General features: G+C 35.1%; 50 protein-coding genes and 1 tRNA gene (2 of these 51 only partly in view). 37 read left to right on the top strand and 14 right to left on the bottom strand.

Features of this window, described 5'->3' with window-relative positions; genetic code table 11:
- A protein-coding gene (locus tag V5J73_RS13855; protein ID WP_338646560.1) for a sodium:solute symporter family transporter crosses the window boundary here: on the top strand, positions 1-1,648 show its 3' portion. The gene continues 23 nt to the left of window position 1, outside the view; the window shows 1,648 of its 1,671 coding nt (coding positions 24-1,671); the start codon falls outside the window, past its left edge; the stop codon is at positions 1,646-1,648.
- A 272-nt stretch (positions 1,649-1,920) separates the two neighbouring features.
- On the opposite strand, the gene V5J73_RS13850 is transcribed toward V5J73_RS13855, so the two are convergent.
- Positions 1,921-2,268, bottom strand: a complete 348-nt coding sequence (locus V5J73_RS13850) for a toxin-antitoxin system YwqK family antitoxin (protein WP_338646559.1) — start codon at positions 2,266-2,268, stop codon at positions 1,921-1,923.
- A gap of 226 nt (positions 2,269-2,494) precedes the next feature.
- Between V5J73_RS13850 and aspS the strand changes: the two genes are divergently transcribed.
- The 17 genes from aspS to V5J73_RS13765 all read left to right on the top strand — a co-directional run bounded on the left by aspS (position 2,495) and on the right by V5J73_RS13765 (position 18,868).
- Positions 2,495-4,240 (top strand): aspartate--tRNA ligase, encoded by a 1,746-nt coding sequence (aspS, locus tag V5J73_RS13845; RefSeq protein ID WP_338646558.1) that lies wholly within the window; start codon positions 2,495-2,497, stop codon positions 4,238-4,240.
- A 132-nt stretch (positions 4,241-4,372) separates the two neighbouring features.
- Positions 4,373-4,567 carry a cold-shock protein gene (locus V5J73_RS13840; RefSeq protein ID WP_007137066.1) on the top strand — a complete coding sequence of 65 codons (195 nt, stop codon included), beginning with the start codon at positions 4,373-4,375 and terminating at the stop codon, positions 4,565-4,567.
- Positions 4,568-4,867: 300 nt separating this feature from the next.
- Positions 4,868-5,233 (top strand): NADH-quinone oxidoreductase subunit A, encoded by a 366-nt coding sequence (locus tag V5J73_RS13835; protein WP_091172430.1) that lies wholly within the window; start codon positions 4,868-4,870, stop codon positions 5,231-5,233.
- A 72-nt stretch (positions 5,234-5,305) separates the two neighbouring features.
- Positions 5,306-5,854, top strand: a complete 549-nt coding sequence (locus V5J73_RS13830; protein WP_066335808.1) for an NADH-quinone oxidoreductase subunit B — start codon at positions 5,306-5,308, stop codon at positions 5,852-5,854.
- A gap of 3 nt (positions 5,855-5,857) precedes the next feature.
- A complete protein-coding gene (locus tag V5J73_RS13825; protein WP_338646557.1) occupies positions 5,858-6,379 on the top strand; it encodes an NADH-quinone oxidoreductase subunit C in 522 nt (173 codons plus the stop codon).
- Positions 6,380-6,417: 38 nt separating this feature from the next.
- On the top strand, positions 6,418-7,656 hold the full coding sequence (locus V5J73_RS13820) for an NADH-quinone oxidoreductase subunit D (protein ID WP_338646556.1): 1,239 nt from the start codon (positions 6,418-6,420) through the stop codon (positions 7,654-7,656).
- Positions 7,657-7,736: 80 nt separating this feature from the next.
- Complete coding sequence (locus V5J73_RS13815; protein ID WP_338646555.1) at positions 7,737-8,267, top strand: complex I 24 kDa subunit family protein; 531 nt, start codon at positions 7,737-7,739, stop codon at positions 8,265-8,267.
- A 1-nt stretch (position 8,268) separates the two neighbouring features.
- Positions 8,269-9,636 carry an NADH-quinone oxidoreductase subunit NuoF gene (gene nuoF, locus V5J73_RS13810; RefSeq protein ID WP_338646554.1) on the top strand — a complete coding sequence of 456 codons (1,368 nt, stop codon included), beginning with the start codon at positions 8,269-8,271 and terminating at the stop codon, positions 9,634-9,636.
- Positions 9,637-9,654: 18 nt separating this feature from the next.
- Positions 9,655-10,704, top strand: coding sequence for a 2Fe-2S iron-sulfur cluster-binding protein (locus V5J73_RS13805; RefSeq protein ID WP_338646553.1), 1,050 nt, complete (start codon positions 9,655-9,657; stop codon positions 10,702-10,704).
- On the top strand, positions 10,697-11,749 hold the full coding sequence (gene nuoH, locus V5J73_RS13800) for an NADH-quinone oxidoreductase subunit NuoH (RefSeq protein ID WP_338646552.1): 1,053 nt from the start codon (positions 10,697-10,699) through the stop codon (positions 11,747-11,749). The genes V5J73_RS13805 and nuoH overlap by 8 nt, the downstream gene beginning before the upstream one ends.
- Positions 11,750-11,864: 115 nt before the next feature.
- Complete coding sequence (locus tag V5J73_RS13795) at positions 11,865-12,410, top strand: NuoI/complex I 23 kDa subunit family protein (protein WP_338646551.1); 546 nt, start codon at positions 11,865-11,867, stop codon at positions 12,408-12,410.
- Positions 12,410-12,922: an NADH-quinone oxidoreductase subunit J family protein gene (locus tag V5J73_RS13790; RefSeq protein WP_338646550.1), complete on the top strand. Its 513-nt coding sequence runs from the start codon at positions 12,410-12,412 to the stop codon at positions 12,920-12,922. The genes V5J73_RS13795 and V5J73_RS13790 overlap by 1 nt, the downstream gene beginning before the upstream one ends.
- 1 nt (position 12,923) lies before the next feature.
- Positions 12,924-13,244: an NADH-quinone oxidoreductase subunit NuoK gene (gene nuoK / locus V5J73_RS13785; RefSeq protein WP_166139024.1), complete on the top strand. Its 321-nt coding sequence runs from the start codon at positions 12,924-12,926 to the stop codon at positions 13,242-13,244.
- Between the two features lie 6 nt (positions 13,245-13,250).
- Positions 13,251-15,134, top strand: coding sequence for an NADH-quinone oxidoreductase subunit L (nuoL, locus tag V5J73_RS13780; protein WP_338646549.1), 1,884 nt, complete (start codon positions 13,251-13,253; stop codon positions 15,132-15,134).
- A 9-nt stretch (positions 15,135-15,143) separates the two neighbouring features.
- The gene (locus V5J73_RS13775) at positions 15,144-16,586 is read left to right on the top strand and encodes a complex I subunit 4 family protein (protein WP_338646548.1); all 1,443 of its coding nucleotides are present in this window, start codon (positions 15,144-15,146) and stop codon (positions 16,584-16,586) included.
- A 12-nt stretch (positions 16,587-16,598) separates the two neighbouring features.
- Positions 16,599-17,969, top strand: coding sequence for an NADH-quinone oxidoreductase subunit N (locus V5J73_RS13770; protein ID WP_338646547.1), 1,371 nt, complete (start codon positions 16,599-16,601; stop codon positions 17,967-17,969).
- A gap of 182 nt (positions 17,970-18,151) precedes the next feature.
- Positions 18,152-18,868: a DsbA family oxidoreductase gene (locus V5J73_RS13765; protein WP_338646546.1), complete on the top strand. Its 717-nt coding sequence runs from the start codon at positions 18,152-18,154 to the stop codon at positions 18,866-18,868.
- 92 nt (positions 18,869-18,960) lie between these two features.
- Here V5J73_RS13765 and V5J73_RS13760 read toward each other — a convergent pair whose 3' ends face one another.
- A complete protein-coding gene (locus V5J73_RS13760; protein ID WP_338646545.1) occupies positions 18,961-19,557 on the bottom strand; it encodes a T9SS type A sorting domain-containing protein in 597 nt (198 codons plus the stop codon).
- A gap of 188 nt (positions 19,558-19,745) precedes the next feature.
- Here V5J73_RS13760 and V5J73_RS13755 point away from each other — a divergent pair, with 188 nt between their 5' ends.
- Positions 19,746-20,618: an AraC family transcriptional regulator gene (locus V5J73_RS13755; RefSeq protein WP_338646544.1), complete on the top strand. Its 873-nt coding sequence runs from the start codon at positions 19,746-19,748 to the stop codon at positions 20,616-20,618.
- Positions 20,619-20,729: 111 nt separating this feature from the next.
- Here the strand turns inward: V5J73_RS13755 and V5J73_RS13750 are convergent, their stop codons facing one another.
- Positions 20,730-21,392, bottom strand: a complete 663-nt coding sequence (locus tag V5J73_RS13750) for a hypothetical protein (RefSeq protein WP_338646543.1) — start codon at positions 21,390-21,392, stop codon at positions 20,730-20,732.
- A 402-nt stretch (positions 21,393-21,794) separates the two neighbouring features.
- Here V5J73_RS13750 and V5J73_RS13745 point away from each other — a divergent pair, with 402 nt between their 5' ends.
- The gene (locus V5J73_RS13745) at positions 21,795-23,069 is read left to right on the top strand and encodes a Y-family DNA polymerase (protein ID WP_338646542.1); all 1,275 of its coding nucleotides are present in this window, start codon (positions 21,795-21,797) and stop codon (positions 23,067-23,069) included.
- Complete coding sequence (locus V5J73_RS13740) at positions 23,060-23,500, top strand: LexA family protein (RefSeq protein ID WP_338646541.1); 441 nt, start codon at positions 23,060-23,062, stop codon at positions 23,498-23,500. The genes V5J73_RS13745 and V5J73_RS13740 overlap by 10 nt, the downstream gene beginning before the upstream one ends.
- A 109-nt stretch (positions 23,501-23,609) precedes the next feature.
- Here the strand turns inward: V5J73_RS13740 and V5J73_RS13735 are convergent, their stop codons facing one another.
- From V5J73_RS13735 to V5J73_RS13715, 5 genes are all read right to left on the bottom strand, one after another.
- A complete protein-coding gene (locus V5J73_RS13735) occupies positions 23,610-26,783 on the bottom strand; it encodes an efflux RND transporter permease subunit (RefSeq protein ID WP_338646540.1) in 3,174 nt (1,057 codons plus the stop codon).
- Between the two features lie 48 nt (positions 26,784-26,831).
- Entirely contained in the window at positions 26,832-27,893 is a 1,062-nt protein-coding gene (locus V5J73_RS13730) for an efflux RND transporter periplasmic adaptor subunit (protein WP_338646539.1), read from the bottom strand.
- A gap of 5 nt (positions 27,894-27,898) precedes the next feature.
- Positions 27,899-29,239: a TolC family protein gene (locus tag V5J73_RS13725; RefSeq protein ID WP_338646538.1), complete on the bottom strand. Its 1,341-nt coding sequence runs from the start codon at positions 29,237-29,239 to the stop codon at positions 27,899-27,901.
- A 3-nt stretch (positions 29,240-29,242) separates the two neighbouring features.
- Positions 29,243-29,839 carry a TetR/AcrR family transcriptional regulator gene (locus tag V5J73_RS13720; protein ID WP_338646537.1) on the bottom strand — a complete coding sequence of 199 codons (597 nt, stop codon included), beginning with the start codon at positions 29,837-29,839 and terminating at the stop codon, positions 29,243-29,245.
- A gap of 125 nt (positions 29,840-29,964) precedes the next feature.
- Complete coding sequence (locus tag V5J73_RS13715; RefSeq protein ID WP_338646536.1) at positions 29,965-30,486, bottom strand: YceI family protein; 522 nt, start codon at positions 30,484-30,486, stop codon at positions 29,965-29,967.
- Positions 30,487-30,681: 195 nt separating this feature from the next.
- On the opposite strand from V5J73_RS13715, the gene V5J73_RS13710 reads away from it, so the two are divergent.
- Entirely contained in the window at positions 30,682-31,656 is a 975-nt protein-coding gene (locus V5J73_RS13710) for a polyprenyl synthetase family protein (protein ID WP_338646535.1), read from the top strand.
- Positions 31,657-31,777: 121 nt separating this feature from the next.
- Positions 31,778-32,164 carry a hypothetical protein gene (locus V5J73_RS13705; RefSeq protein WP_338646534.1) on the top strand — a complete coding sequence of 129 codons (387 nt, stop codon included), beginning with the start codon at positions 31,778-31,780 and terminating at the stop codon, positions 32,162-32,164.
- A gap of 22 nt (positions 32,165-32,186) precedes the next feature.
- On the opposite strand, the gene V5J73_RS13700 is transcribed toward V5J73_RS13705, so the two are convergent.
- On the bottom strand, positions 32,187-32,729 hold the full coding sequence (locus V5J73_RS13700) for a hypothetical protein (RefSeq protein WP_338646533.1): 543 nt from the start codon (positions 32,727-32,729) through the stop codon (positions 32,187-32,189).
- A gap of 119 nt (positions 32,730-32,848) precedes the next feature.
- On the opposite strand from V5J73_RS13700, the gene V5J73_RS13695 reads away from it, so the two are divergent.
- From V5J73_RS13695 to V5J73_RS13685, 3 genes are all read left to right on the top strand, one after another.
- A complete protein-coding gene (locus tag V5J73_RS13695; protein ID WP_338646532.1) occupies positions 32,849-35,620 on the top strand; it encodes a 2-oxoglutarate dehydrogenase E1 component in 2,772 nt (923 codons plus the stop codon).
- Between the two features lie 96 nt (positions 35,621-35,716).
- Positions 35,717-36,943: a 2-oxoglutarate dehydrogenase complex dihydrolipoyllysine-residue succinyltransferase gene (odhB, locus tag V5J73_RS13690; RefSeq protein ID WP_338646531.1), complete on the top strand. Its 1,227-nt coding sequence runs from the start codon at positions 35,717-35,719 to the stop codon at positions 36,941-36,943.
- Positions 36,944-37,337: 394 nt separating this feature from the next.
- Entirely contained in the window at positions 37,338-40,226 is a 2,889-nt protein-coding gene (locus V5J73_RS13685) for a T9SS type A sorting domain-containing protein (protein WP_338646530.1), read from the top strand.
- A 58-nt stretch (positions 40,227-40,284) separates the two neighbouring features.
- Here the strand turns inward: V5J73_RS13685 and V5J73_RS13680 are convergent, their stop codons facing one another.
- Positions 40,285-40,725: a retropepsin-like aspartic protease gene (locus V5J73_RS13680; RefSeq protein ID WP_338646529.1), complete on the bottom strand. Its 441-nt coding sequence runs from the start codon at positions 40,723-40,725 to the stop codon at positions 40,285-40,287.
- A 155-nt stretch (positions 40,726-40,880) separates the two neighbouring features.
- On the opposite strand from V5J73_RS13680, the gene V5J73_RS13675 reads away from it, so the two are divergent.
- From V5J73_RS13675 to V5J73_RS13660, 4 genes are all read left to right on the top strand, one after another.
- A complete protein-coding gene (locus V5J73_RS13675) occupies positions 40,881-41,660 on the top strand; it encodes a TatD family hydrolase (RefSeq protein ID WP_338646528.1) in 780 nt (259 codons plus the stop codon).
- Between the two features lie 65 nt (positions 41,661-41,725).
- Positions 41,726-42,862 (top strand): 1-acyl-sn-glycerol-3-phosphate acyltransferase, encoded by a 1,137-nt coding sequence (locus V5J73_RS13670; RefSeq protein WP_338646527.1) that lies wholly within the window; start codon positions 41,726-41,728, stop codon positions 42,860-42,862.
- A complete protein-coding gene (locus V5J73_RS13665) occupies positions 42,852-43,880 on the top strand; it encodes an asparaginase (protein WP_338646526.1) in 1,029 nt (342 codons plus the stop codon). Before V5J73_RS13670 ends, V5J73_RS13665 begins: the two co-directional genes overlap by 11 nt.
- Positions 43,881-43,936: 56 nt before the next feature.
- Positions 43,937-44,023 (top strand) — tRNA-Ser (locus tag V5J73_RS13660).
- A gap of 116 nt (positions 44,024-44,139) precedes the next feature.
- Here the strand turns inward: V5J73_RS13660 and V5J73_RS13655 are convergent.
- Genes V5J73_RS13655 through gnd form a run of 3 tightly spaced genes read right to left on the bottom strand, consistent with a single transcriptional unit; the run spans position 44,140 to position 47,850 of the window.
- Complete coding sequence (locus V5J73_RS13655) at positions 44,140-45,558, bottom strand: gluconokinase (RefSeq protein WP_338646525.1); 1,419 nt, start codon at positions 45,556-45,558, stop codon at positions 44,140-44,142.
- An 18-nt stretch (positions 45,559-45,576) separates the two neighbouring features.
- A complete protein-coding gene (locus V5J73_RS13650) occupies positions 45,577-46,896 on the bottom strand; it encodes a gluconate:H+ symporter (protein WP_338646524.1) in 1,320 nt (439 codons plus the stop codon).
- 54 nt (positions 46,897-46,950) lie between these two features.
- The gene (gene gnd, locus V5J73_RS13645) at positions 46,951-47,850 is read right to left on the bottom strand and encodes a phosphogluconate dehydrogenase (NAD(+)-dependent, decarboxylating) (RefSeq protein WP_338646523.1); all 900 of its coding nucleotides are present in this window, start codon (positions 47,848-47,850) and stop codon (positions 46,951-46,953) included.
- A gap of 334 nt (positions 47,851-48,184) precedes the next feature.
- Here gnd and V5J73_RS13640 point away from each other — a divergent pair, with 334 nt between their 5' ends.
- The gene (locus V5J73_RS13640) at positions 48,185-48,886 is read left to right on the top strand and encodes a porin family protein (RefSeq protein ID WP_338646521.1); all 702 of its coding nucleotides are present in this window, start codon (positions 48,185-48,187) and stop codon (positions 48,884-48,886) included.
- On the opposite strand, the gene V5J73_RS13635 is transcribed toward V5J73_RS13640, so the two are convergent.
- Entirely contained in the window at positions 48,881-49,486 is a 606-nt protein-coding gene (locus V5J73_RS13635) for a hypothetical protein (RefSeq protein ID WP_338646520.1), read from the bottom strand. The two genes, V5J73_RS13640 and V5J73_RS13635, sit on opposite strands and share 6 nt — an antisense overlap.
- Before the next feature lie 224 nt (positions 49,487-49,710).
- On the opposite strand from V5J73_RS13635, the gene V5J73_RS13630 reads away from it, so the two are divergent.
- The 6 genes from V5J73_RS13630 to V5J73_RS13605 all read left to right on the top strand — a co-directional run.
- Positions 49,711-52,158, top strand: a complete 2,448-nt coding sequence (locus V5J73_RS13630) for a bifunctional UDP-N-acetylmuramoyl-tripeptide:D-alanyl-D-alanine ligase/alanine racemase (RefSeq protein ID WP_338646519.1) — start codon at positions 49,711-49,713, stop codon at positions 52,156-52,158.
- 89 nt (positions 52,159-52,247) lie between these two features.
- Positions 52,248-52,667, top strand: a complete 420-nt coding sequence (gene mscL / locus V5J73_RS13625; protein WP_282728173.1) for a large conductance mechanosensitive channel protein MscL — start codon at positions 52,248-52,250, stop codon at positions 52,665-52,667.
- A 213-nt stretch (positions 52,668-52,880) separates the two neighbouring features.
- Positions 52,881-53,870 carry an aspartate-semialdehyde dehydrogenase gene (locus V5J73_RS13620; protein ID WP_338646518.1) on the top strand — a complete coding sequence of 330 codons (990 nt, stop codon included), beginning with the start codon at positions 52,881-52,883 and terminating at the stop codon, positions 53,868-53,870.
- A 100-nt stretch (positions 53,871-53,970) separates the two neighbouring features.
- The gene (locus tag V5J73_RS13615; RefSeq protein ID WP_338646517.1) at positions 53,971-54,318 is read left to right on the top strand and encodes a hypothetical protein; all 348 of its coding nucleotides are present in this window, start codon (positions 53,971-53,973) and stop codon (positions 54,316-54,318) included.
- A 130-nt stretch (positions 54,319-54,448) separates the two neighbouring features.
- Positions 54,449-56,656: a TonB-dependent receptor gene (locus V5J73_RS13610; protein WP_338646516.1), complete on the top strand. Its 2,208-nt coding sequence runs from the start codon at positions 54,449-54,451 to the stop codon at positions 56,654-56,656.
- 150 nt (positions 56,657-56,806) lie between these two features.
- Positions 56,807-57,671, top strand: partial view of a prolyl oligopeptidase family serine peptidase gene (locus V5J73_RS13605; RefSeq protein ID WP_445236427.1) — the 5' portion only. The gene runs 1,229 nt beyond the window's last position; the window shows 865 of its 2,094 coding nt (coding positions 1-865); the start codon lies at positions 56,807-56,809; the stop codon falls past the right edge of the window.

The following is a 57,671-nucleotide window of genomic DNA, read 5'->3' as shown; positions in this document are numbered from 1 at the left end:
TTACATTGTATTTTTCTTTTACTTCATCTTAATTGTGAGTTATGGAGTTTGGATTTATCGCAAAAAGAAAAAGGAAGAAACCAGTAGTAAAGATTATTTTTTAGCCGAAGGATCACTCACATGGTGGGCCATTGGAGCTTCGTTAATTGCGAGTAACATCAGTGCCGAACAATTTATAGGAATGAGCGGTAGTGGTTTCAAGATGGGATTGGCCATTGCTACCTACGAGTGGATGGCCGCTTTTACGCTAATTATAGTCGCTATCTTTTTTATACCTGTGTACTTAAAAAATAAAATTTTTACCATGCCACAATACCTGAATCAAAGGTACAATAGTAATGTTGCGATGATTATGGCGGTATTTTGGCTGTTATTGTACGTTTTGGTAAACCTAACTTCGATCTTGTATTTAGGCGCTTTGGCAATCAGTAGTATTTCAGGTTTGAATTTGACTTTATGTATGATTTTTTTAGCGTTCTTCGCGGTAATGATTACGCTTGGCGGTATGAAAGTAATAGGTTACACTGATGTTATTCAGGTATTCTTTTTGATTTTAGGAGGATTAGTGACTACTTATTTGGCACTTAATTTAGTAGCCGAAGAGTTTGGCACAACAGGTGTTATTAATGGTTTCAATCTAATGACTACGGAGGCAAATGATCATTTTCATATGATTTTTGAAAAAACAAATCCTAATTATATGGATTTGCCTGGTTTGTCTGTACTAATTGGAGGAATGTTAATTATCAATTTGAATTATTGGGGATGTAACCAATACATCACACAAAGAGCGTTAGGCGCGGATATTAAAACTGCGCGAAACGGAATTTTATTTGCCGCATTCTTAAAATTATTAATGCCAATAATTGTGGTTTTACCAGGAATTGCAGCTTTTGTGCTGTATCAAAAAGGCTATTTTGGTTCCGAAATGCTTCAAGACGGATCTTTAAATCCAGATCGTGCGTATCCCGTTTTATTGAATTTACTTCCAGTAGGTTTAAAAGGATTGTCTTTTGCGGCACTTACAGCGGCTATTGTGGCTTCATTAGCAGGTAAGGCCAATAGTATTGCGACCATTTTTACACTAGACATTTACAAAACAAAACTAAATGTGGATGCCGATGAGAAAAAATTAGTGAACGTTGGTCAAAAGGCCATCATCGTAGCTATGCTTGTAGCTGTGGTTGTAGCGCCGTTTTTAGGAATTGATAAAAAAGGAGGATTTCAGTATATTCAAGAGTATACAGGTTTTGTAAGTCCAGGAGTTTTTGCTATGTTTATTCTTGGTTTCTTTTGGAAAAAAACAACTTCAAACGCGGCTTTGTTTGCTACTATTGGTGGTTTCTTACTATCGCTTGCTTTCAAATTTATGCCAGCTGTTGTTGATTTGTCATTTTTATATTCAACTGGGTTTGCAGTACAAAACGCAGACGGTTTGTATGAAATTCCGTTTATTGACCGCATGGGATTTGTTTTCTTGATTTGTGTGATTGGTATGGTGAGCATTAGTTTGTTTGAAACCTCAAGAGGCGTTAAAACCAATGGACTTGAAATTGATCGTACTATGTTTAAAATGAGTCCTGCGTTTACAGTAGGAATGTTGATCGTTTTGTCATTGATCGCTGCATTTTATACGATCTTTTGGTAAAAAGGTTCATGGATTAAACAAAAAAAGCAAAGGATTAAGATTTAATCTTTTGCTTTTTTTGTTTAAAAATGAATATAGAAACGAGAATTGAGTTCGGGTTTTTAAAAAGCAATTCAGGAATACGACTATTTATAAAAATAGGTTTGAATATGAATTTTTAATTCAAAATTCATTGTTACAATAGAAGAAAGCCAGCTTTACGCTTTCAAAATTAGAAATAAAAAAAGCTTCCGAAATTTGCGGAAGCTTTTTTTATGTTTTTAACGATTTTTTTAGTCTCTATTGACTAATGCATCTTGTTTCCAGGTTTTTACTGAAGCAATTCTACTATTGGAATAATCTACTTCACTTAAGTTGTTACCATTCCAGAAAAACCATTTTCCAGTTTTTTCCCCATTTTTATAATTAGCAACTGATAATTTGTTGCCATTTGTATCGTATGAAGTCCAAGTACCTTCCAGTTTTCCGTTTTTGAAGAAACCTTCTTGTTGTACATTTCCGTTTTCAAAGTAGTATGTTGTTTTTACTAATTCACCCACAGCTTCTAATTGTGGATTATTTTCTTGAGCAAATGCTATTCCTGAGAAGATTAATGCGGTTAAGATTATATATTTTTTCATATCGTTGGGATTTTAAATTCATATTAGCTTAACAAATATATAAAACATTTTACAATAAAAAAACTTTAAGTTAACAATTTGGTAACATTGAAGTAAAACTTAACATTGGAAATAAAGTTTAAGAGAAAACCAAGCGCTAAAATTTCTTATTTCTCAATTCATTATTGATAATTAGTCCTAAATTTGCACCCGTGTCCAAAGGGCAAAATAATCTAAAATTAGAATCATGTATAGAAGTCATAACTGCGGCGAGTTGAATGCCTCACATATTAATACAGAAGTTACACTTGCGGGATGGGTTCAAAAATCACGCGATAAAGGATTTATGAATTGGGTTGATTTACGCGACCGTTATGGAATTACACAATTAATTTTTGATGAAGGTCGTTCAGAAAAGTCTGTTTTTGAATTAGCTAAAACTCTTGGCCGTGAATTTGTAATTCAGGTAAAAGGAACTGTTATTGAGCGCGAAGCCAAAAATAAAAACATGACTACGGGTGAGATCGAAATTTTAGTTACAGAATTGAATATTCTTAACGCATCACTTACGCCTCCTTTTACTATTGAGGACGAGACAGATGGTGGCGAAGATATTAGAATGAAATACCGTTACCTAGATATAAGAAGAAATCCAGTAAAAAATAGTTTACTGTTTCGTCATAAAGTAGCGATGGAAGTGCGCAAGTACCTTTCGGATTTGGATTTTTGTGAAGTTGAAACACCGTATTTAATTAAGTCTACTCCAGAAGGTGCTAGAGATTTTGTGGTGCCTTCTCGAATGAACGAAGGGCAGTTTTACGCTTTGCCACAATCGCCTCAAACCTTCAAGCAATTATTGATGGTGGGTGGAATGGATAAATATTTCCAAATCGTGAAATGTTTCCGTGACGAAGATTTACGCGCAGACAGACAGCCGGAATTTACACAAATCGATTGTGAAATGGCTTTTGTAGAGCAAGAAGATATCTTGAATGTTTTTGAAGGATTGACAAGGCATTTACTGAAAGAAATAAAAGGTATTGAAGTAGAGAAATTCCCAAGAATTACCTACGAATATGCTATGAAAACATACGGAAATGATAAGCCAGACATCCGTTTCGGAATGGAGTTTGGTGAATTAAATGAAGTGGCGCAACACAGAGAATTCCCTGTTTTTAATGCTGCTGAATTAGTGGTTGGAATAGCTGTTCCTAATGCAGGGAATTATACTCGTAAAGAAATTGATGGGTTGATTGATTGGGTAAAACGTCCTCAAGTAGGTGCGTCAGGAATGGTATATGTGAAATGTAATGATGATGGAACGTATAAGTCATCAGTAGATAAATTCTATGATCAAGATGATTTAGGACAATGGGCAAAAATTACGGGTGCCAAAGCAGGAGATATGATTTTTGTGCTTTCTGGACCTGCAGATAAAACTCGTGGACAATTAAGCGCATTGCGTATGGAATTAGCTACGCGATTAGGATTGAGAAACCCAGCCGAATTTGCACCACTTTGGGTGGTTGATTTCCCTTTATTAGAATTTGACGAAGAGAGCGGTCGTTATCATGCGATGCATCATCCGTTTACCTCGCCAAAACCGGAAGACATGCATTTGTTGGAAACAAATCCAGGGAAAGTTCGTGCTAATGCCTATGATATGGTTTTAAATGGAAATGAAATTGGAGGAGGTTCAATTCGTATCCACGACAAAGCGACACAACAATTGATGTTTAAATATTTGGGCTTTACCGAAGAAGAAGCGAAGGCTCAATTCGGATTCTTGATGGATGCGTTCCAGTTTGGTGCACCACCGCACGGAGGTTTGGCTTTTGGATTGGATCGATTAGTAGCAATTCTTGGTGGTCAGGAGACGATTCGTGATTTTATTGCTTTTCCAAAAAACAATTCTGGAAGAGATGTCATGATTGATGCTCCCTCAGCTATTGATGATTCTCAATTAAAAGAGCTGCATATAAAATTGGTGTAGTTGTAGTTTATCGTTTAAATTTGTTAGAAAACGTTGAATATCAATATTTTTACAAAATAAAAAGAGAAGAATGTCTTTCGTATTATATTAAATATTACATTTGCTCCATTATAAATTATTATTACTATTACAATGCGTACAGGTACAGTTAAATTTTTCAATGAGTCTAAAGGTTACGGATTCATTACAGACGAAGAAACAGGAAAAGACATTTTTGTTCATGCATCAGGAATCAACGCGGAAGAATTACGCGAAGGTGACAGAGTTAGCTACGAAGAAGAAGAAGGAAGAAAAGGAAAAGTTGCTGCGAAAGTAGCAGTGATCTAAGCATAAAAAAATTAATTTTTTTTGCCTACGAATGTTTAAAAAACGTTCCGATTTATTTCGGAACGTTTTTTTTTTAGTCAATATTTTTCTCATTTTCGTAATTTATGAAGCTGCTTTTTAGAATTGTTAAATGGATTAAACGTTAAACACATCTTAATATAAAAATCTTTCCTTATTTATAATTAATAAAAATTGTAAATTTACAACGTTGTAGTTGCGATGTATTTTTGAGTTTTTATTGTTATTTAATAATTTGGAAGTTATCTTTGTGGCTTAGTTTTATTCAAAAAAATCGATATTATGCAATCCGATCAATTAAATTATATACCAATTTTAATGCAGTTTATCCTCGCTGTAGGATTTGTTGTAGGAACTATATTAGTTTCTGGAAAATTAGGGCCTAAAAGATCTTCTGAAATAAAAGATAAAAACTTCGAATGTGGGATTGAATCTGTGGGGAATGCGAGAATTCCATTTTCGGTTAAATATTTCCTTGTGGCGATTTTGTTTGTTTTGTTTGATGTTGAGGTGATTTTCTTGTATCCATGGGCTATCAATTTCAAGGAATTGGGTATGGAAGGAATGGTTAAGATGGTGATTTTTATGATGTTGCTTTTGGTGGGATTTTTCTACATCATCAAAAAGAAAGCATTAGAGTGGGAATAAAAAATTATTTTAAATGCTGAATTTAAATGATGTCATTGTAATTCAGAATTCATAATTCATAATTTAACAAAGATGAGTGATTCAAATATAAATATGGTTGCCCCTCCGGAAGGCGTTGTTGGTGAAGGTTTCTTTGCTACAAAGCTGAATGATGTTGTGGGATTGGCTCGTGCAAATTCTTTGTGGCCTTTGCCTTTTGCAACATCTTGTTGTGGGATTGAATTTATGGCAACAATGGCTTCGCATTACGATTTGGCACGATTTGGTTCTGAAAGAGTGAGTTTTTCTCCTCGTCAAGCGGATATGCTAATGGTAATGGGGACGATTTCGAAAAAAATGGCACCTATTTTACGTCAGGTTTACGAACAAATGTCAGAGCCACGTTGGGTGATTGCAGTTGGAGCTTGTGCTTCATCTGGTGGAATCTTTGATACGTATTCTGTTTTGCAAGGGATTGATAAAGTAATTCCAGTTGATGTTTATGTTCCGGGCTGTCCGCCCAGACCAGAACAAATTGTAGATGGAGTTATGAAATTGCAAGAGTTGGTTAAAACGGAATCAGTAAGAAGAAGAAGTTCTCCAGAATACCAAGAATTATTAGCTTCTTATAATATCAAATAAATAATGGCGCTAGAAACGATACAAATCCAAGAGAAATTAGTTGAAACATTTGATTCGGCTGTTTTTGAATTCAACCAGGAAAGAGATATATTTTCATTTGAAGTCGCTGCTGATAAAATTACGGCAGTGATTCTTTTTTTGAAAAATGATCCAACATTGCGTTTCCATTTTTTAACAGATTTGTGTGGGATTCATTATCCTGACAATGATGTAGACCATCAATTTGCAGTGGTGTATCATTTGCACAATTGGTATGAAAACAAAAGGATTAGAATTAAGGCATTTATCAACGGTGAAAATCCAGAAATAAAAACGATTTCAAATATTTTCTTGAGCTCCAATTGGATGGAAAGAGAAGCGTATGATTTTTATGGAATAAACTTCATTGGGCATCCACAATTGAAACGTATTTTGAATATGGATGAAATGATTTCTTTTCCAATGCGAAAAGAATTTCCAATGGAAGATAGCGGAAGAACAGACAAAGATGACCGTTTCTTTGGAAGAACAACCGACAATTATTAAAAAAAACACTCACTATTATAATTTTTCACATTAACTAAATGTCAGAACTATTATTACCACCAGAGCATCGCTATGCTAAAAGAATTGCAGCCCAACTAAATGAAGATGGAAGCGAGCTTTCTATCCTGAATTTAGGACCAACTCACCCAGCTACGCACGGTATTTTTCAAAATATCTTGTTGATGGATGGAGAAAGAATTCTAGAAGCGGAACCAACTATTGGTTACATTCACAGAGCTTTCGAAAAAATTGCTGAAAATCGTCCTTTTTACCAAATCACACCTCTTACAGATAGAATGAACTATTGTTCATCTCCTATAAACAATATGGGTTGGTGGATGACATTAGAAAAATTGTTGGATATTGAAGTTCCTAAAAGAGCGCAATATTTAAGAGTTATTGTAATGGAATTGGCAAGAATCACGGATCATATTATCTGTAATTCAATTCTTGGTGTGGATACCGGAGCGTATACTGGATTTTTATATGTGTTTCAATTTAGAGAGAAAGTTTACGAAATCTACGAAGAAATTTGTGGAGCTCGTTTGACTACAAATATGGGACGAATTGGTGGTTTCGAAAGAGATTGGTCACCTAAAGCGTTTGAATTATTAAATACATTTTTAGCAGATTTTCCTGCCGCTTGGAAAGAATTTGAAAACTTATTCGAAAGAAATAGAATTTTTATTGACAGAACTGTAAATGTTGGCGCTATAACAGCTGAACAAGCTATGGCTTACGGATTTACAGGTCCAAATTTACGTGCTGCAGGTGTTGATTATGATGTTCGTGTGGCGCAACCGTATTCTTCTTACGAAGATTTTGATTTTATTATTCCTGTTGGAAAATCAGGTGATACTTACGATCGTTTTTGCGTTCGTAATGCTGAAGTTTGGGAGAGTTTGAGTATCATTCGTCAAGCATTAGCAAAAATGCCGGAAGGAAATGACTTTCATGCTGATGTTCCAGATTATTACCTTCCTCCAAAAGAAGATGTTTACACCAGTATGGAATCATTGATTTACCATTTCAAAATTGTGATGGGAGAAGTTCCTGTTCCAGTTGCCGAAATATATCATCCTGTTGAAGGTGGAAACGGAGAATTAGGTTTCTATTTGGTAACTGACGGAAGTCGTACTCCTTATAGATTACACTTCCGCAGACCTTGTTTTATTTACTATCAAGCGTATCCAGAAATGATTAAAGGTTCATTACTATCGGATGCAATTGTTATTTTGTCAAGTTTAAATGTTATTGCCGGAGAGTTAGACGCATAAAAATTAAGATTGCAGAATACAGATTTCAGACTGAAGATTGAAAAATCCAAAATCTAAAATCTAAAATCTAAAATTAAAGAATGGAAAGAACGTATCACAAACAAGAAATAAATATGACTGAAGCATTGATGTCTCGCATCAATGAATTAATAAGTCATTATCCTGAAGACAAAAGAAAATCGGCCTTATTGCCTGTTTTGCATGAAGTTCAAGATGCTCACGACAATTGGTTGAGTATTGAATTAATGAATAAAGTAGCCGAAATCCTTTTGATTAAGCCAATTGAAGTTTACGAAGTAGTATCGTTTTATACGATGTACAACCAAAGACCAATTGGGAAATACATGTTCGAGTTTTGTCAAACTTCTCCTTGTTGTTTGAATGGAGTGGAGGATTTAATGGATTATACCTGTGAAAAATTAGGTGTAAAAGTGGGTGAACCTACTTCAGACGGTCTTTTTGAAGTGAGAGGAGTTGAATGCTTAGGTGCTTGTGGTTACGCTCCAATGATGCAATTAGGCGATTTTTACAAAGAACATTTGACGGCAGCAAAAATCGACCAGTTAATTGAAGATTGCAAAAACGATACAATAATATTACACGATAAATAATATGTCACAAAAAATATTATTAGATAAAATAAATATTCCAGGAATTAAAACCTACGAAGTATACCGTCAAAACGGTGGTTATGCTTCAGTAGAAAAAGCCTTAAAAACATTAACCCCAGACGAAGTGGTTGAAGAAGTGAAAACTTCAGGGTTGCGTGGTCGTGGTGGAGCAGGTTTCCCAGCCGGAATGAAGTGGAGTTTTATTGATAAAAAATCAGGAAAACCAAGACATTTAGTTTGTAATGCGGATGAATCAGAACCGGGAACTTTCAAAGATCGTTATTTGATGGAATTTATTCCTCATTTATTGATTGAGGGAATGATTACTTCCAGCTATGCTTTGGGTGCAAACCTTTCTTACATCTACATTCGTGGAGAATACATGTGGGTTTATAAAATATTGGAAAAAGCCATTAACGAAGCAAAAGCTGCTGGATTTTTGGGCAAAAATATATTAGGTTCAGGATACGATTTAGAACTTTATGTTCATTGTGGTGCCGGAGCTTACATCTGTGGTGAAGAAACTGCTTTAATCGAATCATTGGAAGGTAAAAGAGGAAATCCTCGTATCAAACCACCATTTCCTGCAATTTCAGGGCTTTGGGCAAATCCAACGGTTGTAAATAATGTAGAAACAATTGCCGCTGTGCCTTGGATTATCAATAATACTGGTGCGGAATATGCTAAAATTGGTATCGGACGTTCTACAGGAACCAAATTAATTTCAGCTTCTGGCCATATAAAAAATCAAGGTGTTTATGAAATTGAATTGGGTTTAAGTGTTTACGAATTCATGAATTCTGATGAGTATTTAGGCGGAATGAGTTCTGATAGACCTTTGAAAGCATTTGTACCTGGAGGAAGTTCTGTTCCTGTTTTACCTGCACATTTAATTTATAAAACGGCAAACGGTGAAGATCGTTTGATGTCATATGAATCTTTAAGTGACGGTGGATTTGCAACTGGTTCTATGTTAGGATCAGGAGGATTTATTGTTTACAATGATACGTCTTGCATCGTTCGTAATACTTGGAATTTCTCTCGTTTTTATCACCACGAAAGCTGTGGACAATGTTCTCCTTGTCGTGAAGGTACAGGATGGATGGAAAAAGTATTGCACCGAATCGAAAACGGTCACGGTCGTGAAGAAGATATCGATTTGCTATTGAGCATTCAAAGTAAAATTGAGGGAAATACTATTTGTCCTTTAGGTGACGCAGCAGCTTGGCCAGTGGCAGCGGCAATTCGTCACTTTAGAGAGGAGTTTGAATACCATATTCGTTTCCCAGAAAAAATAAAACATAGAGATCATTTTGTTGCTGAACCTTTTGAAAAAGTAAAGCATTTAGTTTCTAAAGTAATCGTATAAAGTCAAGAATTTCAGAAAATGAAAGTAACCATAGACGGTCAAAGCATAGAAGTAGAACCAGGAACAACAATCCTGCAGGCAGCACGTATGATAGGTGGAGAAGTAGTTCCGCCAGCGATGTGCTATTATTCTAAACTAAAAGGGAGCGGTGGGAAATGCCGTTGTTGTTTAGTGGAAGTTTCCAAAGGAAGTGAAGCCGACCCAAGACCAATGCCTAAATTAATGGCATCTTGTGTAACCGGTTGTATGGACGGAATGGAAGTAAACAGTAAATCTTCGCCAAGAGTAACCGAAGCCAGAAAATCTGTAACGGAATTTTTATTGATTAATCACCCGTTAGATTGTCCGGTTTGTGATCAGGCAGGAGAATGTGATTTGCAAAATTTAAGCTTTGAGCACGGGAAATCAGAAACTCGTTTTATCGAAGAAAAGAGAACATTTGAGCCAGAAAATATTGGTCCAAATATTCAATTGCACATGAACCGTTGTATCCTTTGTTACCGTTGCGTAATGGTGGCAGATCAGTTGACTGACGATCGTGTTCACGGAGTAATGGATAGAGGAGATCATTCTAATATATCAACTTGTATCTCAAAAGCGGTTGATAATGAGTTCTCAGGAAATATGATTGATGTATGTCCAGTAGGAGCTTTAACGGATAAAACATTTAGATTTAAATCCAGAGTTTGGTTTAGCAAGCCTTATAATGCACACAGAAATTGTCCTACTTGTTCTGGAAAAACTACCGTTTGGATGTTTGGTGACGAAATCCAACGTGTTACCGGAAGAAAAGATGAGTACCATGAAGTAGATGAATTTATTTGTAATGGATGTCGTTTTGACCACAAAGACATTGCTGATTGGACTATTGAAGGACCGAGAGCATTCGAAAAAGATTCGGTTATCAACCAAAATAAATACAACAGAAAATTACAAAAAGTGGAAATCGCCACTGAAGAAAATATCCTTTTAGGTAGAGAAGAAGACCGTAAGAAAATCAGCATGGTCGAAATTCCATTGACTGAAGAAGACATTATTAATCAAAAAAACTTGGGTAATAATGGATAATGTATTTATCATAGAAAAAAGTGTCATTATTGTTGCGGTTTTTGCTTTGACAATGTTGATGGCAATGTATTCCACTTGGGCAGAACGAAAAGTTGCCGCTTGGCTTCAAGATCGTGTTGGACCAAACAGAGCAGGTCCTTTGGGATTGTTTCAACCGCTTGCCGATGGTTTAAAATTATTCTCGAAAGAAGAATTTGAACCCAATACACCAAACAGATTTTTGTTTTTTGTAGGTCCGGCAATCGCAATGAGTACTGCATTAATGACGAGTGCTGTGATACCTTGGGGAGACAGGCTGCATTTATTTGGAAGAGATATTTTATTGCAGGCAACTGATTTAAACATTGGATTGTTATACTTTTTTGGAGTTGTATCAGTAGGTGTTTACGGAATCATGATTGGTGGTTGGGCATCTAATAATAAGTTCTCTTTGATGGGTGCGGTTCGTGCTGCTTCTCAAATGGTATCTTATGAAGTTGCCATGGGACTTTCGATGATTGCTTTGTTAATGATGACAGGAACCTTGAGTTTAAGAGAGATTTCGGCACAACAAGCAGGAATGAATTGGAATGTGTTTTACCAACCGTTATCTTTTATTATATTTTTAATTTGTGCTTTTGCAGAAACGAATAGAACTCCTTTTGACTTAGCGGAATGCGAAAGTGAATTAATTGGAGGATATCACACGGAATATTCATCAATGAAAATGGGATTCTATTTATTTGCTGAATATGCGAATATGTTTATTTCTTCTACGATTTTGGCGGTTTTATTCTTTGGTGGATATAATTATCCTGGAATGAGTTGGGTTGTTGAAAATTGGGGTGTAAATATTGCCAATGTTTTAGGATTTGGTGCTTTGTTTATCAAATTGTGTGGATTCATATTTTTCTACATGTGGGTTCGTTGGACTATTCCAAGATTCAGATACGATCAATTGATGCATTTGGGTTGGAGAATATTAATTCCATTATCAATCATTAATATTATAATTACCGGAATTGTAATTTTGAGAGCAGAAATTGCTACTTATTTAGGATTTTAATTAGTACCGAAAAAGCCCTAGCCCTGATAGCAGTGGAAATCCTTTATTTGTTTTTCTTTAAAAACAATAAAGATTGAAACGAATAGCAGGATTAAGCTTCAAATAAAAATAAAAAATGTCAATAGAAAGTATATCCTTATCGGGAAGAAAAAAGCAAGTCTCTAACAAGGAGATGACTTTTTGGGAAAGAATGTATCTTATTGCGATTGTCAAAGGTTTGATAATTACGATTCAGCATTTATTCACCAGAAAAGTAACGATTCAATATCCGGAGCAAGTGCGTGAAATGAGTCCGGTTTATCGCGGTCAACACCAGTTGAAACGGGATGAACAAGGTCGTGAGAACTGCACAGCCTGTGGTTTATGTGCGTTATCTTGTCCTGCAGAAGCCATCACTATGAAAGCGGAAGAGCGCAGAGCGGATGAAAAACATTTGTACAGAGAAGAGAAATATGCATCGATATATGAAATCAATATGTTGCGTTGTATTTTCTGTGGATTATGTGAAGAAGCTTGTCCGAAAGATGCCATTTACCTGACAACTTCTAAAGTATTGGTTCCTTCCAGTTATGAAAGAGAAGATTTTATCTTTGGTAAAGATAGATTAGTGATGCCTTTAGATATCGCAATGAAAAATGCTCAACTTAAAAACGCTAACTAATGTCTACGATACTTATTATATTTTGTGTATTATCAGCTATAACTTTGTCAACAGCATTTTTGACAATTTTTAGTAAAAATCCTATACACAGTGCTATTTATTTAGTGATTTGTTTCTTTTCTATTGCCGGTCATTACTTGTTATTGAATGCTCAATTTTTAGCGATAGTACACGTTATTGTGTATTCTGGAGCGATCATGATTTTGTTTTTATTCACGATCATGTTGATGAATTTGAATGAGCAAAAAGAAGTGCACAGACCACGAATTACCCGATTAGGCGCTATTGTTTCCTTTTGTTTAATATGCATTGTTCTTATTTTGATTTTTATAAATTCAAAACCAATCGTGGGTGAGTATGTTACAACTGGTGAGGATTATCAGTCGATAAAAGTATTGGGTAAAATACTGCTGAATGAATATATGGTTCCGTTTGAGTTTGCTTCTATATTACTTTTGGTTGCTATGATTGGAACGGTATTATTGTCTAAAAAAGAAAAATTGCAAAAATAAGATGAACAATATTTTAAACCACATTGGTATTGAAAATTATATATTCCTGAGTGTAATACTTTTTTGTATTGGAATTTTTGGAGTGTTGTACAGACGAAATGCCATTATCGTATTTATGTCAATTGAAATTATGTTGAATGCCGTAAACTTATTGTTTGTTGCTTTTTCAACGTACCATCAAGATGCGCAAGGACAAGTTTTTGTGTTTTTCTCGATGGCAGTTGCTGCGGCAGAAGTTGCGGTAGGATTGGCAATTCTAGTTTCTATTTTTAGAAACTTAGGTTCAATTACTATCGATAATTTAAAAAACTTAAAAGGATAAATGGAAATGAATACCAATATAGCTTTAGTTTTAGTTCTTGCTCCTTTTTTAGGATTTTTATTCAATGTTTTCTTTGGCAAAAGCCTTGGAAAATCACTTTCTGGAATAATCGGAACACTTTCAGTTTTGGTTTCTTTTATTGCAACTGCTTATTTCTTTAGTGGAATTTCAGCGCAACCGGAAGGAATTCGGATTTCACTTTTTGATTGGATCCAAATCAGTAATTTCAAAGTTGATTTTGGATTTCAATTGGACCAATTGTCTATTTTATGGTTGCTTTTCGTAACCGGAATTGGGTCTTTGATTCATTTGTATTCTATCAGTTACATGCACGATGATGAAAATATGCACAAGTTTTTCGCGTATTTGAATCTGTTTATATTCTTCATGATTACATTAGTAATAGGAAGTAACTTATTAGTATTGTTCATCGGTTGGGAAGGTGTAGGTCTTTGTTCGTATTTGTTAATTGGATTTTGGCATAAAAACCAAGAGTACAATGACGCTGCAAAGAAAGCATTCATAATGAACCGTATTGGTGATTTAGGGTTGTTAGTTGGAATTTTCATTCTTGGAAATTTATTTTCAACTTTAGATTATGCTACTTTAAAAACGGCTATTGCCGGTGCAACTGACCTTAATATGTATTGGCTTTCTGTTGCTGCTTTCGCTTTATTCATTGGAGCTTGTGGTAAATCAGCACAAATTCCATTGTATACATGGTTACCGGATGCGATGGCAGGTCCAACACCAGTTTCTGCATTGATTCACGCAGCTACAATGGTAACTGCAGGGATATTTATGATTACCAGATTGAATTTCTTATTTGATTTAACTCCAGATGTACAATCTATAATTGCAATTGTTGGAGCTGTTACTGCTTTAGTTGCTGCAACCATAGGATTAGTCCAAAATGATATTAAGAAAGTCTTGGCTTACTCTACCGTTTCTCAATTAGGGTTAATGTTTTTGGCTTTAGGTTTAGGCGCTTATGAAGTGGCTGTTTTCCATGTAATCACGCACGCTTTTTTCAAAGCTTGTTTGTTCTTGGGTTCAGGTTCTGTAATTCATGCTTTGCATGGAGAACAAGACATGCGAAATATGGGCGGCTTGAAAAAAGCAATGCCAATTACGTTTGTAACCATGTTGATTGCTTCATTAGCAATTTCTGGAGTTCCATTATTCTCAGGTTTTTTCTCGAAAGACGAAATCTTATTAGTGGCTTTCCATCATAATATTCCGTTATGGGTTGTGGCTTCGGTTGCTTCTATAATGACTGCTTTCTATATGTTCCGTTTGATGTTCTTAACGTTTTTCCAAGAATTCAGAGGAACTGCAGAACAAAAGCATCATTTGCACGAAAGTCCATCTTTGATTACCATTCCTTTGATTATTCTAGCAATTTTGGCTACTATTGGTGGTTTGATTAGTTTGCCTGGAAACAGTTGGTTGAATCATTATCTAATTCCAATTTTACCAAAATTAGCAACTGCTGAACACCATTTAGGAACTACAGAATATATCTTGATGGCTATTGCTGTTGTGGGTGGATTAGTAGGTATTGGTATTGCTTACGCCAAATACATCAAACAAAATACAGTTCCAACAGAAGATGCTGCCATTACAGGATTTTCTAAAGTGCTTTACAATAAATATTATGTTGATGAATTTTATGATGCTATTTTTGTTAAACCAATTAATTTCTTGTCTCGTTTTTTCAGAGACACTCTAGAAACTGGTTTGTCAGCTTTAGTTTTTGGCTTCGGAAAAGTTACCAACGAAATAAGTTACCAAGGAAAGAAAATACAAAATGGAAGCATTGGTCTTTATCTTTTTGTTTTCGTATTAGGGCTTTGTGCCATTGTTTCTTATTTATTTTTAGCTCAATAATCTTATACTATGAATGTATCTCTAATATTAATTATACTTTTGGTTGGTGCGTTTGCAACTTATCTTGCGGGCGATAAACTGGCTTCAAAAGTGGCTTTGTTCTTTGGGTTAGCTGCTGCAGGCGCTTCTATTGTATTATTAAATCACTATAATTCAGGTGAAAACATCAGTTTCATCAACCAGTGGATTACGCAACCTAATATTTCTTTTGCTCTAAAAGCAGACGGATTATCAATGGCAATGCTTTTATTGACCACAGTTTTGACTCCAATAATTATTTTTTCTTCTTTTGGAAATGAATATAAAAATTCAAAATCATTTTATGCGTTAATCTTGTTTATGTCGTTTGCAATGGCAGGAACATTCTTGGCGTCAGATGGTCTTTTGTATTATATTTTCTGGGAATTATCATTGATTCCTATTTACTTTATCGCCTTAATTTGGGGTAACGGAGATACTGAAGATCGCAAAAAAGCAGTAGTTAAATTCTTTATCTACACACTGGCCGGTTCTTTATTTATGTTGGTTGCTTTTGTTTACATGTATCAAAAAGCAGGAAGTCTTTTATTAGAAGATTTATACAAATTGAATCTAACAGCAAATGAACAATTATGGATATTCCTAGCTTTCTTTTTAGCGTATGCGATTAAGATTCCTTTAATTCCTTTTCATACGTGGCAAGCAAGTGTTTACCAAAAAGCGCCAACCGTTGGTACGATGCTTTTATCTGGTATCATGCTAAAAATGGGATTGTACAGTGTTATTCGTTGGCAATTGCCATTGGCGCCATTGGCTGCCAAAGAGTACATGTACATTTTTATCGGACTCGGAATTGCAGGTGTTATTTACGGTTCTATCGTTGCTTTGAAACAAAAAGATTTAAAGAAATTATTAGCGTATTCTTCTTTGGCTCACGTTGGTTTGATTGCAGCTGGAACGTACACATTGACATTAGACGGTTTACGAGGTGCAGTTTTACAAATGATTGCACACGGATTTGTAGTTGTTGGATTGTTTTATGCAGCTGAAATTATCTTCAGAAGATACGAAACTAGAGCCATTGTTGAAATGGGCGGTATTCGCACACAATCACCAAAATTTACTTCGATGTTTTTGATTTTGGTTTTAGCATCTGTTGCCTTACCAACTACTTTTAACTTTATTGGAGAATTCACCGTTTTATACAGTCTTTCTCAAATTAATATTTGGTTTGCCATTTTAGGAGGAACAACAATAATTTTAGGAGCGTATTATATGTTGAAAATGTTTCAACATGCAATGTTGGGAGAAACCAATTCTAAAGTTTTTGCTGATGTAACGATCAATGAAGGAATAACATTAGTAATTATAATTGGTGTACTGTTCTTTTTTGGGATGTATCCAAAACCAATTACCGATTTGATTACCCCAAGTCTGGAAGAAATTTTAACTCAAATAAACCGAATTAACTAAGTCAAATAAAAAATGAATACATTAATAGCTATAATAGGATTAGGTGTTTTATGCCTTTTATTTGAAATTTTTAATTTAAGGAAAGCCATTGTTCCAATAACAATACTTGGATTATTGGGAGTGCTGGGTTTAACTATATCTGAATTTAATTCTACCGAGAGTTACTACAATAACATGATTGTTGTGAGTAAATTTTCAGGTACTTTTTCGTCTTTGTTTATTGTGCTTACCATTTTCTTGGTGGCTTTAGGACATAACTTTTATGAAAATCATCAATCTAAAATCTCTGATTATATTGCCATAAAAATATTTTTATTGGCAGGAGCAGTAGCAATGGTTTCTTTTGGAAACTTAGCGATGTTCTTTTTAGGAATTGAAGTGTTATCCATTGCGCTTTATATTCTTGCGGCAAGTGATCGTATGAATTTAAAAAGTAATGAAGCGGGAATGAAGTATTTCCTAATGGGATCCTTTGCATCTGGAATCATTCTGTTTGGTATCTGTTTGATTTACGGAGCTATGGGAAGTTTTGATGTTACTGAAATTAGTGAATTATCACAATCAGCTGAATTGCCAATTTGGTTTCCAATCGGAATTGTATTATTAACCATCGGAATGTTGTTTAAGGTGGCTGCAGTTCCATTTCATTTCTGGGCTCCGGACGTTTACGAAGGTTCTCCTGCATTGACAACAGCATTGATGAGTACTTTGGCGAAAGTAGTTGCTATGGCTACTCTGTACAAGTTATTATCAGTTATGAATGCGGATGTTTCTGAGTCATTCAAAATGGTAGTAGTTATTATTTCAATGGCTTCAATGACCGTTGGTAATATTATGGCTTTGAGACAAACGAATGTAAAACGTATGCTGGCTTTTTCAGGGGTTTCTCACGCTGGTTTCATGTTGATGACTTTATTGAGTTTGTCTACTTCAGCAGGTAGTTTGTTGTATTATGCTTCAGCGTATTCATTGTCTGGAATCGCAGCCTTTAGTGTGATTTTATACGTTTGTAAAAATAGAGACAACGAAGATGTGGTTAATTTCCACGGATTGGGAAAAACAAATCCATTGTTAGCCGCTATTCTTACGTCAGCTTTACTTTCGATGGCTGGTATTCCAATTTTTGCTGGATTCTTTGCTAAGTTGGTTTTGTTCAATCAAACGATTCAAGCGGGTTACTTGGCTTTAGTAATCGTAGCGGTTGTGAACTCTATTATTAGTGTTGGTTACTACTTCAAATTGATTTTGGCGATGTATACCAAAGAACCTAATGAAGAAAGAAAAGGAACTCCGGTTATCATTTATGCCGTTGCCGTTATAGCAATTGTATTGAATATCGCATTAGGTTTGTATCCTTCATTTATTTTGGATTTATTGGCATAAACGAAAGCTTTAAAATATACAGAAAACCATCAAGAGCAATTTTTGATGGTTTTTTTTATGAATTACTTCGAATAAAGCCAATCCCTCAATTCCTAATAAAAGCTTAATATCGAATTGATTTTAAACTAGTTTTATTAAATTTGTATATACAAATGATTTAATCGTTTACTAAATAAAGAAAGATGACAAATACATTAAAAATACAAATCTGGTCGGATATCATGTGTCCGTTTTGTTATATAGGTAAAAGGAGAATAGAAGGTGCTTTACAAAATTTTGAACATAAAGATGCCGTTGAAATTGAATGGAAAAGTTTTCAGTTGGACCCAAGTTTTATAGCTTCTCCGGAAGATAATATGGTCGAGCATTTGGCAGAAAAATATAGAAAAGATACCGATTGGGCTCAAGGAATGCTTGATGATATGACGCAGAATGCTAAAAATTCAGGATTGGATTTCCATTTCGAAAAAGCGGTTATGGCTAATTCTCTACATGCGCATCGTTTATTGCATTTAGCCAAAAAGTATAACTTGGCAAATGACTTAGAAGAATTATTGTTCAAAGCCTATCTGACTGATGGTAAGAATATAAATGACTTGGATACGTTGAAGGCATTGGGACTAGAAGTAGGACTGAACGCTGAATCTATTGATGAAGTATTGCATTCTAATGCATACGCAAATGAAGTTCAGCAGGATATTAATGAAGCGCAATCTATAGGGGTTCAAGGAGTTCCCTTCTTTGTTTTCGATAATAAATATGCAGTTTCTGGTGCGCAACATGTCGAGACATTTGTGAAAACATTGGAGAAAGTATGGGAAGAAGGTAAGTTTCAAAGTAAACCAACACTATTGAATACTACTGATGGAGACAGCTGCGGAATAGATGGTTGTAATTAAAGGGTAAATTGTAGTCTTTTTCAATTCTTTACCTCAAAAAAAAAGGCTGTCCTATAAAGACAGCCTTATAATTACTACAATTTATTTAATCACTATTTGTTACTAACAGTTTCCATAAATGTTTTACCATTGTACGTTATCTCAAATGTATATTTACCGTTTTGAGCAGCAGTTAAGTCAAACATTTTACCCACATAAAGATCGGCTTCCAATGTTTCATTGTATACTTCTGTTTGATTCGAGTCGTAAAGGACAACAGTTACTGGAGTTTTTTCTAGGTTTAAAACATTTACCGTAACAATTCCGTTTTTGTTTACTAAAACGGGTTTGTATACTTCAGAAATAGCATCAGCAGATAACTTTGCTGTGTTACCAACTACTTCTATTTTATACTTCGAAATTTTGTGATCGTCCTCTGCTTTTAAGAAGTAAATACCGTCTGGTAAAGCAGTCAAATCGTATGTTCTGTTGATGTTTTCTTCAGAGGTTACTTTTTCCTGATAGATTAAACTGTCATTGATATCATAAATAGACAAGTCAATTTTCTTAATCTCTTTCAAACTAAAACTCACCGTTTTTCCTTCTTCTTTTATTAAATCCAGTGAAAAATCTGCGTTTCCTGCGTGTGCTTGTACCGCAGTCAATACTATTGCAGTTAACACTAAACTAAATTTTAAAATCTTTTTCATAATTGTAAATTTTTAGATTTATAATGATATTTATCTGAGGCTAAATTACTGTAACCTATTCAGTATGAGTAGTGCTGAATTTTCTAATTTATGTGCTATTTTACCTTTTACGAAATCGATTAAGGTTAAAAAAGTTAATTGAGTATCTATTTTTGGTAAATTTGTGCTAATTCTAAATACGGATTCGTATGAAAATTATACCACCAGCTTTTGAAAGTATTGCGCCTTCTTTTGGGAGTTCTTTTAGCTTTTCTCAATATGTTGAAAATGCGAATAGCAAGGCACACTTGTGGCATTATCACCCTGAAATTGAACTTGTTTTTGTAAATGGAGGTGCTGGAAAACGCCAAATAGGAAGTCACATTTCGTATTATACCGATGGTGATTTAATCTTGATTGGAAGTAATCTGCCACATTGTGGATTTACCAATGAAGAAACGGGAAATAAAAACGAAACGGTGATACAAATGAAACCGGACTTCTTGGGTAATGGTTTTTTTGATATTTCTGAAATGACAGCTATTCGGAATCTTTTTAGTAGAGCTAAAGCTGGAATTGCTTTTGAAGGTGAAACTAAGAAGAATATTGGCAAGGAGATAGAGTCGATGGAAGAACAGTCGCAATTTGAAAGATTGTTGACGATGTTGCGTATTCTGAATGAACTGGAATTATCCAATGAAGCTACTGTTTTGAATGCTGATGGATTTTCTATGGAAATGCAAATGCAGGATAATGACCGTATCAATGCTGTTTTTAATTATGTCAAGGATAATTTCCAGGAACACATTACCTTGGAAGTAGTTGCAGAATTGGTGCGCATGACAGAACCTTCCTTTTGTAGGTATTTTAAAAAGATTACGAACAAGACTTTTACTAAATTTGTTAATGATTACCGCTTAGTTCACGCATCCAAACTTTTAGCTGAAAAACCTATCAGTATCACTGAAATTTGCTATGAAAGTGGTTTCAATAACTTTAGTTACTTCAATAAATCATTCAAAGAATTTACTGGTAAAAGTGCATCGCAGTACCGTCAGGAATTACGGTCAGTACTTAAATAATAACCAGTAAGCTAGGCTAATACCAAATTAGTACATTGCATTTCCAAACAAAAAACCCGCTGATAATTGCTACCAGCGGGGTTTTTCTAACTAACCAATCTAAACTAAATATTATTTTCTATTTATTACGATAGCTACACTTCCTGATACTTTAGTATCCTCGATTTTAGCTTTAGTACCATTTGTTCTGTAATAGTAATAGTCATCATCAGTCGCGTTTTGGTTGCCACTATACGTGTTGTTTCCATTTGAGTTTTGGCTGTATTCGTAGCCTCTACCACCTTTTACGGCTCCAATAATATCCACAATTTGACCACGACGGTTGTAAATAATTTCTAAACCACCTACGCGTTCTAATGCATAACGGTTATACGTCATATAAACAGAGCCAATGCGTTTTACTCTACCATTAAAATCGTAGTTAAGGAACACATTCCCAACTTGTCTTACTCTACCCATATTATCGTGTTCTACTCGAACACCATAATTTCCTTTTCGGCTATTGCCTAGTGCACCAAAGGTTTTGTTTGCACCATTTTTTTGGTTTGATTTGTAATACATATCTCGACCTGTTGTTGGGCGTGTATTAAAATCTAATTGTCCGTCAGGGAAAACGAAGAACTCAATTCCTCTTTCTGTGAACACAATTGGATCATCGTTTCTAAAATCTACTGGAGATTTTCTTTCTACAGAAAAATCGATTTTTTCTGCTGCGTTGGCTATACTACCTCCAAATACGAAAATACTAGCTACTAAAAGGGTAATTTTTTTCATGATACATCTATTTTGAATTTTGCCTACTCGTGAGCTTTTCGGCTTTCGCTTTTTTACTTATTTGATTAGGGATATTCAAGTAGCATGCCAAAAATTTGAACGTAGCTTTCGTGTTTTTAGATTTTGAATTGATTTTTTGGTTTTAATCAATTTAAAATCAAGTAGTTGGCGTTTAAATAAAAATAAAAATAATTTTATTAGGCAGCTAACATTAAGATTTTTTTAATACTATTTCTGTTTTATTCGTTGTTTTTTCTTTTGATTTCGACCCAGAAATAAGTCCATTAAAATAGAAATTATGTGGTTTTGAAAAACTTTTAGAAACAAAACTACTTATCAACATTATATAAAATTAACTTTTGTTACGAACTCCTATCGATGTATATTAAGTAATTTTGTATCATGTATGCATTAGTCGATTGTAACAATTTTTATGCTTCCTGCGAGCGCGTTTTTCAACCGCAATTCGTAGGGAAACCCGTTGCAATATTGTCAAATAACGACGGTTGCGTCATTTCCAGAAGTAATGAAGCGAAAGCGGTTGGGATTACTATGGGTGCACCAGCATTCCAGATCAAGGAATTGGTAAAGGAAAAAAATGTACAATTATTTTCTTCAAATTATGCACTCTACGGTGATTTGAGTAATCGCGTGATGGCTATTTTAGGGCAATTTACTCCAAATTTAGAAATTTACAGCATCGACGAAGCCTTCCTGAATTTTGATGGCATGACTGTTTTGGACTATCATGATTATGGAATCCAAATGAAAACCCGTGTGCAAAAATGGGTAGGAATTCCCGTTTGCATTGGCTTTGCGCCAACGAAAGCCTTGTCTAAAGTAGCTAATAAAATTGCCAAGAAATTCCAAGACAGAACGAAAGGTGTTTATGTTATTGATAGCGATGAAAAACGAATCAAAGCCTTGAAATGGACAAAGATTGAAGACGTTTGGGGTATTGGTTACCGAATGAATAAAAAGATGAAAGTCAAAAATATTGTGACTGCTTTAGATTTTATTGCACCGCAACATGAAGCTTGGATAAGAAAAGAAATGGGTGTCATTGGTTTGCGTTTAAAATACGAACTCGAAGGAAAATCAGTTTTGGATTTAGAACCCATTGTGGAGCAAAAGAAAAGTATTGCAACCACCCGAAGTTTCCCAAAACAGATTGCTGATTTTGATTTATTGCGAGAACGTGTAGCCACTTTTGCAGCCGTTTGTGCAGAGAAATTACGAAAACAAAACTCTTGCTGTCATACCATTATTGTAATGCTTGTGGTGGATAAACATACGGTGCAAACCTCAAAATATTATTTTAATATGGCAGTAACTTTGCCGTTTGCGTCAAATTCTACGTTGACCATTAGCAATGCAGCCATTGATATGTTGAAAAAACTACACCAAGGAAATGAATATTTGAAATTTAAGAAAGCAGGAGTTATTGTAACGGAGTTGATAGATGAAAACAAGAAACAATTGCAATTGTTTGATGAGGAAAACCCAAAACATTTGCTGTTGATGAAAGTAATGGATGGCCTCAATAATAAGATTGGTGACAAGAAAGTAAAGCTAGCCACTCAAAATTTAAGTTTGACTTGGAACATGAAACAAAATCATTTATCACCAAGATATACCACTAATTTTAAAGACATACTCGAAATAAAATGCCAATAAACAAAGGACAAAAGTTGACTTTTTTTCTGCCTGATTTTGAAAGTGAATTGCGAATTCCTTTCATCAATGAAGGTGTTTCAGCTGGATTTCCATCGCCAGCAGCTGATTTTATGGAAACGAACATTGATTTAAACAAGCAATTAAGCGAAAATCCACTAGCGACTTTTTATATTAGAGTCAAAGGAAATTCTATGATTGATGCTGGAATCAATGACAAAGATGTTCTTGTTGTGGATAGAAGTTTGGAGCCGCAAAACAATAAAATTGCGATTTGTTTCATTGATGGAGAGTTCACGGTGAAACGAATGCAAGTCGAGAAAGACTGTTTATTTCTGATGCCTGAAAATCCATCGTATTCTCCGATAAAAGTCACCGAAGAAAATCAATTAATCATCTGGGGAATTGTGACGTATGTGATTAAAAAGGTATAAAAGCCAATTGTTGCCATTATTAAAATGGAATTCGTATTGGAATTTTTAACCATAAAAAAAACCTGTCCAAATAAATGAACAGGTTTTCTGTTTTAAAAACAATTACGTTTTATACCGTATGTTTCGGATTAAAACCATCCTCGCTTAATTCGGTGTGCACATAATCAGCAACCATTTCAGCCTCATAATCAACTTTTTCTCCTTTAGAGAATTTAGCAATTAGTTTTTCCATGATTTCATAAATCACAGGAACAATAATCAAGGTCAAGAATAATGATGAAATTAATCCACCAATAATTACCCAAGCCAAACCATTTTTCCATTCTGCTCCAGCTCCAGAAGCTAATGCAATTGGGAACATACCAAAAACCATAGCAATAGTCGTCATCAAAATAGGACGTAATCGAGCATGATTGGCTTGAATTAATGCAGTTCTAATCGTTTCACCAGCTGCTCTGCGTTGATTGGTGTAGTCTACAAGCATAATCGCATTTTTACAAACTAGACCAATTAGCATGATGATACCTAAAATAGTAAATATATTCAGGGTATTATTGGTTAAAGCCAAAGCTAACATCGCTCCAATAAACGAAAGCGGAATGGCAAACAATACCACAAATGGATGCGCAAAACTGTCGTACAACGAAACCATTACAAGATAAACCAAGATGATAGCAGCCAATAAAGCAATTCCTAAGGTTCCAAAACCTTCTGTTTCATTCTCTTTCTGTCCACCCCAGATGTAATCTACACCAACAGGTTTTTTAAGTTTGTCAATTTTCTCTTCCCATTGTGATACAATCGTTCCAGAAGAAATACCAACATTTTGACCTTTTACGGTCACCGATGCCGTTTTATCTCTACGTTCCAATTGGCTTGGACCAGAACCTTCCGTAACGGTTGCAAATTGATTTAGTTTGATCTGTTGTCCCATATCATTGATAAAAATCAAGTTGCTTACATCAGCAATACTTTTTCTATCGAATGCATTGTATTTAATATTGATGTCGTATTCGTATTCACCAGCTCTAAAACGTCCGTCAGTATTCCCGCTAAAAGCCGTTTGCATGGTGATACCTACTGTTTGTAAACTCAAACCTAATGCGGCCATTTTATCTCTATCTACTTTTACACTTACTTCAGGATTTCCATCTTCTACAGATAATTCAATCTCTGTTGCTCCCGGAATGCTGCGCAATTCTTTTTCGGCAGCAATGGCAAATTTCATCGCACTTGCTACATCTGGACCTGTTACAATAAGTCCTAAAGTAGCATCTTCAGCTGTTCCTAAAATACCAACCGGAACGGTTTTTACTTTTGCTCCAACTAAAAGTTTTTCTAATTTACGTTTTGTTTTTGCCGCATATACATTTGCAGGTTCATCGCGCTTATCCAAGCCTACCATTTTTACGTTAATCTCGGATTTGTAGGCAGTAGATTGCGATGCACCCATTCCTCCACTAGTTTGACCCACAATAGTAAACTGGCTTTCTACAAAGGATTCTTTCTTTAAAAAAGCTTCTGCCTTTTGCGTCATAAAGTTAGTTTGTTCCAGTGAAGCATCTTTAGGCAATTCTATTTGAACTAAAAACTCGCCACTGTCTGATGCAGCAAAGAATTCACCTCCAATAAATCCTGCGGGTACCAATGCAATAGAACTGAAGAATATAACCAAAACAATGGCAAGTGTTGTTTTGTAATGATCCAAACACCAGGTCAATAATCCAGAAATCCAGTTGATGAAACGGGTCAAGTAACTTTCGAACCCAAGGATAACTCTTCCGAAAAGGTTTTTACCTTCAATATGTTCTAATTTTCCGTATCGGGATGACAACCAAGGAATGATCGTAAACGAAGCTAATAATGATAATAAAGTAGATATAATTACCGTGACACAAAATTGTGTAATAATATTAGAAACCAGTCCAGAACTCAATGCAATTGGTAAAAATACTACCACAATTACAAGCGTAATCGATACTACTGTTCCGCCAATTTCGGCAGTACCATCATAAGCAGCACGAACTTTGTTTTTGCCCATTTCCATGTGCCTATAAATATTTTCCAGAACCACAATGGCATCATCTACAAGAATACCTACCACAAGTGATAATCCTAATAAACTCATTAAGTTCAACGTGTATCCCATTAAGTAAATACCAATAAATGTAGCAATTAACGATGCTGGAATAGAAACCATTACAATCAATGAGTTTCGAATACTGTGCAAAAAGAATAACATCACAAATGCAACTAAAAGTACTGCAATAAGCAAATCGTGTACTACAGCATCAGCAGCTTCAAGCGTAAAAATGGTACTGTCTTTTGCAATTTCTAGTTTTAATTCCGCCGTTTTATACTCTGCTTCTAGTTTGGCAATAGTTTTTACTAACTCTTCACTAACAGCAACCGCATTGGCATCTGATTGTTTGATGATTTGTAAAATAATCGCGCTATTCTGATTGACACGCGCTACTTTCTCTGTAATTTTTTGAGTGTCTTGAACATCAGCAATATCACCAAGACGTACTTGGATTCCATTTTTAGAAGAAACTATTAAATTTCTTAACTCTTGAACATTTTTATATTTTCCGGCTAAACGGATTAATATTTTTTGTTCCCGAGTTTGAATATTTCCTGTTGGAAAATCTAAGTTCGAAGATAGAATGTTTTGTTGCACCTGAGGAACTGAGAGTCCGTAGGCTTGCATTTTTACGGCATCAAGATTGACCTGAATCTCACGTTCTTGTCCACCAGTGATGTTTACTTGTGCAACTCCTTGTACACGTGATAGTACGGGCGCTAATTTTTTATCAACTAAGTCATAAAATGCTACTTCGTCCATTTTTCCGTTGGCACCAATGGTCATGATTGGTAAATCACTCAAAGAAAACTTGTTTAACGAAGGCGCTTGTGCATCATCTGGCAAGTCATTGATAATGGCATTTATCTTTCGTTGCGCATCGTTCATAGAAATATTAACATCAGCGGTTGATGTCAATGTTATCGCAACCGATGATAAACTTTCAAAAGATTTCGAGTCAATTTTTTTGATGTTTTCGAGGGACGAAATTGCGTCTTCGATCTTTTTAGTAACGGTGTTTTCCACCTCACTAGGAGATGCACCGGGATATACAGTTGAAATTGAAATCACGTTTGTTTCAAATTTCGGAATCAATTCGTAACCTAAATTACTGTAACTGAACAGTCCTCCTAATGTTAGAATCGTAAATAATACGATAACTAATGAAGGACGTTTTATGGATATTTCTGCTAATTTCATGTTTTATATTGCTTTAGGCTCTGAGCTGTTTCTTTACGACTTTACGACTTATTTAATAACATCTACTTTAGATCCGTCTTGAAGATTGATTTGACCTGTAACAATTACAGTTTCACCATCAGAAAGTCCATTTAAAATTTCTACTTTATCACCAAGGATTCTTCCTGCAGTGACCGTTTTCAGTTTAGCAGTTCCATTTTCGATTACAAATATTTCGTTGCTGCTCACACTTCCTACAAAAGCATTTCTAGGAACAATCATCAACGATTGTTTTTGTTGGTTTGAAGCAAATTCAGCAGTTCCGTACATTCCGGCTTTCAAATCATTTGAAGCGTTATTAGAAATTTCTATTTCTACTGGAAAGTTCAAACTTGCATCTGCTTTTGGCGCGATGAAGGTAATTTTTCCAGAGAATGTAGCATCAGGATACACACTTGCTTTTACGGTAATTGTATTGCCTACTTTTAAACCTGCAACTTGATTTTCGTTAACGTTTACTTTCAACTTCAATTTTGAAACATTTACAATGTCAAACATTTGCGTTGCAGCACCAAGAACTGATCCCGGCTCAATATATTTTTTATTTACAATTCCGTTTATGGTAGCTTTTATATTAGTATCGCCAATATTAACTTTTGCTTGTTGTAATCTTGATTTTGAAGTTACTAAATTCAATTTGGCCTGGTCTAATTGTTGCTTTGTCACACCACCAGTTTTGAATGCATTTTCAAAACGACCATAATCCGTCAATGCATTTTGATACGAAGCTTGTGCAGTTTGTAAGTCAGCCGTAATTTGTTCGCTTCTTACAATCGCTAAAGTTTGTCCTATTCTTACACGGTCTCCTTCTTCAACTAAAACACGAACCACTCTTCCTGGTTTTTCTGCAGAAAAACTTAATTCTTGTAATGGTGCAAAATTTCCATTGGCAGAAAAATCAAGAGAAACTTCTTCGATTTTTACCGTTGCAACTTTTACCGAAACACTGGCATTTTTCTCTGCTACAATTGCTGTTTTTGCTTCGTTTTCTTTTTTGTTATTCATTAAGACGTATGCGATACCGGCTAAAGATGCTACGATTGCGACTATGATTAGTATATTTTTTTTCATTTTTATTAGTTATTTATAAGTGTTTTTAATTCGCCTTTTGATTTGATTAATTGTATTTCTGCTAATTTGTAGTCTAGAATTGCAGATGTATAGTTGTTTTGTGCTTCGGTCAATGAGTTTTCTGCATCTAGTAAATCAGTTAATGAGGCTAAACCTTGTACATAATTGTTTCTAGTGTTTTCTAAAACTTCTTTGGCTAACTGCGCATTTTCTCTTTGATTGTTGATTGTGGTTAGACTGTTGTCAATTTGCGTTTTTGCATTGGCGAAAGCCAGATCAAGAGATAATTTGGTATCGTTGATGTCTTCTTTTATAGTTCTCAAATCAATATCGGCTTGTCTTACTTTGGCACGAGTTCCAAATCCAGTAAAAATGGGCACTTTTAAATTCAAACCGATAGAAGAGAAATCTGACCAATACACACCGTCAGATGGTTTTCCACCAATAGGCATTTTTGGACCTTGACCAATGTAATTGTATCCTGCGCTCAAAGATAATGTTGGGTAATAACCCGCCTCAACAGCCTTTTTTTGATAAAATAAAAGCTGTTCTTGTTTTTTCAAAAGTAAATATTCTGTTCTGTTTGCCGTATTTGGAACTTCTGATAATGATTGTGGGCTCACTTCAAATGCCGTTTGTGGAATTTCGATTTGAGTTTCTATTGGCATTCCCATGTAAAATTTCAATGCGTTTTCTTGAATTTGAACTGCATTCAAAACTTGTTGACGCTGTGTATTGATGTTTGAAATCCTTACTAAAGTTCGATCTAAATCAATTTTTTTGGCTAGACCATTATCATACTGACCTTTAATGATGTCTTTTACTTTAGTGGTATTTTTATACATACTGTCAATAACACTCAGTTTTTGTCTTTGAACATAAACCTGATAATAATTATTGGCCACGCGTTCAATTACTTGTTCTTCGGTTAATTGTTCGTTGATTTGGTAAAACTCCCTAGTAGATTTTGCTGCTTTCAAACCGGTAAAAACGGTTTGGTCGAATAGTGCTTGTGTCAAAGAAACACCTGCCGTTGAAACCCATTTTTGACCAAAAGCTGCCTGAATGGTTGTTCCTGGTTGTCCAAATCCTGCTCCATCAATTACAGTGGTTTGTATTACAGGGTTGTAAGTCAAATTACCGTTGGCAGAAATTTGCGGTAAAGCTCTGGAACGTACCTCCTGAATTTGATATTCACTGTTTTCTACTTTTAGTTTTGCTTTTTTAGCGTCGGCTTTATTTTCTAAAGCGAAGTTGATGGCTTCTTTCAGCGTAAGCGATTTGACTTCTTGTGCAGTAGCGCCAAGTGCAAATGTTAGGGTTAATAGTATGATGATTTTTTTCATTGTTTAAGTAATTGGGTTAAGTAAGTTTTTTTCTAATTCGGCAATCCCTTTGGCTGTAGCCATTGCTCGGGTGTGGTATTCCAGTGCTTCCATTTCTAAGGCAGCAGCTTCTCTTTCGGAGCGTGTATTTTCATTAATAGTAAAAATCAAAGCATAATAAAGTTTAACATAAACCTCGATATTGATGTCTTTTCTGTACAAGCCTTGAGCAATTCCTTTTTCAATATTTTGTTTGAAACAGCTTTCACATTCTTGAACTTGGTATTCTAAAACGGTTTCATACACTTCTGGATAATGTTTTTTTAGCTGATAAATAGGAGAAGTATCAGTAGATTTGAACATGTCAGCAAACATTTTTCTGATCTGGAAGTTTTCTTCTATTGCGTTGTAATCTCGAGAAATAATTTCGGTAATAATTTCGTGAACTTCCTTGTGAAGCACTTGTGTGCTCTCGTGTATCAACAATTCCTTATTGGCAAAATATTTATAAATCGTTTTCTTGGATATACACATTTCACCAGCAATATCATCCATAGTAATGCTTTTGAAACCTAGTTTCAAAAACATCTCCTTTGCTTTAGCTATAATTTTCTCTTTCATTTTCTTTTTTGTTGTCCCGTTTGATATACTACAACGGTTAAAATTTGTGCAAATGTAATTCGGAAACTTTGAAAACCAAAATAGTTTCCTTAAATTTTAAGTTTATTTAACATTTGATCTTTGAATTAAACCGTTAATTCTAAATTGGCCATAAATTTAATATCTTGCCCTAAAGCTAACCCGCCGGCTTGATGGAAAGAAGTAAAGTTTAATCCAAAATCTTTACGATTTATATGTCCTGTTATTTCAAAAGCAGCTTTTTGATCTCCATCATAAGTATTGAATCCTATGAATTCAGCATCAAGTTCTACCACTTTTGTAATGTTCTTGATGGTTAGATTTCCTTTTAAAAAATTAATGTTTTTGTTGATTTTTTCAAATGAGGTCGATTTGAAGGTAATAATTGGGAATTCCCTAACATCGAATAGGTCATTTAATCCTAATTGTGTTTCTATTTGCTCTAGTTTTGCGTCTTTATTATTGACATTCAAAGAGAATTCTATTGAGGCATCTTCTATCTGATTATCCTCAATATCAATATGTCCGTTAAATTTATTGATGGAACCGGCCAAATAAGCAATTATTGAGTGTCTCATTTTTATAAGAACATCTGATTGATTGGAGTCAACTGTCCACTTTGTTTTCATAATTCGTTGCGTTGTATTTGGAATTTATTTTAAGAATAGAATAAATCGTAAATGTTAAATTTTCGTTTGCAAAAGTAATAAGGAAACTTCGAATACTAAAATAGTTTCCAATGTATTTTGATTTATTTAACATTTGATAGTAAATCGGAGTTTGTAATGCAAATTGAATACTGTAAATTAGCCAAAAAATTATTTATGCATTCTATTTACCAGTATCAAGAGTTTCTTTCGGATTATTTGAAATCACAATATGAAACCAAAGAGCCTAGAAATCTATATGAACCCATACATTATATATTAGATCTTGGAGGTAAAAGAATGCGTCCTGTGCTTACCTTAATGAGCGCCGAGGTTTTTAATGCGGATTATAAAAAAGCGTTGCCAGCTGCTCTTGCTGTTGAAGTCTTTCATAATTTCTCATTAGTGCATGATGACATTATGGATGATGCGCCATTGAGAAGAGGACAGGAAACGGTTCACGAGAAATGGAATGTCAACACCGGAATTTTGTCGGGTGATGCGATGCTGATTTTAGCGTACCAATATTTTGAACAATATGAACCTATTATTTTTCGGGATTTAGCCAAGTTATTTAGCAAAACAGCGCTAGAAGTTTGTGAGGGTCAACAATGGGATGTCGATTTTGAAGAAAGAAATGATGTTACCATTCCAGAATACCTTAAAATGATTCAATATAAAACCGCTGTTTTGGTAGCTGCAGCCATGAAAATGGGAGCGATTATTGCAGAAACTTCAGAAGAAAATGCAAATTTAATTTATGATTTCGGACTGAATTTAGGTTTGGCTTTCCAGTTGCAAGATGATTTTCTAGATGCTTTTGGTGATCCTGAAACCTTTGGAAAACAAGTTGGTGGTGATATAATTGAAAATAAAAAAACATATTTGTATCTTAAAGCAGTTGCTTTTTCAAAAGATGAGGAAGCAAAGGAATTGAGACGATTGTTCTCCATTCAACCAGAGGACAATACTGAAAAAATTAAAACGGTAAAAGAACTTTTTGACAGCTCAGGTGCTTCAAAAGCAACACAAGAAGCGATACAGGATTTTACTTTTAAGGCTTTTCAAACCTTGGATCAAATGAATATTAGTGCTGATAAAAAAGAAATGCTGAAAGCTTTTGGAGAGAATTTAATGGGAAGGAAAGTGTAATTCAATTTCAATAATCAACAGTAATTTTGACTTTGAAAGTTGATATTTGAAATTTAACAAGAAGTAAATTGTACATAATAACAATATTGAAAATTGCTATTGCTATTGAAATTTTAAAGATATGTTTATAGTTCCAAAAAACACCGATTTACTACTTACTGAAGCAGAAGGCGAAAACTTATATTTGAAATTAATCGAGCAAATGAATAAGGACTTCAATTTGGCTAACGAAGCAATTGATTTCCCTTTGAGTATTTCTGCTAATGAATTGAAGTTACAGCTTCATGAAAAAATCTACCGACTTATTCAATACAAATTTGCTGAATACCTCAATTTACTATACATAATCGATGTTTCCGAAGAAGAAATAAAAAAACTCGATGGTTCTGATTTGGTTGTTTTGTCCGAAGATGTTGCTTTTTTAATTCTAAAAAGAGAATGGCAAAAAGTATGGTTTAGGAATAAGTATTCCTCTCCGAGTGCTTCAGAAACTGGAAAATTAGAGTAAGATAATTGTGAGTTTAACGGAGTTAAAAATAAAATCTAATAAACGGCATAAATGCGCTGCCGTAAATATTATTTTTATCCGTTAAAACATTGTAACGCACCCCAATTGTTGCATTTCCAGATCGGTATCCCGCACCAATAAATAATCCCGTATTCCAGTAATCTTGTGAATTGCTATTTGATCCATCTAAATTTACATTGACTCTTAATTGCTCTAGTTCTGCCGAAAGTTGGATTTCTTGTATTGGATTAAAAAGACCTATAATACTCCCTCCATATAAATGGGATGCATAAAAATCCTTTTGCTTTAAGTATTTATACTGAAGGCCAACACCTAAAGCTACATATTCATTGAAATTATAAATAGCACTCGGAGCTACTGAAATGTCTGTATATCCAGAGCCAAAGCCTAAGCCAATTCCGCCTCCAAATTGCACATTCCTCCAAAACTCATTTTGCGTTTTCTGAGGTGTTGTATTTTGTTGTGCAAAGAGACAACTTGAAAAAAATAGAGTAATGAGTACTAATATTGATTTGGAATCGTCTAAAAAGCTATTCTGTGTCATAAGTTTTCAGTTTTTTAACATTTTTCAATGTAAAAGTATCTTAAAATAAATTATAAATTTATTCTATTATTGTACTTTTGCCAAACTATTTTAACAAAAAAGTATATTCACTAAATATTATGGATAGGTTTTCATTTTTAAACGCAGCACACACCGAATTTTTCGCACAATTATACGATCAATATTTAGAGAATCCAGATAGCGTTGAGCCAAGTTGGAGGAGTTTTTTTCAAGGTTTTGACTTTGGGATGACGACTTACAATGAGGAAAACAAGGTGGAGCAAATCGCTAATTTTGCAGCAAATAACTCAGATATTAATTTAGTATCAGATAAGCTTCAAAAGGAATTTAATGTATTGAAATTAATAGATGGCTACCGTTCTAGAGGGCATTTGTTTACGAAGACAAATCCCGTTCGTGAAAGAAGAACTTCATCTCCTACACTTGAAATCACTAATTTTGGACTTTCAGCAGCAGATTTAAATACTGTTTTTGATGCGGCAAAAGTGATTAATATACAGCCTTGTACCCTTCAAGAAATTATAACTCACCTTGATACTATTTATTGTCAGCATATTGGGGTAGAGTACATGTACATTCGTAAGCCAGAAGTGGTAGAGTGGATTCAGAAAAAATTAGGTGTCAATGACAACCAACCTAAATTTTCTTTGGAAGAAAAGAAATCAATTCTGAATAAATTAAACCAAGCCGTTTCTTTTGAAAACTTTTTACATACTAAATATGTAGGTCAAAAACGTTTTTCTCTTGAAGGTGGAGAATCAATCATTCCAGCTTTAGACGCTTTAATTGAAAAAGCAGCTGAAAAAGGAGTTGAACAATTTGTAATGGGAATGGCACACCGAGGCCGTTTGAATGTTTTGGCAAATATTTTTGGAAAATCTACTCAAGATATCTTCGGTGAATTTGATGGTAAAGATTACGACCAGGAATATTTTGACGGAGACGTAAAGTACCATTTAGGACTTACGGCTGACAAAGTTACTAGCACTGGAAAAAATATAAATATCAATTTGGCTCCAAATCCTTCACACCTTGAAACAGTTGGCGCAGTGATTGAAGGAATTACAAGAGCAAAACAAGATAAATATTTCCCTAACGATTTCTCTAAAGTATTGCCTATTGCCGTTCACGGTGATGCAGCTATTGCTGGTCAGGGGATTTTATATGAAATTATACAAATGGCGCAACTTGACGGTTACAAAACCGGAGGGACTATACATATAGTAATTAATAATCAAGTTGGTTTTACAACCAATTACTTAGATGCGCGTTCATCTACGTATTGTACAGATGTTGCCAAAGTAACGCTTTCGCCAGTATTGCATGTCAATGCTGATGATGCTGAGGCAGTAGTACACGCAATGTCATTTGCATTAGATTTTAGAATGCAATTTGGGCGTGACGTTTTTATCGATTTGCTTGGGTATAGAAAGTACGGACACAATGAAGGGGATGAGCCTCGTTTTACGCAGCCCGTTCTTTATAAAATCATTGCTAAGCATAAGAATCCAAGAGATATTTACATGGAGAAATTACTTGCTGACGGAGTAATTGATGCTACTTTTGTAAAAGGATTAGAGCAAGAATACAAATCTAAGTTAGAAGTAAACTTAGAGGAATCCCGTAAGAAAGATTTAACTATCATAACCCCATTCATGAAAAATGAGTGGAAAGGTTTTGAGCAGGTTACGGATACACAAATGTTGCAAAATTACGACACTTCATTTTCAAAAGAAACGCTAGATTCTATTATAAAAACGGTTTCAACTTTACCTACAGACAAGAAATTTATCAATAAGATAAGTAAAATTGTCTCTGATAGAAAAACCGGTTACGATAACAACGCCGTAGATTGGGGTACTGCTGAAACATTAGCATACGGTTCTCTTTTGACAGAAGGGTATGACATCCGTATTTCTGGCCAAGATGTGGAGCGTGGAACTTTCTCTCACCGCCACGCAGTAGTGAAAGTAGAAGATTCTGAAGAAGAAGTAACCTTGCTAAGTAATTTAGAAGGAGCTACTGGAAAATTCAATATTTTTAATTCTCTTTTGTCAGAATATGGCGTACTTGGTTTTGATTACGGATATGCATTAGCTAATCCTAATGCTTTAACCATTTGGGAAGCACAGTTTGGAGATTTCAGTAATGGAGCCCAAATTATGATTGATCAATACATTTCTTGTGGAGAAGACAAATGGAACAATCAAAACGGAATTGTTTTACTATTGCCACACGGATACGAAGGCCAAGGAGCTGAGCATTCCTCAGCAAGAATGGAGCGTTATTTACAACTTTGCGCCAGACATAATATGTATGTTGCCGATTGTACAACGCCAGCCAACTTCTTTCACTTGTTAAGAAGACAAATGAAAACAACTTTCCGTAAACCACTTGTTGTCTTTACACCAAAGAGTTTGTTGCGTGATCCAAGATGTGTTTCTACAGTAGAAGAGTTAGCAAGCGGAAGTTTTCAAGAAACAATTGATGATGCAACTGTAAACAAAGCAGATGTGAAAACATTGGTTTTCTGTACTGGTAAATTTTATTATGACATCATCGCTGAAAGAGAAAATAATGGACGTAAAGATGTCGCAGTTGTTAGGATAGAACAATTATTCCCATTGCCTGTTGAGCAATTAAAAGCAATTATAGCGCAATATCCAGATGCCGATGATTACGTTTGGGCACAAGAAGAACCAAAAAATATGGGCGCTTACAGCTATATGTTGATGAATTTTGATCTAGTAAAATGGAGATTAGCTTCTCTTAAGGCTTATGCAGCTCCGGCCGCAGGAAGTTACACCAGAGCAAAACGCCGTCATGCTGATGCCATAAAAATGGTGTTTGATAAAAATTTATTTAGATAGAAAAAAGTTTAAAGTTTAAGGTTTAAAGTCCCATTTGTAGAACTTTAAACCTTAAACTTTAAATGATTTAACTTTAAACTTTAAACTAAAAGAAAGATGATTTTAGAAATGAAAGTCCCATCACCAGGGGAATCTATAAAAGAAGTTGAAATTGCAACTTGGTTGGTAAAAGACGGAGATTATGTAGAGAAAGACCAAGCAATTGCTGAGGTTGATTCTGATAAAGCAACATTAGAATTGCCAGCAGAAGCAAGCGGAATCATTACTTTAAAAGCAGAAGAAGGCGATGCAGTAGCAGTAGGAGCGGTAGTTTGTTTAATCGATACTAGTGCAGCAAAACCGTCAGGTGACGCGCCAGTGGCTGCAGTTGAAGCTCCAAAAGCTGAAGTTAAAGCAGAAGCTCCAAAAGCGACTCCAGTAGCAGTAGCTCCAGCAGCAACTTACGCTTCAGGAACTCCATCTCCAGCGGCAAGAAAAATATTAGACGAAAAAAATATAGCACCAGCTTCCATAACAGGAACTGGAAAAGACGGAAGAATTACTAAAGATGATGCTGTAAATGCAGTGCCTTCAATGGGAACTCCTACTGGTGGATCTCGTGGAACAGAGCGAACTAAATTATCGATGTTGCGTCGTAAAGTAGCAGAAAGATTAGTTGCTGCCAAAAACGAAACAGCCATGTTGACTACTTTCAACGAAGTAAACATGACGCCAATCAATATGATTCGTAACGAATACAAAGATGCGTTTAAGGCAAAACATGGTGGAATTGGTTTAGGATACATGTCTTTCTTTACCAAAGCAGTAACTAGAGCATTGCAATTATTTCCAGATGTAAATTCAATGATGGATGGTGATCATAAGATTGCTTTCGATTTTTGTGACATTTCAATTGCGGTTTCAGGGCCAAAAGGATTAATGGTTCCTGTAGTTCGTAATGCAGAGAACTTGACTTTTCGTGGGGTTGAAGCAGATATTAAAAGATTAGCATTAAAAGCACGTGACGGACAAATCACAGTAGATGATATGACTGGAGGAACCTTCACGATTACTAACGGTGGTGTTTTTGGAAGTATGTTATCTACGCCAATTATCAATCCTCCACAATCAGGAATTTTGGGTATGCACAATATTATTGAGCGTCCAATTGCTGTAAACGGTAAAGTAGAAATTCACCCAATGATGTATGTAGCGTTGTCTTATGACCATAGAATTATTGACGGTCGTGAGTCTGTTGGTTTCTTAGTAGCTGTAAAAGAAGCGTTAGAAAATCCAATGGAATTATTGATGGATAACAATCCTAAAAAAGCATTGGAGTTGTAATATTGCTTAGTAAACATATAGTGTTATTTAATCCCGCCTTGTTTAATTACATTGCGGGATTTTTTTAAGTAATCTCACTTATAATTATGTATTTATTTCTGTATTTTTTTGTGATTATGGTTTTTTATTTAATAATAAATTATGTTTTATTTAAAAATAAAGTGATTGAAATAGGAATTCACCATAACATTACCACAACATCGTAGTGTAATGAAGTTTTGTTTTTCTTTATTAGTGTCTTGTAAAATAGAGCTAAGCCTCAGTTGCAGTACTATTTACTGTTATTTTTGATAGTAGGATTTCTTTGGGGTGTTGTATAGTTTTTAGATACTTATAATTTAAAATCACAATACAATAGATTCATAAATTTGAGAATAACTATAAACTCAAAATTATGAAGAACATTACTTTATTCATTTTCCTATTGGTTTTTTCAATAGGGTTTTCACAAAACGCACCAATAACCTTTGAGAACGGAGAGTTCGGTTCTACATGGTCATTTGCCACTTTTGAAAATGGAAGTGGAGCTGGATATTCTAAAGTTCCTAATCCATTTCCAGGCGGAATTAACAGTTCAGCAACGGTAGGGAAATTTATAGCTGGAACAACGGTTTCAGGTGCGGCTCCATACGCCGGATTTGAAACAGCCCACGCTTCTGGAGCAAATGGTATTGGTACTTTTACTTTGAGTACTTCCAATAGCATAATTAAAATAATGGTCTATAAATCTGTTATTAGTGATGTGGCCATCAAATTTGCAATAGCAAATGGTGGTGCGCAACAAGAAATTAAAGTGGCTAACACTAAAATTAACGAATGGGAAGAATTGACATTTGACTTCTCAGGGAAAATAGGGTTGTTTGAAACCATCAATATTGATCAAATTATCTTCTTTTTAGATTTTAATGCGAGAACTGCTGAAACTACTAGTTATTTTGATAATGTTACTTTTTCTGCAAAACCCGCAGCTACAACTCCAATAATAGCTGCACCAACACCTACAGTAGCTGCTGCTGATGTTATTTCTTTATTTAGTAATCCTTACACTAATGTTACAGTTGATAATTGGAGAGCGGATTGGGGGCAATCTGGAAATGTTTTGTCAGATATTCAAGTGGCTGGAAATGACACTAAAAAATATACTGACTTAAGTTATTTTGGGGTAATTACTGAAGCTAATAAAATTGATGCTTCAGCAATGCTTAACTTTCATATTGATGTTTGGACTCCAGATGTGACCACATTCAAAGTGAAGATAGTTGATTTTGGTGCTGATGGTGCCTATCAGGGTGGCGATGATAAGGAGTTTGAAATAACTCGTACTTTAACTTTAAGTGGTTGGAACAGCCTAGAAATTCCGCTTTCAGAATTTACAGGACTTACGACAAAAGCGCATATTGCACAGTTTGTTTTCTCGGGTTCACCAGGAACAATCTTTATAGATAATGTTTATTTTAATAAAGTTGCTATAGTAGCTCCTCCGGCTACAGCCCCATACGCACCCGTTACTTTTGAAACAGGGGAATATGGATCTACTTGGGTTTTGACTTCTTTTGATAATCCTTCAGGAGGATCAACTGCTTCATTATTGGCATCAAACCCTGACAAAACAGGAATCAATACGTCTAATACAGCAGCTAAATTTACTGCTTTGGTTGCAGGCGCCTGGTATACTGGTTTTGAAACGGCTCATGCTTCTGGTACTAATGGGATTGGTACTTTTACATTAAATGAAACGAACAGTACTATTAAAATGATGGTATATAAAGATGTCATCAGTAAAGTGGGTATTAAATTAGCACGACCTGATGGTGGTTCTACGGGAGAAATTACCGTTACTAATACTAAAATAAACGAATGGGAGGAGTTGACATTCAACTTTGCCGGGAAAATAGGCGAAGGTGTTTCTACCGGAATTGATCAAATCATTGTGTTTCCTGATTTTATCCCTGAAGGAACTACAAGATCGGCTGATCATGTCTGTTATGTGGATAATATTACTTTTTCTGCAAAAATAACTGCTCCAGTTGCGGCAACAGCACCTACTGAAGCTGCTCCAACACCTCCAGTGAGAGTTGCAACTGATGTGAAATCTATTTATAGTGAAGCTTATGCGGTTTATAAAGCGGGAGATTGGTGTAAATGTTGGGGTCAGTCTACAGATGTGACAGATGAGCTTATTGCAACTAATAACACAAGAAAACTAAGTAATTTTAATTATCAAGGAATAACATTACCAGGTGCTGAGGTCTTTGATCTTTCTGATATGACTAAAATGCATGTTGATTTATGGTCTTCAAGTGCCACTTCGGTAAAAATTAATCTTATAAATCCTGGTCCTGTAGAATCTGGAGTGACTTTAACAATTGCAGCAGGATGGAATAGCTTTGATGTGATTTTAAATGCTGCTAACTTTCCAGGGATAAACTTTAGCAATGTATTTCAAATGAGTTTGTCATCTACACCATCAGGAACAACAGTGTATTTAGATAATTTTTACTTCTATAAATCAACCGTAGTAGTCGCGCCAACAGAACCTACTGTTGCTGCACCAATACCTACAACGCCGGCAGCAAATGTTATATCTATGTTTAGTAATACTTACACAAATGTTCCTGTCACGACTTGGAGAACAGATTGGTCAGTTGGAAGTACTTTGACAGATATGCAAATTGCTGGAAATGATACTAAGAAATATACGAATTTGAATTATTTTGGAGTAGACGCTACAGGAACGATAGACGCTACACAAATGCTGTATTTCCATATTGATGTATGGACACCTGATTTGACCGCTTTTCGAGTTAAATTAGTTGATTTTGGTGCCAATGGCGTGTACCAAGGAGGAGATGATGTAGAGTTTGAAGTAACGCGTACGCCTAATTTATCGGGATGGAACAGTTATGATATCCCATTTTCAGAATTTACGGGTTTAACAACCAAAGGACACATTGCTCAATTAGTACTGTCTGGTGCACCAGCAGGAACCGTTTATATTGATAATGTGTATTTTAGTAAAACAGTTGCTAATTTAGGGGTTGCTAATTTTGAAACATCAAAAGTGATGATGTATCCAAATCCAGTTACTAATTATTTGACCATTGAAGCCAATAGTGCTATCGAAAAAGTAAGTGTTTATACTCTTTTGGGTCAGGAAGTTTTGGTTAAAAATCCAAAAAGTAATGCTGTAACCATTCAAACTAATGAACTTTCAAAAGGAGTTTATATCGTTAAAACGAATGTTGACGGAAAAGTAATTACCACTAAAATGATTAAAGAATAAATTTGTTGAGGTTTGTAGTAGAAGTAGAGCGTGCCGATTTTTGGTACGCTCTCTTTTTTTACTTCAATAAATACAAATAATGGTTGTAATAATCTACAATAGCTTTTCCTTTCATTAAAATATCAGCACCTATAATACCATGAACTGGCTTTGCTTTATGTTGTGTTAGTGCTTCATTTACATGAGATAAATCAAAAATAACGAGTTCAAAATTTGAGTCTTTCCAAGAACCTAGTTGCAATTGATTTTTAACCGCCAGTTGCGTAAACATTCCAGTTGCTCCCGCGCCAGCTGCTTTCGTTTTTGATTTTTTTGCTTGTAATAAAAACAAATCGACACTTTCAAATCCCACACAACTATTGGAAGCTCCGGTATCCAAAATAAAATCCCCTATCACACCATTGATTTTTGCCTTTATTAAAAGATGTTGTGTTTTTGTGATCTTAAACTTTACTTTTTTATAATTTTCCTTTTTAAGGATATCGTGAAGGTTCTTCATTTATACTACATTTATTTCAGTGTTGTTTTTCTGTTTTACAAATATACGTGGAGTTAAAACAGGAATGATGGTAATCTAATTTTCTATGCAAATCTTTTTAAACCATTTTTTCGACAACTTTTATTCTTGTAATTTTGCACCCTTAAACCTTACACTTGGAAACAAATACAATAATTACAGATACCCATACCCATTTATATTCAGAGGAATTTGATGAGGATCGAAACCAAATGATACAACGTGCTATTAATGCGGGTGTTTCGCGTTTTTTTATTCCCGCAATCGATTCTACCTGCACAGAATCGATGTATGAATTGGAGAGAAATCACCCTGAAAATGTTTTCTTAATGATGGGATTACATCCAACGTATGTAAAAGACAATTATCTGGAGGAATTAAAACATGTTGAGGACGAACTTTCTAAACGAAAATTCTATGCGGTAGGCGAAATCGGAATTGATTTGTACTGGGATAAAACCCATTTGCCACAACAACAAATTGCCTTCAAGAAACAAATACAATTAGCAAAACATTATAAATTGCCCATAGTTATTCATTGTCGAGAAGCTTTTGATGAAATCTTTGAAATTTTAGAGGAAGAAAAATCACCAGAATTGTTTGGTATTTTTCATTGTTTTACAGGAACTTATGAGCAAGCTTTGCAAGCGATATCGTATAATATGAAATTAGGAATTGGCGGTGTGGTGACTTTCAAAAACGGAAAAATCGATCAGTTTTTGAATCAAATAGATGTAAAACACATTGTTCTAGAAACAGATTCCCCTTATTTAGCCCCGATTCCGTATCGAGGAAAAAGAAATGAAAGCAGTTATATTGTTAATGTAGTCGATAAGTTAGCCCAAATTTATAGCCTTTCGGCAAATGAGATTTCGGCAATAACCACGGAGAATTCCAAAGCTATTTTTGGTATTTAAAGCAGAATTCACCTTATTTTGATATTTTTTTTGTTCATTTGCTAATTAAACAATTGAGAACTATAATGCAAAGATTTGACGCTATTCGGCCTTTTTATGATTCCGAAATAAACGAAGCACTTCAGAATGTGGTTAATCATCCAATGATGAAAGCATTGATGAATTTTACTTTTCCTGATGTTGCAGACGAAGTTTGGAAAGAACAACTTCGAAAAACGCATTCTATTCGTGATTTTCAGTGTAATTTCATTTACCAATCCGTACAAAGAGTATTAGAGAAAAGCTCAGATGGGCTAACGACTTCTGGTTTTGAAAATTTAGAACCCAATACATCTTACTTATTTATATCAAATCATCGCGATATTCTTTTAGATACGACGCTGTTAAACACGGCGCTATTCGAACACGGTTTAGTGATGACCGCTTCAGCGATTGGAGATAATTTAGTCAAAAAAGCATTTTTGAATACATTAGCAAAACTGAATCGAAACTTTCTTGTACAGCGTGGCTTAACACCAAGAGAAATGTTGCAAAGTTCTAAATTACTGTCAGAATATATTGGGAATTTATTGCAACATGAAAACCGTTCCGTTTGGATTGCACAACGTGAAGGAAGAACTAAAGACGGAAATGACGAGACAAATCCGGGTGTTTTGAAAATGCTTGGAATGGGTTCTGATGAAAATAATTTGATGGATTATTTCAAGAAAATAAAAATTGTACCAGTTTCTATTTCATACGAATACGATCCTACTGATGCTTTGAAGATGCCACAATTGATGGCTGAGGCCAATAATGAAGTCTATGTCAAAGAAAAGAATGAGGATTTCATGACGATTCTTAGTGGCGCTTTGGGACAAAAGAAACGAATTCACATACATGTAGGCAAAGTATTAAACACTGAAATTGAAGCCATCAAAGCTGAAAATGACAGTTCAAACAAGCAAATTGTAGCTTTGGCACAAGTAATTGACGATGCAATATTGAGTAATTACAAATTATGGCCAACAAATTTCATTGCTTTTGATATTGTAAATAAAACCAATCGCTTTGCTCATTTATATACCGAAAATGAAAAATCATTATTCGAACGCAGACTTGAAATGCGAATTGATCATGACAATCCAGTGGCCTTAGATGGTTTTCTTGCTATGTATGCTAATCCTGTGGTGAATAAATTAAAATACCACAATGTTGTATAAAGCCAAAATACTTTTAATCTATACCGGAGGAACTATCGGTATGAGAAAAGATTTTGAGACGGGAGCGCTCAAAGCTTTCAATTTTAGCAAATTATTACAGCGTATCCCGGAATTGAAACAATTAGACTGTGAGATAGAGACTATTTCTTTTGAAAATCCTATTGATTCCTCTAATATGAATCCTAACGAATGGGCTAAAATTGCTTCAATTATAGAGGAAAATTACGGCGACTTTGACGGATTTGTTGTGCTTCATGGATCTGATACTATGTCGTATTCCGCATCAGCATTGAGTTTTATGCTCGAAAATTTATCGAAACCAGTTATTTTTACGGGGTCTCAATTACCAATTGGCGATTTACGAACGGATGCTAAAGAAAATTTAATCACGGCTATTCAAATTGCCTCTTTACGAAATGATGATGGACCAGTTATCAGTGAAGTGTGTCTTTATTTTGAATACAAGTTATACCGTGGCAATAGAACCACTAAGATAAATGCAGAACATTTTAAAGCATTTACGTCGCCAAATTATCCTGAATTAGTTGAATCTGGGGTGCATTTAAAATTAAATCCAGAATTGTTCTTAGTAAATAGCCAGAATAAAGAATTTCTAGTTCATAAAAACTTAGATAATAATGTTGCGATTATAAAAATTTTCCCGGGTATTAGCGAAGCTGTATTATCTGCAATTTTAGATATTCCAGATCTGAAAGGGATTGTTTTAGAAACCTATGGCGCTGGAAATGCACCTACCGAAGATTGGTTTTTAAATGTATTACGAAAAGCAATTAATAGAGGTTTACACATCATTAATGTAACGCAATGTTCAGGAGGAAGCGTCAATATGGGGCAGTACGAGACTAGTACCGGCATGAAAGAAATAGGAGTAATTTCTGGAAAAGACATCACTACAGAGGCTGCGATCACAAAATTAATGTATTTATTGAGTCAAAAAATTGATTCAAAAGACTTCAAAACTATTTTTGAGACTTCTTTGCGAGGAGAAATGGTATAATATTCAGATTTTACTTTTCTAAGTCAGATTTTTTCGTGTTATTTGCAAACCGAAATAGAGAGGTGTCCGAGTGGTTGAAGGAGCTAGCCTGGAAAGCTAGTATATGGGTAACTGTATCGAGGGTTCGAATCCCTTCCTCTCTGCAAAAAAATTAATGCTTCCTGAAAAGGGAGCATTTTTGTTTACAGCGCGTCAAACTTTTTAGTTTAGCCAATAAAATAAAAAAGGATAGTCCAAAAATGCTAAGGATTACTTTCTTTTAAACACCTTGCAATAAAGGATAAATCTTTTTAAATTTTTTAAAGCTTTGTTGGTAAACTTCTTTATGATTTTCGTTTGGTAAAAAGGTTTTTCCAACTTTATTTTCGGATGGAACGGCAATATCACTAGCTTTGAAACCAATCAAAACAGCGCCCCAAGCCGAAGCTTCGATTGTTTCGGCAACAATGACTTTCATTTGAAAAATATCAGCGACCATTTGCAACCAAAGAGCACTTTTTCCAAAACCGCCACTAGCCATAATAGTAGTTTCTTGTCTTTTTTCGGGATCAGGCAACAATAGCTCGGTAACGCTAAATAATCCGAATAAGATGCCTTCTAATGTGGCTCTAACCAAATGTGCTTGCGTATGGATTATGCGGATTCCTAAAAGTGTTCCTTGTGCTGAGGCATCCCAAATAGGTGCTCTTTCACCTAATAAATACGGAACAAAAAGTAAGTCTTCGGACCCTGCAGGTATTTTTTCAGCTTGCTTGAATAATTCTTCGAAAGAGGTATTTGTTTGTAAGATAGATTCTTTGAGCCATTGCAAAACAATAGCGCCATTATTTACCGCTCCTAATTTTAAATATTGTGTGTCCATCAAATGGTAACATTGTGTTCGCATTTGAGAATCAATAAAAGGTTTGTCAATAGGTAAACGTACCGCGCCACTAGTTCCAATAGATAATGCTATTCGGCCGGCTTCCATAGCTCCAGTTCCTAAATTTGCCAATGTGCCATCTCCACCACCCAAAATATAATGAAAACCATCTAAACATCCTATGCTTTGATGGGTGGGACTTACAATTGTAGATAGCTGGAATGCTTCTATTTTTAAATATTCTAAAATATCGGTTTCCCATTGTAGACTATGAATATTCAGGAGCCCAGTACCTGAAGCCATTGAGGAATCAATCACGTATTCGCCGGTGAGATGATGCCAAATATATTCTTTGATGCTTATGAATTTGTACGTTTTAGAAAAAATGAGTGCATCGTGTTCCTTTAACCATGCAATTTTGGTCATGGGTGAAAAGGTGTGAATAGGAATTCCCGTTTTTTGATAGAAGTTTTTTCCCTGTTCTGATTCTTTTAGTTCTTCGGCTAATGAATGTGCTCTATTATCAGCCCAAATGATTGCATCTGTCAGCGGTTTTCCATCCTGGTCAATGGCGAGTATACTTTGCATAGCCGAACTAAAACTGATGAATTCAGGCTGGATCCCTTTTGTGATTTCTTGGATGCATCTCAAAACAGCTGCTAGAATTTCATCTGGTTTTTGAATGCTCCAATCCGGTTTTGGATGGTACATTGCATAGGACTGACTGTATTCTTGAATCACTTTTCCGGTTACATCAAAACACACGGCTTTGGTTGCTGTAGTGCCAATATCGATACCAATATAAAATAAATTCATTTTTTAGTTGTATTTGGGTTATCCCACGAGCAGATTAAGCAAGAGTACACCTATCAATCCCATAGTTCCAATGATAGTTTCCATGACGGTCCAGGTTTTGAATGTATCCGAAATACTGATGCCAAAATACTCCTTGAACATCCAAAATCCTGTATCATTCACATGAGAGCACATTAAACTTCCAGCTCCAATAGACAATACCATCAGTTCAGGGCTTATTCCAGAACTCACAACCAATGGTTGAACAATTCCCGCCGCGGTTAGTCCTGCTACAGTTGCTGAGCCTAATGCGATTCGGATAATTGTTGCTACAAGCCAGCCCAATACTAGAGGTGAAAGTGTTGATGTTTCGAAAAAAACTGCCAAATCTGTGCCAATACCACTGTCGATAAGCACTTGTTTGAAAGCACCACCCGCTGCAATTATCATAATTATCATAGTTGCTGAACTCAATGCTAAACTGGATTTATCCATAATATCTTGCACTTTTCGACCGCGATTGATACCTAAAAAAACAATAGCAAATACTACTGCAAGGAGCATTGAAGTGGTTGGATTGCCAATAAATCCTAGCATGTAACGCAAAGAGGAATCTTCAGCTAAGGTTAATTCGCTGGTTGTTGCCATCGCCATCAGGATAACTGGAATCAAAGCTGTTAGCATACTAATTCCAAAAGAGGGCATTTCGTTATCTGTGAATGTTTTACTTTCGAATAATCCTTTGGGTGGATTAGCGGTAATTTTCTTTATGAATTCTGGAAAAATAATTCCGGCAATCAATAAAGTCGGAATAGCAATTAGCAATCCATACAACAAGGTTTTACCAATGTCAGCTTTGAAAATTACGGCAATGGCGGTAGGTCCAGGATGAGGAGGTAAGAAACCGTGGGTCACCGAAAGTGCCGATGCCATCGCGATGCCTAGATAAATTATAGGTTGCTTCGTACTTTTTGCAACAGCAAAAACCATTGGAATCAAAATCACAAAACCAGCGTTATAAAACATCGAAATTCCCACGGCAAAACCCGTAATCAACATCGCCCATTTGATGTGTTTAATCCCTACAGTTTTGATCATTACTGCACTAATCCGTTGTGCCGCTCCACTATCTGAAAGGATATTTCCCAGTATAACGCCAAGGGCAATAATTATAATCAATGAACCTAAAGTACTGCCAATTCCTTGTTGAAGTGAATTTAGGAGCTCAGGAAAGAGCATACCTTTAGTAATTCCCACAAAAAAAGAAGCAATAATCAAGGAAAGGAAGGCGTTGAGTTTTATGCCTGATATCAAGACAAGTAATAAAAATATACTTGCAATTAAGATTACTATTGACATGTACTTGAATTTGAGAAATTAAAAATTAGGTTCGAAGTAGTTGGTTGCCATTTATTATTCGTTTTTTTCGACTGCGTGGCCGCCAAATTCATTTCGAAGTGCCGCTACTACTTTTCCAGAGAATGTATCTTGCATTTGGGAACGGTAACGCATCATGATTGATAAAGCGATAACTGGAGTTGGTACGCCTAAGTCTAAAGCGGTTTCCAATGTCCATTTTCCTTCGCCCGAGGAGTGCATGATTCCTTTGATGCTGTCTAATTTTGGGTCTTTTGAGAATGCATTTTCTGTAAGTTCCATTAACCAACTGCGTACCACCGATCCGTGATTGAATAGTTTAGCTGTTTTTTCGAAGTCAATATCAAATTCAGAATGTTCAAAAACCTCAAAACCTTCGGCAATAGATTGCATCATTCCATATTCGATTCCGTTGTGAACCATTTTCGTAAAATGTCCGCTTCCAGCTGCGCCAGTGTATAAATGTCCGTTTTCTACAGAAATAGCTTTGAAAACGGCTGCTACATATTCAAAAACTGCGGGTTCTCCGCCAATCATTGTACAAGCGCCATGCAAAGCACCTGATGTTCCGCCCGAAGTACCACAATCTAAAAAGTCGATGCCAAGTTCTTTCAGTTGTGCATAACGGCGTTTGGAATCTTTGTAGTTAGAGTTTCCCCCGTCAATGATAATATCGTTTTTTTCTAAAAAAGGAAGTAAAGAGTTGATGACGCCATCTACAATTTCTCCTGCAGGAACCATTAACCAAATCACTTTTCGATGATTCAATTTTTGGCACAACTCTGCAACTGTAAATACAGTTTTAATTCCTTCTTGCCCTATTTTTGCCACAAAGTCCGTATTGACATCTTGGGCTACTACTTCATAGCCGTTTCGCTTTAGATTTAGAGCAAGGTTGAAGCCCATTTTTCCTAATCCTATAATTCCAATTTGCATGGTTGTATTGTTTTTAAGTCTGATTTAAAGACGTTTTTGAGATATCGAAAATTTTTTTAAAGTAAAAATATTAGTTTTAATTTTTTAACAAGCAATTTACTTGAAAAATATTACACTAGTAGGAGTCAATATGTTAATTATTTTTGATGAATTTTAAGTAGTGCACATTTTTAAGTAGTGCGATTTTATACTGAGTCCTTTTTCTAAACTTTTATTTGTTGGTATTACCAATATAAAAACCATCAAAATGGTATATTTGTACTGTCATGATGTGAGAATTGAAACCTGAAATGTGTTTTGAAAAGTCCTTACTCCATTTAAATCCAAAAATAATATGCGTATTTTTCTGAGTTGTTTTCTTCTTTTATCGGTTTTGAATGCTTTTTCGCAAGAAGATGCAACAACTGAAAATATTCCGATAAAAAAGGTTGATTCCTTATATAGAGAGGATCAGTTTTATTTTGGTATAACGTATAACATTTTGAGAGATAAGCCGTCTGGCTTGTCTCAAAGTAAGTTTTCTTCGGGTCTTTCGGCAGGTTTTTTAAGAGATATGCCCATCAATAAAAAGAGAACTGTCGCTATAGCCTCTGGTGTTGGTTTTACATATAACAATTTTAATCAAAATCTCGCTATTACATCATTTGGTGAAAACCAAGTTTACACCTATATTGATTCCGAAACTGCTTACGACAAAAACAAGTTTTCACTACTTTCTATAGATGTTCCTTTGGAGTTCAGGTTGAGAACATCTACCTATGAAAGTCATAAATTTTGGCGTATTTATGGAGGATTTAAGCTAAGTTATTTGCTCTATGATAGATCTATTTTTAATGGATCTGAAGGGAAAGTGGTTGTTACAGGGAATAAAGATTTTAATAAAATGCAATACGGGACTTATATTTCTGCAGGCTACAATACCATTAATTTATATGCGTATTATGGTTTAAATTCATTGTTTAAATCGGCAGAAGTAAATGGCGAACCAGTAAACATGAAAGCTTTGAATATTGGAATTATTTTCTACATTTTATAGCCATAGTACTAATAAAAGCAACTGAGGTACAGCGCCTAGCATAAAACCTATAATCAATTCTTTAGTTGTGTGTGCTTTCATTTCTAATCGGGAAGAAGCTACAAAGCCATTCAGCAGGATTAGTACAGTAATTAGAATAGTGTTTTGAATTTGAAAGTGTAAACTCAATCCAATTGTAAATACTGTTAAGGAACTGATTGCTATCAGGTGAAGGCTCGCTTTTATATTGATAAACAATAAGATAAGTGCCAGCATAGTGCTTAAAAGCGCACTTAAAAAGAAAAAATGCAACTCTGGATACCTGTCAATTGTAATGCTTTTTTTTACGAGTAGAATGAGTAAAAAACAATGTATTATTAGAGGGATTTTGCGTTGGGATACTTCGGCAAGCATAACAGAATCTATGTTTCCTGCAGTACGCAATAATAAAAATACCAAAGAAGGTAAAATCACTGTTACAACCAGAACTTGAAAAAAAATAAATAATTTTTCTTGATTCACAAACTCAGTATTGTTAAAAGAAAGATAAAGCAACGTGGCCATTGCCGGTATGAATATCGGATGGAACACATAAGAAAACAAGGGAAGTATTTTTTTCAAAACGGCTAATTTTATCTAAAAACAAATATAAGTAATCTGCCAAAATTAGTAAAGCTATTGCTATTGTTTCTTTTTTATAAATAAACTGAATTGGCTATAATTATAAGCATTTCTAAGTCTTCGTTTTGAAAAGAAGTGTTATTTTTGAGGAAGTTTTACAAATAGTGAACTAGTAAAAGAATAATTCCTATACCAGAAATCTACTTCAATCTCTTTTTAATTCCATGAGCCAGAAAATCCTAAAAAGTATTCAAAATATTCCAGCTACATTTATTGGTGACAACACTAATTTGGCTATAGAAACAATTGCAATAGATAGTCGTTCGTTGCAAAACGGACCTCAAACTTTATTTTTTGCACTGGTCGGAGCCAATAATGACGCGCATCAATACATCAAGGATTTGATTGCAATGGGTGTTCGAAATTTTGTAGTAACTCATATTCCAGAAGAATGTGAGGGAAAAGCTAATTTTTTTGTTGTAGATAACACACTAACCGCTTTGCAACAATTTGCGGCCAACTACCGCAGTCTTTTTAATTTTCCCATTATTGGATTGACAGGAAGTAACGGGAAAACGATAGTGAAGGAATGGCTTAATTTTTTATTGAGTCCTGATTATAATGTAATTCGAAGCCCAAAGAGTTACAATTCACAAATTGGTGTTCCGTTATCAGTCATTGCAATCAATGAAAAACACAATTTAGGGATTTTTGAAGCGGGAATTTCAACCGGTTCTGAAATGGAAAAATTAGAAAAAATCATTAAACCTACCATTGGAGTTCTTACTAATATTGGATCTGCACATGATGAAGGGTTTCTGGATTTAGAAAATAAAATAAGAGAGAAAATGACCCTTTTTGGAAATTCAGAGGTGGTTATTTATCAAAAAAACCAAAGGATTGATCCGTTTATTGTTTTAGGAACAAAAGCGTTTACCTGGAGTTTTGACTCTAAAGACGCGGATGTTGTTGTCGCTAAGATAGCGTCAAAAAATAACTCAACCACAATTCGGTACCAATACAAAGGCAGTTCAACTGAATTGATAATTCCTTTTCAGGATGAAGCAGCTGTTGAAAATGCTATTTCGTGTTTGATGGTTTTGCTGTACTTTAAATACGATGAAAAAACCATTCAAAACCGAATGGAATTGCTCTATCCAGTAGAAATGCGTTTAAAAGTCAAAAACGGAATAAACAATTGTAGTATTATTGATGACAGTTATAGTTCTGATTTTCAGTCGTTGAAAATAGCGTTGGATTTTCTCGAAAGTCAAAAGCAATACAAGAAAAAAACGGTGATTCTTTCGGATATTTTTCAAAGCGGTTTGTCAAATGACGAATTGTATACTAAAGTCTCTCAGTTGATTGTTTCGAATAAAATAGATCGTGTGATAGGAATTGGAAAAACAATCAAAGCATTCGAGAGAAAATTTGCTAATTGTACAACCTATGCCACTACAGCTGAGTTTATATCAAAATTTGATGATCTGAATTTTGCCAATGAGACTATTTTAATCAAAGGAGCGAGGACGTTTCAATTTGAAGAAATTGTTTCTTTATTAGAGGAAAAAACACATGAAACTGTTCTGGAAATCAACCTGAATGCGATTAGCCATAACCTGAATTTCTTTAAATCAAAATTGAAGCCCAATGTTAAGATTATGGTGATGGTGAAGGCTTTTGGTTATGGAAATGGCGGTTTTGAAATAGCTAAATTACTAGAGCATCATAAAGTAGATTATCTTGGTGTGGCTTTTGCCGATGAAGGAATTTCCCTAAAAAGCGCTGGAATTCATTTGCCAATTATGGTATTAAATCCTGAAACGACTAGTTTTTCTGCGATTATTCAACACCAATTAGAACCTGAAATTTATAGTTTAAAGGGACTTCATGAATTCCTTAAAATTGCGGGACAAAAGAATTTAAAACAATTTCCAATACACATCAAACTCGATACGGGAATGCACCGTTTGGGTTTTGAGAACAATACGATTGATGATTTGATTGCCACTTTAAAAGGAAATCAAACCGTTAAAGTAAAAAGTATTTTATCACACATGGCCACAAGTGATGACTTGGAATTCAAGGATTTTGCACATTCACAAATTGATTTATTTGAAAAGCTATCGTCTAAATTGATGTCAGAATTGCAAATAAAACCGTTGCGACATATTTTGAATACTTCCGGAATCAGTAATTATCCGGATTCCCAATACGATATGGCGCGTTTGGGAATTGGTCTTTATGGCGTTTCGAATGATCCCGAAGAACAAAAACAGTTGGAAAATGTGGGTACACTCAAATCCGTGATTTCACAAATCAGAAGTATTGATGCCGGTGAAAGTGTGGGTTATGGCAGGCGATTCATTGCGGAGAAACCTACAAAAATTGCCACAATTCCTATTGGGTATGCCGATGGTATTTCCAGAAGTTGGGGAAATAGTGTAGGTTTTGTAACGATTAAAAAGTCCAAAGCATCTATTGTTGGCAGTATCTGTATGGATATGCTAATGGTTGATGTTACTGAAATAGAATGTTCAGAAGGTGATCAGGTAATTGTTTTTGGCGAAAGCCCAACGGTAACGTATATGGCACAAAAATTAAACACAATTCCGTATGAAATTCTGACGAGTATTTCTCAACGAGTGAAACGGGTGTTTTACAGAGAGTAATTAAATATTGGGTAAACGACTGTTAATTGTGTTAAAATTTTTATTAAATTCGTTTTGCAAAGATAAATTTTAACCTAAAAAAATAAATTATGGGATTTTTCAGTGATTTTAAAGCTTCTTTAATGAAGGGAGACGTTTTAAGTTTAGCAACTGCAGTTGTTATTGGTGGTGCATTTGGTAAAATTGTTGGGTCTGCCGTTGATGATGTTATTATGCCAATTGTAGGTTTATTGACTGGTGGAATTGATTTTACCCAGAAATTCGTAACCTTGGACGGAAACAGTTATGCAGATTTAGCTGCTGCTAAAACTGCCGGTGCCGCTGTAATTACATACGGAAACTTGGTACAGGCGATTATTAATTTCATCATTATTGCTTTCTTTATTTTCGTTGTGTTAAGAGCTGCTGAAAAAGCTAGAAAGAAAGAAGAAGTTGTTGTTGTAGCTGCTCCAGCTGGACCAACTCAAGAAGAATTATTGACTCAGATTAGAGATTTATTGAAAAAATAATTTCCTCTACAGTAAATATTCTAATTTATCCTGAATGCATTTCAGGACTCAACCGTTTCTTAAAAGAGGCGGTTTTTCTTTTTATACAAAAATAGAAAACGGCAAATTGTTGTATTTATAACATTTTGTTATTTTTTGTGAAGCTACTTGTTTTGGTTTCAATATTAGTTACTTTTGTACTTCAAATTTAATATTCAATAATACAAATATAAGATGAGAATAGCAGTTGTAGGCGCTACCGGAATGGTTGGCGAAGTAATGTTGAAAGTTTTGGCAGAAAGAAATTTCCCTGTAACAGAATTAATTCCCGTTGCTTCTGAGCGATCAGTGGGTAAAGAAATTGAATATAAGGGTAAAAAATATAAAGTAGTTGGCATGCAAACGGCAGTAGATATGAAAGCAGATATTGCTTTATTCTCTGCGGGTGGTGATACTTCATTGGAGTGGGCTCCAAAATTTGCTGCTGCAGGAACTACCGTTATTGATAATTCATCAGCTTGGAGAATGGATCCAACCAAAAAATTAATCGTTCCGGAAATTAATGCAACTGAATTGACTGTAGCAGATAAAATCATTGCGAACCCTAACTGTTCGACTATCCAAATGGTTTTGGTTTTAGCACCTTTGCACAAAAAATACAACATTAAACGTGTAATTGTTTCTACCTACCAATCCATCACTGGAACGGGTGTAAAAGCAGTACAACAATTAGAAAATGAGTATGCAGGTGTTTCAGGTGAAATGGCTTATAAATATCCAATTCATAGAAACGCGATTCCACAATGCGATTCTTTTGAAGAAAATGGATACACTAAAGAAGAGATGAAACTAGTTCGTGAAACCAAAAAAATCTTAAGCGATAATACAATTGCTGTTACAGCTACTGCAGTTCGTGTGCCAATTGTAGGCGGACACAGTGAAGCGGTAAACGTAGAATTCTCGAATGATTTTGACGTAAATGAAGTGAGAAACATTTTGCATCATACCGATGGCGTAGTAGTTCAAGATAATAATGACACTTATACGTACCCAATGCCAATGTATGCACAAGGGAAAGATGAAGTTTTTGTAGGTAGAATTCGTCGTGACGAAAGCCAGGAAAACACATTGAATATGTGGATTGTTGCAGATAATCTGAGAAAAGGAGCTGCGACAAACACGATACAAATTGCCGAATATTTGATTGAGGCCAAATTGGTGTAAATCAATTTTTATTTTAAAAAGGAGACCATTTGTTTCGCAAAAATATTTTTTGTGAGACAAATGGTTTTCTTTTTTCTTGTTTTTGTTATCTTTGGATCGAATGAAAAAGAATAAACTCATAGTAAGTCTTTCTCTGGTTATTACAGTGTTGTTTTCAATGCTGTTCCAATCATTGCATACCTATGAGCATCTAGCAAAGCAACTTTCTGAAAAGCAATGCCATCATAAATACAATGTTACTGGTACAGAGATTACGCACCAGCACCACAAATTAGATCATTGTTTTGTTTGCGAATTTGCTTTGGGTAGTTACATTACTCCAAAGGATTTCTCCTATCAATTGCGCTCCAGTAGCAAAGAAATCCCTTATTTTTTTACTGTAAATGAAACGGTTATTTCGTTTTCCGGCAGTTTGTACTCCCATCGCGGACCACCTGTAAATAGTTGAAGCTGAATTTATTTCAGCTTCTGTTGAATTTATTTTAGCACGACTCATTTTATTTACTAAATAATTCCGGTCTGGGCTCGCTCTCCTTTGGAGAGAGCTGTGGAGAGGAAGAACTATACAATCATTTTCAATGAAAAAATTTATCATAGCCCTATTCTTAGGGTTTTCAGCGATGCTTCAAGCACAAAATACCCTTTCGGGAATCGTAACCAATTTACAAAATGAACCCCTAAAAGGCGTTTCAGTGTATGCATCAGAATTGCATAAAGGAACCACTACAGATGAAAATGGAAAATATACATTTTCCAATCTGCCAAATAGAAACTTAAAAATCAGTTTTACGTTCGTAGGATTTGCAACCCAAAATAAAACCATAAACAGTCTTCAAAAAGAAAACACACTTGATATTATTCTTGAAGAAGCAATTTTCGAAATGGATGAAGTAATCGTCTCTACGGCTTTCAACAAAATTCAATCGCAAAACGTCATGAAAGTGGAGCATGAAAGCATCAAAAATTTGCAACGAAAAGGAACGGCCACTTTAATCGAAGGATTGGCTACTATTCCCGGAGTTTCTCAGGTTTCTACCGGAACTTCTATAGGTAAACCGGTAATCCGTGGCTTGAGCGGCAATCGCGTTTTGGTCTATTCGCAAGGCGTTCGAATGGAAAATCAACAGTTTGGCGACGAACACGGTTTGGGATTAAACGATTCAGGAATAGAAAGCGTTGAGGTAATCAAAGGACCGGCTTCGTTATTGTATGGTTCCGATGCTTTGGGTGGTGTTTTGTATTTTAACCCAGAAAAATTTGCCGATGCAAATACTTTTAAAGCGAACTTCAGTCAAAAATATTTTTCGAATACTGCCGGAAGCAGTTCTTCTTTGGGTTTAAAAACATCTACAGACAACTGGAAATTCATGGCTCGTGGAAGTTACAACACGCATTCTGATTATAAAATTGCTGGTGGTGACCGAGTGACTAATACCCGTTATAATGAAACCGATTTTAAAACAGGAATTGGCTACAGCAATGCCAAATTCTCCAGCGTATTGCGGTACAATTACAATGAATTGGATTTAGGAATTCCAGAGGATGGTATATCAGACCAATCTACGAGCAAGAAAACGGGATTTCCTAAACAAGGCGTTTTTAATCATTTATTGAGTTTAAATAATGTTTTCTTTTTCGAAAAATCAAAATTGGATGTTGATTTGGGTTATGTTGCTAATGATCGAAGTGAGTTCGAAGACAGTAATGTAGCTGTTTTGCATATGAAATTGAAAACATTCAATTACAATGCAAAATACCATTTGCCTAAAATGGGAAAAATAGAAACCATTGTGGGTGTTCAGGGAATGTATCAGACCAATACAAATTTAGGAGAAGAATATTTAATTCCGGATGCAGTTACAAATGATTTTGGTTTTTTTGGAACGGCAAATTATGAGTGGAAAAGCAATGTCTTACAAGCTGGATTGCGTTTCGATAATCGAAAAGTTACTACGGATGCACAAGGAATTGCAGGTGAAGAAGGTTCCTTTGAAGCTATCGATAAATCATACGATAGTTTTAATGCTTCTTTGGGTTACAAAACTAATTTGGCCGATGATATTACCTTGCGTTTAAATGTTGCCTCTGGGTTTAGAGCGCCAAATCTTGCGGAGCTAACTTCTAATGGAGTACATGAAGGAACAAATCGCTATGAAGTAGGAAATAGTAATTTGAAAACGGAGCAAAACGTGCAAACGGATTTAAATTTAGAATACAAAACGGATCATTTTGAGTTTTTTGTGAACGGATTTTACAATCACATCAACAATTATATCTACACCTCGCCAACAGGAGAAGTGCGAGATGAAAATGCTGTTTTCGACTATGTTCAGGATAACGCAAAATTATACGGAGGTGAAATCGGATTGCATTTTCACCCGCATCCATTAGATTGGCTGCATTTTGAAACTAGTTTTGAAACTGTAACCGGCGAAAAACAAAACGGAGATTACTTACCGTTAATTCCGGCAAATAATTGGAACAACACCATTAGAACCGAATTCAAAATCAAAAATTGGTTAGAAGATGGCTTTGCTACTTTAAACGTTTCCAGCACATTTAATCAAAAAAATGTAAGCGGATTTGAGACAGAATCGAATGGCTATAACTTGGTAAATTTGGGTTTTGGCGGAACTGTAAAATTGGGTAAAACTGTTTTTGATGTCAACATCAACGGAAACAATTTATTTGATAAAAGATACATCGCACACCTTTCCCGTTTAAAAACGGATGGCATTCCAAACATTGGAAGGAACATCGTTTTGGGTGTGAATTTTAATTTGTAATTCATTTTCTTCAAAAAAACAAAAAGCGCTATTCGAAAGAGTAGCGCTTTTTTAGTTTTATTTAAGACTTTTCCATATTTACAACACTAACTATTTCCCTATTTTTGTAATAAACTAAAAAACAACCTAATGAAAAAAACTTTTTTAATAATGGCTGTATCTTCTGCAATAGCAACTTTTGGACAAAATCAAAAACCGCTAACTTATCCAACTACTAGTAAAGGGGAAACCGTTGACACGTATTTTGATACCAAACTACCAGATCCATACCGCTGGCTTGAAGACGATAAATCTGCTGAAACAGGCGCTTGGGTAAAAGCTCAAAATGAAGTTACCTATAGTTATTTGGCCCAGATACCGTTTCGTGATGTCTTGAAAGCAAGAATGGAAAAACTGTGGAATTACGAAAAAATAGGAGCGCCTTTCAAAGAAGGTAATTTTACGTATTACTATAAAAATAATGGTTTGCAAAACCAATCAGTGTTGTATCGAAAAGATGCCAAAGGAACTGAAACCGTGTTTTTGGATCCAAACACTTTTTCTAAAGACGGAACCACTTCGCTTGGCGGATTAAATTTCTCTAAAGATGGTTCTAAAGTAGCCTATGCCATTTCAGAAGGCGGAAGCGACTGGAGAAAAGTCATCATCATGGATGCCATCACCCAAAAAATAATCGAAGACACGATTGTTGATGTGAAATTCAGCGGAGTTTCTTGGAAAGCAAACGAAGGTTTTTACTATTCCAGTTATGACAAACCAAAAGGAAGCGAGCTTTCAGCTAAAACGGACCAACATAAACTGTATTTCCACAAGTTAGGAACCGCACAAAAAGACGATAAAGTCATTTTTGGTGCCAATCAAAAACGCCGTTATGTAGGTGGTGGTGTAACTGAGGATGACCGTTATTTGGTTATTACAGCGTCTAATTCTACTTACGGAAACGAATTGTATATCAAGGATTTGACAAAACCGAACAGTCCTATTGTAACTATTGTAGATAATTTTAAAAGTGACA

Origin of the sequence: Flavobacterium sp. KS-LB2 (assembly GCF_036895565.1) — a bacterium.
GTDB lineage: Bacteria > Bacteroidota > Bacteroidia > Flavobacteriales > Flavobacteriaceae > Flavobacterium.
This window is presented reverse-complemented; position numbering and strand designations above follow the sequence as displayed.

Excerpts from the sequence above, each read along its gene's own strand:
- V5J73_RS13850 (WP_338646559.1), bottom strand. The coding sequence starts at position 2,268 with ATGAAAAAATATATAATCTTAACCGCATTAATCTTCTCAGGAATAGCA.
- aspS (WP_338646558.1), top strand. The coding sequence starts at position 2,495 with ATGTATAGAAGTCATAACTGCGGCGAGTTGAATGCCTCACATATTAAT.
- V5J73_RS13840 (WP_007137066.1), top strand. The coding sequence starts at position 4,373 with ATGCGTACAGGTACAGTTAAATTTTTCAATGAGTCTAAAGGTTACGGA.
- V5J73_RS13835 (WP_091172430.1), top strand. The coding sequence starts at position 4,868 with ATGCAATCCGATCAATTAAATTATATACCAATTTTAATGCAGTTTATC.
- V5J73_RS13830 (WP_066335808.1), top strand. The coding sequence starts at position 5,306 with ATGAGTGATTCAAATATAAATATGGTTGCCCCTCCGGAAGGCGTTGTT.
- V5J73_RS13825 (WP_338646557.1), top strand. The coding sequence starts at position 5,858 with ATGGCGCTAGAAACGATACAAATCCAAGAGAAATTAGTTGAAACATTT.
- V5J73_RS13820 (WP_338646556.1), top strand. The coding sequence starts at position 6,418 with ATGTCAGAACTATTATTACCACCAGAGCATCGCTATGCTAAAAGAATT.
- V5J73_RS13815 (WP_338646555.1), top strand. The coding sequence starts at position 7,737 with ATGGAAAGAACGTATCACAAACAAGAAATAAATATGACTGAAGCATTG.
- nuoF (WP_338646554.1), top strand. The coding sequence starts at position 8,269 with ATGTCACAAAAAATATTATTAGATAAAATAAATATTCCAGGAATTAAA.
- V5J73_RS13805 (WP_338646553.1), top strand. The coding sequence starts at position 9,655 with ATGAAAGTAACCATAGACGGTCAAAGCATAGAAGTAGAACCAGGAACA.
- nuoH (WP_338646552.1), top strand. The coding sequence starts at position 10,697 with ATGGATAATGTATTTATCATAGAAAAAAGTGTCATTATTGTTGCGGTT.
- V5J73_RS13795 (WP_338646551.1), top strand. The coding sequence starts at position 11,865 with ATGTCAATAGAAAGTATATCCTTATCGGGAAGAAAAAAGCAAGTCTCT.
- V5J73_RS13790 (WP_338646550.1), top strand. The coding sequence starts at position 12,410 with ATGTCTACGATACTTATTATATTTTGTGTATTATCAGCTATAACTTTG.
- nuoK (WP_166139024.1), top strand. The coding sequence starts at position 12,924 with ATGAACAATATTTTAAACCACATTGGTATTGAAAATTATATATTCCTG.
- nuoL (WP_338646549.1), top strand. The coding sequence starts at position 13,251 with ATGAATACCAATATAGCTTTAGTTTTAGTTCTTGCTCCTTTTTTAGGA.
- V5J73_RS13775 (WP_338646548.1), top strand. The coding sequence starts at position 15,144 with ATGAATGTATCTCTAATATTAATTATACTTTTGGTTGGTGCGTTTGCA.
- V5J73_RS13770 (WP_338646547.1), top strand. The coding sequence starts at position 16,599 with ATGAATACATTAATAGCTATAATAGGATTAGGTGTTTTATGCCTTTTA.
- V5J73_RS13765 (WP_338646546.1), top strand. The coding sequence starts at position 18,152 with ATGACAAATACATTAAAAATACAAATCTGGTCGGATATCATGTGTCCG.
- V5J73_RS13760 (WP_338646545.1), bottom strand. The coding sequence starts at position 19,557 with ATGAAAAAGATTTTAAAATTTAGTTTAGTGTTAACTGCAATAGTATTG.
- V5J73_RS13755 (WP_338646544.1), top strand. The coding sequence starts at position 19,746 with ATGAAAATTATACCACCAGCTTTTGAAAGTATTGCGCCTTCTTTTGGG.
- V5J73_RS13750 (WP_338646543.1), bottom strand. The coding sequence starts at position 21,392 with ATGAAAAAAATTACCCTTTTAGTAGCTAGTATTTTCGTATTTGGAGGT.
- V5J73_RS13745 (WP_338646542.1), top strand. The coding sequence starts at position 21,795 with ATGTATGCATTAGTCGATTGTAACAATTTTTATGCTTCCTGCGAGCGC.
- V5J73_RS13740 (WP_338646541.1), top strand. The coding sequence starts at position 23,060 with ATGCCAATAAACAAAGGACAAAAGTTGACTTTTTTTCTGCCTGATTTT.
- V5J73_RS13735 (WP_338646540.1), bottom strand. The coding sequence starts at position 26,783 with ATGAAATTAGCAGAAATATCCATAAAACGTCCTTCATTAGTTATCGTA.
- V5J73_RS13730 (WP_338646539.1), bottom strand. The coding sequence starts at position 27,893 with ATGAAAAAAAATATACTAATCATAGTCGCAATCGTAGCATCTTTAGCC.
- V5J73_RS13725 (WP_338646538.1), bottom strand. The coding sequence starts at position 29,239 with ATGAAAAAAATCATCATACTATTAACCCTAACATTTGCACTTGGCGCT.
- V5J73_RS13720 (WP_338646537.1), bottom strand. The coding sequence starts at position 29,839 with ATGAAAGAGAAAATTATAGCTAAAGCAAAGGAGATGTTTTTGAAACTA.
- V5J73_RS13715 (WP_338646536.1), bottom strand. The coding sequence starts at position 30,486 with ATGAAAACAAAGTGGACAGTTGACTCCAATCAATCAGATGTTCTTATA.
- V5J73_RS13710 (WP_338646535.1), top strand. The coding sequence starts at position 30,682 with ATGCATTCTATTTACCAGTATCAAGAGTTTCTTTCGGATTATTTGAAA.
- V5J73_RS13705 (WP_338646534.1), top strand. The coding sequence starts at position 31,778 with ATGTTTATAGTTCCAAAAAACACCGATTTACTACTTACTGAAGCAGAA.
- V5J73_RS13700 (WP_338646533.1), bottom strand. The coding sequence starts at position 32,729 with ATGACACAGAATAGCTTTTTAGACGATTCCAAATCAATATTAGTACTC.
- V5J73_RS13695 (WP_338646532.1), top strand. The coding sequence starts at position 32,849 with ATGGATAGGTTTTCATTTTTAAACGCAGCACACACCGAATTTTTCGCA.
- odhB (WP_338646531.1), top strand. The coding sequence starts at position 35,717 with ATGATTTTAGAAATGAAAGTCCCATCACCAGGGGAATCTATAAAAGAA.
- V5J73_RS13685 (WP_338646530.1), top strand. The coding sequence starts at position 37,338 with ATGAAGAACATTACTTTATTCATTTTCCTATTGGTTTTTTCAATAGGG.
- V5J73_RS13680 (WP_338646529.1), bottom strand. The coding sequence starts at position 40,725 with ATGAAGAACCTTCACGATATCCTTAAAAAGGAAAATTATAAAAAAGTA.
- V5J73_RS13670 (WP_338646527.1), top strand. The coding sequence starts at position 41,726 with ATGCAAAGATTTGACGCTATTCGGCCTTTTTATGATTCCGAAATAAAC.
- V5J73_RS13665 (WP_338646526.1), top strand. The coding sequence starts at position 42,852 with ATGTTGTATAAAGCCAAAATACTTTTAATCTATACCGGAGGAACTATC.
- V5J73_RS13655 (WP_338646525.1), bottom strand. The coding sequence starts at position 45,558 with ATGAATTTATTTTATATTGGTATCGATATTGGCACTACAGCAACCAAA.
- V5J73_RS13650 (WP_338646524.1), bottom strand. The coding sequence starts at position 46,896 with ATGTCAATAGTAATCTTAATTGCAAGTATATTTTTATTACTTGTCTTG.
- gnd (WP_338646523.1), bottom strand. The coding sequence starts at position 47,850 with ATGCAAATTGGAATTATAGGATTAGGAAAAATGGGCTTCAACCTTGCT.
- V5J73_RS13640 (WP_338646521.1), top strand. The coding sequence starts at position 48,185 with ATGCGTATTTTTCTGAGTTGTTTTCTTCTTTTATCGGTTTTGAATGCT.
- V5J73_RS13630 (WP_338646519.1), top strand. The coding sequence starts at position 49,711 with ATGAGCCAGAAAATCCTAAAAAGTATTCAAAATATTCCAGCTACATTT.
- mscL (WP_282728173.1), top strand. The coding sequence starts at position 52,248 with ATGGGATTTTTCAGTGATTTTAAAGCTTCTTTAATGAAGGGAGACGTT.
- V5J73_RS13620 (WP_338646518.1), top strand. The coding sequence starts at position 52,881 with ATGAGAATAGCAGTTGTAGGCGCTACCGGAATGGTTGGCGAAGTAATG.
- V5J73_RS13615 (WP_338646517.1), top strand. The coding sequence starts at position 53,971 with ATGAAAAAGAATAAACTCATAGTAAGTCTTTCTCTGGTTATTACAGTG.
- V5J73_RS13610 (WP_338646516.1), top strand. The coding sequence starts at position 54,449 with ATGAAAAAATTTATCATAGCCCTATTCTTAGGGTTTTCAGCGATGCTT.